This window comes from Catonella sp., assembly GCF_057250765.1.
The window spans coordinates 1-57,671 of the sequence record NZ_DBHIEC010000015.1 but is presented as its reverse complement, the minus strand read 5'-3'; the positions used below and the strand labels follow the sequence as shown (position 1 = coordinate 57,671).

The 57,671-nt window shown below is 39.2% G+C and carries 56 protein-coding genes and 3 pseudogenes (1 of these 59 running past the window's edge); 10 read left to right on the top strand and 49 right to left on the bottom strand.

Translation table 11 applies throughout. From position 1 onward, the window contains the following. The 13 genes and pseudogenes from accD to ACO6HM_RS08880 form a co-directional block, all read right to left on the bottom strand. Nucleotides 1–528, bottom strand: partial view of an acetyl-CoA carboxylase, carboxyltransferase subunit beta gene (gene accD / locus ACO6HM_RS08940; RefSeq protein ID WP_485390709.1) — the 5' portion only. Its footprint begins 330 nt before the window's first position; only the first 528 of its 858 coding nucleotides appear in the window; the start codon lies at nucleotides 526–528; its stop codon lies beyond the left edge, outside the window. Between the two features lie 39 nt (nucleotides 529–567). Then, nucleotides 568–1,896 carry an acetyl-CoA carboxylase biotin carboxylase subunit gene (locus ACO6HM_RS08935; RefSeq protein ID WP_485390708.1) on the bottom strand — a complete coding sequence of 443 codons (1,329 nt, stop codon included), beginning with the start codon at nucleotides 1,894–1,896 and terminating at the stop codon, nucleotides 568–570. Beyond that, on the bottom strand, nucleotides 1,889–2,344 hold the full coding sequence (gene accB, locus ACO6HM_RS08930) for an acetyl-CoA carboxylase biotin carboxyl carrier protein (RefSeq protein ID WP_485390707.1): 456 nt from the start codon (nucleotides 2,342–2,344) through the stop codon (nucleotides 1,889–1,891). The genes ACO6HM_RS08935 and accB overlap by 8 nt, the downstream gene beginning before the upstream one ends. Nucleotides 2,345–2,353: 9 nt before the next feature. Then, nucleotides 2,354–2,581, bottom strand: a complete 228-nt coding sequence (acpP, locus tag ACO6HM_RS08925) for an acyl carrier protein (RefSeq protein ID WP_208429028.1) — start codon at nucleotides 2,579–2,581, stop codon at nucleotides 2,354–2,356. 268 nt (nucleotides 2,582–2,849) lie between these two features. Next, nucleotides 2,850–3,128 (bottom strand): annotated as a pseudogene (locus ACO6HM_RS08920) (type II toxin-antitoxin system YafQ family toxin). Then, nucleotides 3,125–3,397: a type II toxin-antitoxin system RelB/DinJ family antitoxin gene (locus tag ACO6HM_RS08915; protein ID WP_485390706.1), complete on the bottom strand. Its 273-nt coding sequence runs from the start codon at nucleotides 3,395–3,397 to the stop codon at nucleotides 3,125–3,127. Before ACO6HM_RS08915 ends, ACO6HM_RS08920 begins: the two are co-directional and overlap by 4 nt. Before the next feature lie 171 nt (nucleotides 3,398–3,568). Further along, entirely contained in the window at nucleotides 3,569–4,114 is a 546-nt protein-coding gene (locus tag ACO6HM_RS08910; RefSeq protein ID WP_485390705.1) for a hypothetical protein, read from the bottom strand. 94 nt (nucleotides 4,115–4,208) lie between these two features. Beyond that, nucleotides 4,209–4,661 carry a hypothetical protein gene (locus ACO6HM_RS08905; protein ID WP_485390704.1) on the bottom strand — a complete coding sequence of 151 codons (453 nt, stop codon included), beginning with the start codon at nucleotides 4,659–4,661 and terminating at the stop codon, nucleotides 4,209–4,211. Then, nucleotides 4,661–4,927: a hypothetical protein gene (locus ACO6HM_RS08900; RefSeq protein WP_485390703.1), complete on the bottom strand. Its 267-nt coding sequence runs from the start codon at nucleotides 4,925–4,927 to the stop codon at nucleotides 4,661–4,663. The genes ACO6HM_RS08905 and ACO6HM_RS08900 overlap by 1 nt, the downstream gene beginning before the upstream one ends. Before the next feature lie 26 nt (nucleotides 4,928–4,953). Continuing rightward, nucleotides 4,954–5,763: a hypothetical protein gene (locus ACO6HM_RS08895; RefSeq protein ID WP_485390702.1), complete on the bottom strand. Its 810-nt coding sequence runs from the start codon at nucleotides 5,761–5,763 to the stop codon at nucleotides 4,954–4,956. A gap of 49 nt (nucleotides 5,764–5,812) precedes the next feature. After that, nucleotides 5,813–6,214: an HI0074 family nucleotidyltransferase substrate-binding subunit gene (locus ACO6HM_RS08890; protein WP_485390701.1), complete on the bottom strand. Its 402-nt coding sequence runs from the start codon at nucleotides 6,212–6,214 to the stop codon at nucleotides 5,813–5,815. Further along, entirely contained in the window at nucleotides 6,198–6,467 is a 270-nt protein-coding gene (locus ACO6HM_RS08885) for a nucleotidyltransferase family protein (protein WP_485390700.1), read from the bottom strand. The genes ACO6HM_RS08890 and ACO6HM_RS08885 overlap by 17 nt, the downstream gene beginning before the upstream one ends. A 61-nt stretch (nucleotides 6,468–6,528) precedes the next feature. After that, nucleotides 6,529–7,431: a hypothetical protein gene (locus tag ACO6HM_RS08880; RefSeq protein ID WP_485390699.1), complete on the bottom strand. Its 903-nt coding sequence runs from the start codon at nucleotides 7,429–7,431 to the stop codon at nucleotides 6,529–6,531. A 355-nt stretch (nucleotides 7,432–7,786) separates the two neighbouring features. Between ACO6HM_RS08880 and ACO6HM_RS08875 the strand changes: the two are divergent. Continuing rightward, a pseudogene (locus ACO6HM_RS08875) lies at nucleotides 7,787–8,038 on the top strand (helix-turn-helix domain-containing protein); the annotation flags it as partial. A 348-nt stretch (nucleotides 8,039–8,386) separates the two neighbouring features. Then, nucleotides 8,387–8,557, top strand: coding sequence for a hypothetical protein (locus tag ACO6HM_RS08870; protein ID WP_485390698.1), 171 nt, complete (start codon nucleotides 8,387–8,389; stop codon nucleotides 8,555–8,557). Between the two features lie 110 nt (nucleotides 8,558–8,667). On the opposite strand, the gene ACO6HM_RS08865 is transcribed toward ACO6HM_RS08870, so the two are convergent. From ACO6HM_RS08865 to ACO6HM_RS08835, 7 genes are all read right to left on the bottom strand, one after another. After that, nucleotides 8,668–9,696 carry a ribonucleotide-diphosphate reductase subunit beta gene (locus tag ACO6HM_RS08865; RefSeq protein WP_485384649.1) on the bottom strand — a complete coding sequence of 343 codons (1,029 nt, stop codon included), beginning with the start codon at nucleotides 9,694–9,696 and terminating at the stop codon, nucleotides 8,668–8,670. Between the two features lie 62 nt (nucleotides 9,697–9,758). Then, a complete protein-coding gene (locus tag ACO6HM_RS08860) occupies nucleotides 9,759–12,050 on the bottom strand; it encodes a ribonucleoside-diphosphate reductase subunit alpha (protein ID WP_485390697.1) in 2,292 nt (763 codons plus the stop codon). Nucleotides 12,051–12,260: 210 nt separating this feature from the next. Then, nucleotides 12,261–12,518, bottom strand: coding sequence for a type II toxin-antitoxin system RelB/DinJ family antitoxin (locus tag ACO6HM_RS08855; protein ID WP_208429042.1), 258 nt, complete (start codon nucleotides 12,516–12,518; stop codon nucleotides 12,261–12,263). A 21-nt stretch (nucleotides 12,519–12,539) separates the two neighbouring features. Next, nucleotides 12,540–12,956 (bottom strand): hypothetical protein, encoded by a 417-nt coding sequence (locus ACO6HM_RS08850; protein ID WP_485390696.1) that lies wholly within the window; start codon nucleotides 12,954–12,956, stop codon nucleotides 12,540–12,542. An 11-nt stretch (nucleotides 12,957–12,967) separates the two neighbouring features. Further along, nucleotides 12,968–13,804 carry a nucleotidyl transferase AbiEii/AbiGii toxin family protein gene (locus ACO6HM_RS08845; protein ID WP_485390695.1) on the bottom strand — a complete coding sequence of 279 codons (837 nt, stop codon included), beginning with the start codon at nucleotides 13,802–13,804 and terminating at the stop codon, nucleotides 12,968–12,970. Then, the gene (locus ACO6HM_RS08840; protein ID WP_485390694.1) at nucleotides 13,801–14,394 is read right to left on the bottom strand and encodes a type IV toxin-antitoxin system AbiEi family antitoxin domain-containing protein; all 594 of its coding nucleotides are present in this window, start codon (nucleotides 14,392–14,394) and stop codon (nucleotides 13,801–13,803) included. Before ACO6HM_RS08840 ends, ACO6HM_RS08845 begins: the two co-directional genes overlap by 4 nt. Nucleotides 14,395–14,557: 163 nt before the next feature. Next, a complete protein-coding gene (locus ACO6HM_RS08835) occupies nucleotides 14,558–16,837 on the bottom strand; it encodes a hydratase (RefSeq protein WP_485390693.1) in 2,280 nt (759 codons plus the stop codon). A gap of 145 nt (nucleotides 16,838–16,982) precedes the next feature. Between ACO6HM_RS08835 and pyrB the strand changes: the two genes are divergently transcribed. The 4 genes from pyrB to ACO6HM_RS08815 all read left to right on the top strand — a co-directional run bounded on the left by pyrB (nucleotide 16,983) and on the right by ACO6HM_RS08815 (nucleotide 18,910). After that, entirely contained in the window at nucleotides 16,983–17,897 is a 915-nt protein-coding gene (gene pyrB / locus ACO6HM_RS08830; protein WP_485390692.1) for an aspartate carbamoyltransferase, read from the top strand. Between the two features lie 10 nt (nucleotides 17,898–17,907). Continuing rightward, on the top strand, nucleotides 17,908–18,339 hold the full coding sequence (locus ACO6HM_RS08825; protein WP_485390691.1) for an aspartate carbamoyltransferase regulatory subunit: 432 nt from the start codon (nucleotides 17,908–17,910) through the stop codon (nucleotides 18,337–18,339). Nucleotides 18,340–18,349: 10 nt separating this feature from the next. Then, the gene (locus tag ACO6HM_RS08820; RefSeq protein WP_485390690.1) at nucleotides 18,350–18,568 is read left to right on the top strand and encodes a hypothetical protein; all 219 of its coding nucleotides are present in this window, start codon (nucleotides 18,350–18,352) and stop codon (nucleotides 18,566–18,568) included. Between the two features lie 183 nt (nucleotides 18,569–18,751). Next, nucleotides 18,752–18,910, top strand: a complete 159-nt coding sequence (locus ACO6HM_RS08815) for a rubredoxin (RefSeq protein ID WP_485390689.1) — start codon at nucleotides 18,752–18,754, stop codon at nucleotides 18,908–18,910. A 54-nt stretch (nucleotides 18,911–18,964) separates the two neighbouring features. Here ACO6HM_RS08815 and ACO6HM_RS08810 read toward each other — a convergent pair whose 3' ends face one another. The 8 genes from ACO6HM_RS08810 to ACO6HM_RS08775 all read right to left on the bottom strand — a co-directional run bounded on the left by ACO6HM_RS08810 (nucleotide 18,965) and on the right by ACO6HM_RS08775 (nucleotide 32,384). Continuing rightward, a complete protein-coding gene (locus tag ACO6HM_RS08810; protein ID WP_485390688.1) occupies nucleotides 18,965–20,590 on the bottom strand; it encodes a CAP domain-containing protein in 1,626 nt (541 codons plus the stop codon). 176 nt (nucleotides 20,591–20,766) lie between these two features. Continuing rightward, nucleotides 20,767–22,407 (bottom strand): CAP domain-containing protein, encoded by a 1,641-nt coding sequence (locus ACO6HM_RS08805; protein WP_485390687.1) that lies wholly within the window; start codon nucleotides 22,405–22,407, stop codon nucleotides 20,767–20,769. A 139-nt stretch (nucleotides 22,408–22,546) separates the two neighbouring features. Further along, nucleotides 22,547–25,663, bottom strand: coding sequence for an alpha-mannosidase (locus ACO6HM_RS08800; protein WP_485390686.1), 3,117 nt, complete (start codon nucleotides 25,661–25,663; stop codon nucleotides 22,547–22,549). Between the two features lie 21 nt (nucleotides 25,664–25,684). After that, on the bottom strand, nucleotides 25,685–26,668 hold the full coding sequence (locus tag ACO6HM_RS08795; protein ID WP_485390685.1) for a glycoside hydrolase family 130 protein: 984 nt from the start codon (nucleotides 26,666–26,668) through the stop codon (nucleotides 25,685–25,687). A gap of 135 nt (nucleotides 26,669–26,803) precedes the next feature. After that, the gene (locus tag ACO6HM_RS08790; protein ID WP_485390684.1) at nucleotides 26,804–28,315 is read right to left on the bottom strand and encodes an ABC transporter substrate-binding protein; all 1,512 of its coding nucleotides are present in this window, start codon (nucleotides 28,313–28,315) and stop codon (nucleotides 26,804–26,806) included. A gap of 58 nt (nucleotides 28,316–28,373) precedes the next feature. Next, nucleotides 28,374–29,294: a carbohydrate ABC transporter permease gene (locus tag ACO6HM_RS08785; RefSeq protein WP_485390683.1), complete on the bottom strand. Its 921-nt coding sequence runs from the start codon at nucleotides 29,292–29,294 to the stop codon at nucleotides 28,374–28,376. 15 nt (nucleotides 29,295–29,309) lie between these two features. Next, complete coding sequence (locus ACO6HM_RS08780; protein ID WP_485373501.1) at nucleotides 29,310–30,272, bottom strand: ABC transporter permease; 963 nt, start codon at nucleotides 30,270–30,272, stop codon at nucleotides 29,310–29,312. 204 nt (nucleotides 30,273–30,476) lie between these two features. Further along, nucleotides 30,477–32,384: a beta-N-acetylhexosaminidase gene (locus ACO6HM_RS08775; RefSeq protein ID WP_485390682.1), complete on the bottom strand. Its 1,908-nt coding sequence runs from the start codon at nucleotides 32,382–32,384 to the stop codon at nucleotides 30,477–30,479. Nucleotides 32,385–32,668: 284 nt separating this feature from the next. Here ACO6HM_RS08775 and ACO6HM_RS08770 point away from each other — a divergent pair, with 284 nt between their 5' ends. Further along, a complete protein-coding gene (locus ACO6HM_RS08770) occupies nucleotides 32,669–33,694 on the top strand; it encodes a LacI family DNA-binding transcriptional regulator (RefSeq protein WP_485390681.1) in 1,026 nt (341 codons plus the stop codon). A gap of 63 nt (nucleotides 33,695–33,757) precedes the next feature. Here the strand turns inward: ACO6HM_RS08770 and ACO6HM_RS08765 are convergent, their stop codons facing one another. From ACO6HM_RS08765 to ACO6HM_RS08700, 14 genes are all read right to left on the bottom strand, one after another. Next, nucleotides 33,758–34,351 (bottom strand): putative ABC transporter permease, encoded by a 594-nt coding sequence (locus tag ACO6HM_RS08765; RefSeq protein ID WP_485390680.1) that lies wholly within the window; start codon nucleotides 34,349–34,351, stop codon nucleotides 33,758–33,760. A gap of 21 nt (nucleotides 34,352–34,372) precedes the next feature. Next, nucleotides 34,373–34,819: a transcriptional regulator NrdR gene (gene nrdR, locus ACO6HM_RS08760; protein WP_208429059.1), complete on the bottom strand. Its 447-nt coding sequence runs from the start codon at nucleotides 34,817–34,819 to the stop codon at nucleotides 34,373–34,375. Between the two features lie 26 nt (nucleotides 34,820–34,845). Continuing rightward, entirely contained in the window at nucleotides 34,846–36,003 is a 1,158-nt protein-coding gene (gene ftsZ, locus ACO6HM_RS08755; RefSeq protein WP_485390679.1) for a cell division protein FtsZ, read from the bottom strand. Between the two features lie 143 nt (nucleotides 36,004–36,146). Then, on the bottom strand, nucleotides 36,147–36,857 hold the full coding sequence (locus ACO6HM_RS08750) for a cell division protein FtsQ/DivIB (protein ID WP_208429061.1): 711 nt from the start codon (nucleotides 36,855–36,857) through the stop codon (nucleotides 36,147–36,149). A 17-nt stretch (nucleotides 36,858–36,874) separates the two neighbouring features. Further along, complete coding sequence (locus ACO6HM_RS08745; RefSeq protein ID WP_485390678.1) at nucleotides 36,875–38,167, bottom strand: FtsW/RodA/SpoVE family cell cycle protein; 1,293 nt, start codon at nucleotides 38,165–38,167, stop codon at nucleotides 36,875–36,877. Nucleotides 38,168–38,194: 27 nt separating this feature from the next. Then, the gene (mraY, locus tag ACO6HM_RS08740; protein ID WP_485390677.1) at nucleotides 38,195–39,157 is read right to left on the bottom strand and encodes a phospho-N-acetylmuramoyl-pentapeptide-transferase; all 963 of its coding nucleotides are present in this window, start codon (nucleotides 39,155–39,157) and stop codon (nucleotides 38,195–38,197) included. Between the two features lie 5 nt (nucleotides 39,158–39,162). Beyond that, a complete protein-coding gene (locus ACO6HM_RS08735) occupies nucleotides 39,163–41,058 on the bottom strand; it encodes a peptidoglycan D,D-transpeptidase FtsI family protein (protein WP_485390676.1) in 1,896 nt (631 codons plus the stop codon). Between the two features lie 8 nt (nucleotides 41,059–41,066). Next, nucleotides 41,067–41,609, bottom strand: a complete 543-nt coding sequence (locus ACO6HM_RS08730; protein ID WP_485390675.1) for a hypothetical protein — start codon at nucleotides 41,607–41,609, stop codon at nucleotides 41,067–41,069. After that, a complete protein-coding gene (rsmH, locus tag ACO6HM_RS08725; RefSeq protein WP_485390674.1) occupies nucleotides 41,602–42,564 on the bottom strand; it encodes a 16S rRNA (cytosine(1402)-N(4))-methyltransferase RsmH in 963 nt (320 codons plus the stop codon). The genes ACO6HM_RS08730 and rsmH overlap by 8 nt, the downstream gene beginning before the upstream one ends. A gap of 141 nt (nucleotides 42,565–42,705) precedes the next feature. Continuing rightward, nucleotides 42,706–43,140 (bottom strand): division/cell wall cluster transcriptional repressor MraZ, encoded by a 435-nt coding sequence (gene mraZ, locus ACO6HM_RS08720; protein WP_485373512.1) that lies wholly within the window; start codon nucleotides 43,138–43,140, stop codon nucleotides 42,706–42,708. A gap of 204 nt (nucleotides 43,141–43,344) precedes the next feature. After that, the gene (gene lgt / locus ACO6HM_RS08715) at nucleotides 43,345–44,211 is read right to left on the bottom strand and encodes a prolipoprotein diacylglyceryl transferase (RefSeq protein ID WP_485390673.1); all 867 of its coding nucleotides are present in this window, start codon (nucleotides 44,209–44,211) and stop codon (nucleotides 43,345–43,347) included. 11 nt (nucleotides 44,212–44,222) lie between these two features. Continuing rightward, on the bottom strand, nucleotides 44,223–45,320 hold the full coding sequence (gene ychF / locus ACO6HM_RS08710) for a redox-regulated ATPase YchF (protein WP_485390672.1): 1,098 nt from the start codon (nucleotides 45,318–45,320) through the stop codon (nucleotides 44,223–44,225). Between the two features lie 24 nt (nucleotides 45,321–45,344). Continuing rightward, complete coding sequence (locus ACO6HM_RS08705) at nucleotides 45,345–45,530, bottom strand: PspC domain-containing protein (protein ID WP_485390671.1); 186 nt, start codon at nucleotides 45,528–45,530, stop codon at nucleotides 45,345–45,347. 79 nt (nucleotides 45,531–45,609) lie between these two features. After that, on the bottom strand, nucleotides 45,610–45,951 hold the full coding sequence (locus ACO6HM_RS08700) for an arsenate reductase family protein (RefSeq protein WP_485390670.1): 342 nt from the start codon (nucleotides 45,949–45,951) through the stop codon (nucleotides 45,610–45,612). A 246-nt stretch (nucleotides 45,952–46,197) separates the two neighbouring features. Here ACO6HM_RS08700 and ACO6HM_RS08695 point away from each other — a divergent pair, with 246 nt between their 5' ends. Continuing rightward, complete coding sequence (locus ACO6HM_RS08695) at nucleotides 46,198–47,082, top strand: PHP domain-containing protein (RefSeq protein WP_485390669.1); 885 nt, start codon at nucleotides 46,198–46,200, stop codon at nucleotides 47,080–47,082. 225 nt (nucleotides 47,083–47,307) lie between these two features. Here the strand turns inward: ACO6HM_RS08695 and ACO6HM_RS08690 are convergent, their stop codons facing one another. From ACO6HM_RS08690 to ACO6HM_RS08675, 4 genes are all read right to left on the bottom strand, one after another. Further along, on the bottom strand, nucleotides 47,308–48,162 hold the full coding sequence (locus ACO6HM_RS08690; RefSeq protein WP_485390668.1) for a bifunctional 5,10-methylenetetrahydrofolate dehydrogenase/5,10-methenyltetrahydrofolate cyclohydrolase: 855 nt from the start codon (nucleotides 48,160–48,162) through the stop codon (nucleotides 47,308–47,310). Nucleotides 48,163–48,231: 69 nt separating this feature from the next. Next, complete coding sequence (gene guaB, locus ACO6HM_RS08685; RefSeq protein WP_208429073.1) at nucleotides 48,232–49,686, bottom strand: IMP dehydrogenase; 1,455 nt, start codon at nucleotides 49,684–49,686, stop codon at nucleotides 48,232–48,234. A 151-nt stretch (nucleotides 49,687–49,837) separates the two neighbouring features. Next, nucleotides 49,838–51,040 (bottom strand): toxic anion resistance protein, encoded by a 1,203-nt coding sequence (locus tag ACO6HM_RS08680; protein WP_485390667.1) that lies wholly within the window; start codon nucleotides 51,038–51,040, stop codon nucleotides 49,838–49,840. 63 nt (nucleotides 51,041–51,103) lie between these two features. Next, on the bottom strand, nucleotides 51,104–52,444 hold the full coding sequence (locus tag ACO6HM_RS08675) for a 5-bromo-4-chloroindolyl phosphate hydrolysis family protein (RefSeq protein ID WP_485390666.1): 1,341 nt from the start codon (nucleotides 52,442–52,444) through the stop codon (nucleotides 51,104–51,106). Nucleotides 52,445–52,712: 268 nt separating this feature from the next. Between ACO6HM_RS08675 and ACO6HM_RS08670 the strand changes: the two genes are divergently transcribed. Then, a complete protein-coding gene (locus tag ACO6HM_RS08670; protein WP_485390665.1) occupies nucleotides 52,713–53,306 on the top strand; it encodes an ECF transporter S component in 594 nt (197 codons plus the stop codon). An 84-nt stretch (nucleotides 53,307–53,390) separates the two neighbouring features. Here the strand turns inward: ACO6HM_RS08670 and yajC are convergent, their stop codons facing one another. Further along, nucleotides 53,391–53,687 carry a preprotein translocase subunit YajC gene (gene yajC, locus ACO6HM_RS08665; RefSeq protein WP_485373580.1) on the bottom strand — a complete coding sequence of 99 codons (297 nt, stop codon included), beginning with the start codon at nucleotides 53,685–53,687 and terminating at the stop codon, nucleotides 53,391–53,393. Between the two features lie 134 nt (nucleotides 53,688–53,821). Beyond that, the gene (gene tgt, locus ACO6HM_RS08660) at nucleotides 53,822–54,952 is read right to left on the bottom strand and encodes a tRNA guanosine(34) transglycosylase Tgt (protein ID WP_485390664.1); all 1,131 of its coding nucleotides are present in this window, start codon (nucleotides 54,950–54,952) and stop codon (nucleotides 53,822–53,824) included. Nucleotides 54,953–55,207: 255 nt separating this feature from the next. On the opposite strand from tgt, the gene ACO6HM_RS08655 reads away from it, so the two are divergent. After that, entirely contained in the window at nucleotides 55,208–56,488 is a 1,281-nt protein-coding gene (locus tag ACO6HM_RS08655) for an O-acetylhomoserine aminocarboxypropyltransferase/cysteine synthase family protein (protein ID WP_485390663.1), read from the top strand. Between the two features lie 101 nt (nucleotides 56,489–56,589). Here the strand turns inward: ACO6HM_RS08655 and ACO6HM_RS08650 are convergent. After that, a pseudogene (locus tag ACO6HM_RS08650) lies at nucleotides 56,590–57,258 on the bottom strand (group II intron maturase-specific domain-containing protein); the annotation flags it as partial. Nucleotides 57,259–57,671: the final 413 nt, after the last annotated feature.

The window sequence follows — 57,671 nt, the reverse complement described above, 5'->3', positions numbered from 1 at the left end:
TATACCCTCCTGCATCCTGGCTCCACCGCTTGCACTAAAGATAATGAGAGGGAGCTTCTTCCTGCCTGCATATTCAGCAAGCCTTGCAATCTCTTCTCCTACTACGGTTCCCATGCTTCCAAGCAAAAATCTCCCATCCAGTACACCCACAGCTGCTGTTATGCCATCAATCTTAATAATCTCCGTCACTATGGCATCACTTAACTTCGTCTTTTCCCTATTTTCAAGGAGCTTCTCCTCATAATCAGGAAAGTCTATAGGGTTTACTGATTTAAGTGGATGAAAATGCTTCTTTACCTGCTTTTCATCTGAAAGCATAGCCAGTCTTCGCTTAGGGCTAAGAGGGAAATAATAACCGCAATGAGGACAAACTCCCAGACTCTCCTTAAGCATATCCTTTAATACTTCCGCCTTACAAGATGGGCAAGCAACTGCCTCTTTCTTAGTTGTACTATTTTTCTCTCTTCTTGCCTTACTTAGAGCATTTAGATTATCTTTTTTAATAGAAAATATCTGTGCTATTTTCATATTTGCTTTCCCTGCCTGTCATAGCCTTATTAGGCTGTTTTATTTTTCAATTATGTCTTTGTTCTTTTCGTAAAAGCCCGTGTTATACTGTCCCGTAATAAAATCAGGCTGATAGGTTATCATATACATAAGCTCGCTGTTAGTCTTCACTCCATCAATGATTAACTCCTCTAAGGCTCTCCTCAACCTCCTTATAGCCTCTAGCCTTGTACTGCCATGTACAATGATTTTGGCAAGCATTGAGTCATAATAAGGGCTTACCTCGTAGCCTTCAAAGAGGTGGCTCTCAACCCTTACTCCGAAGCCCGCCGGAAAATGAAGACAGGTTATCTTGCCTGTTGACAGAGCATTTATTCTACACTCTATTGCACTGCCATTTAAGCTTATCTCAGACTGCTTAACAGAGAGCTTCTTTCCTGCCGCTATGTTAATCTGCTCCTTGATGATATCAATGCCTGTAACCATCTCAGTGACAGGGTGTTCTACCTGTACCCTGGTGTTCATTTCTATAAAGTAAAAGTTCTTCTTATCATCTACAATGAACTCAACTGTACCCACACTGTAGTAACCTGCCGCCTTGGCAGCCTTTACCGCTACCTCTCCCATCTTGTGCCTTAGCTTATCGTTTAAGCACCAGGCAGGAGATTCTTCAAGCATCTTCTGGTTATTTTTCTGTATGGAACATTCTCTTTCGCCCAGGTGAACAACATTACCCTTCTTATCTGCCATTATCTGAATCTCAACATGGTGAGGATTTAGCACCAGCTTTTCCAGATAAATGCTGTCATTACCAAAGGCAGCCTTGGCTTCCGCCTTGGCAGCAGAATAAGCACTAATTAACTCCTCTTTCGAGTAGGCTCTTCTCATACCTTTGCCGCCACCACCTGCGCTAGCCTTTATAAGCACAGGATATCCTATTTCTTCTGCCATTCTTACAGCCTCTTCTTCGCTGTAGATAAGCTCCTTAGAGCCCGGTACTACAGGTACTTTTTCAGCCATCATAAGCTTCCTTGCTGCCTGCTTGTCTCCCATTTTCTCAATGATTTCTGCCGAAGGACCTATGAAGGTAATAGCGTTGTTCTCACATTTCCTTGCAAATTCAGCATTCTCAGAAAGAAAGCCATAGCCCGGGTGAAGTGCATCACATTCTGTTTTTAATGCCACCTCAATGAGGATGTCTCCGTTTAAGTAGCTCTCCTTAGCACTTGCAGGGCCGATACATACAGCCTTGCCGGCAAGCATGACCGGCAAAGACTCTTTATCTGCTTCAGAGTAAACCACAACACTTTCAATGTTTAGCTCTCTAAGGCATCTTATTATACGTACTGCTATCTCGCCTCTATTGGCAATCAGCACTCTTTTAAACATCAGTTTCCTCCAACACAAACAGCACCTGGTTGTATTCTGCCATTTTACCGTCTTCTGCCCTGATTTCTACAATCTTACCAGAAAATGGTGAGACCAGTTCGTTCATTATCTTCATAGCTTCAATGATTCCTAGTATGTCACCCTTTTTCACCACATCACCAGCTGCCACATAAGGCTTAGCCTCAGGGGATGCAGAACGGTAAAATGTACCCACAAAAGGAGCTTTAATCTCTTTATGGTTAGGATTAGAGTATTCACTTCTAAGAGTTTCACCTGCTCCAGAAGGCTCTGTAGTTCTTGATACTTCCCTCACTACAGGTCTTTCTATCACAGCTTCTTCACTGGCTTTCTTAAGTTCAAGGTTATCTCCGCCAAGGCTTAGCTTAAGTTCACTTAGAGATGACTTTTCAAATCTGTCCCATACCTCATAAATATCTTTAATATCCATAAATCATCCTTAGTTTGCATTGTCAATAAAGTTTACTATATCCTCTACAGTCTTGAATGAAGCAAGCTTGTCTTCATCAATTGTCAAACCAAACTCCTCTTCAAGAGCCATCCCAAGCTCAACTGCATCAAGTGAGTCAAGTCCAAGGTCGCTCTCAAGGTTTGAATCTAATTTAATCTTGTTTTCATCGATGTTTACAGCATTTACAATTACTTCTTTAACTTTTTCAAAATTCATTTTCTTTACCTCGCTTAATTTAGTTAAATTTATTTAGATAAATTTATCGAATATTTTTATAACATTCTTTGTAATGAATGTCAAGGAAAAAAAATTTGAACAAAATATGAACAAAAAAAGTAGTGGATCATTTTTTCTTTTGCTTTTCTAACTAAATACTTGAATGAAATTCAAACAAAATAAGAGAATCATAACAAATTAAGTATAATATGACGAAAATGGCACATAAAAATACCCAGAGGTTTTCTCTGGGCATTTTTATATGCTATTATTGGAACAATTCCGAGTGTGATCCAATCCTATAAATCATCAAGACCAGTACATCTCCATAAATCTCATAAACCAACAACCAATCCGGCTCAATGTGACATTCACGAGCACCTTTAAAGTTTCCTGTCAAAGCATGATCTCTGTATTTTATATCTAGCGTACCTCCGTCCGCCAGAATGTTAATTATCTCAAACAGCTTATCTAGATTCTTATGTTGTTTTTTCGCAAGTTTTAAATCTTTTTAAAACTGGTTGGTAAACTGTACCTCATATTTCATACTTCAAGCGCCGCCTTAAGTTCTTCCATGCTGGAATATCTAGGTGCCGCCGGATCAGCCATAAGTTTTCTTCCCTCTTCGATTGCAGCCGCTGTAGAATCATTGGGTACATCCAGCTTAAGTTCAAAAGGAATTCCATGTTCGCGAATAGCTGTTCTTAAGAACATATTGACAGCAGTAGTCATGTTTATCCCGAGTTCATTAAAAATACTTTCTGCCTGATCTTTGATTGCTTTTTCCGTTCTGATATTCAAATTTGTAGTTGCCATACTAAACACCTCCATTAATGTATATTATAGTATGGTTTCGGTTGTTGTCAATACATTGTCATTATATTGTCCTTTTTTACTTCTTCAGCATCAAACCCCATCTCCTATAAGTTCTTCATTTCTGAATATAACCTTAATTACTATCGTTGCCTTGTTACTTTGTCGATTGGCTCACTCGTAAACCCCAATCCCCAGCTCCTTTAGCGCCTCAGCCTGTTTTCTTTTATGCTCTTCAGAACCATATAAAATCGAACTGTATATTTCAATCTCAGGCCAGTTATCATAAGATCTGTCTAAGAAACTGGGAACATTTTCATACATAGGTAAGATGTTTGAGATAAGACCTTTCTTTAAGCAGTCAATATACTCTTCCTTACTTAGGATTTCCGTATTTCCATTTTCATCAAATGAATTACACCTATTAAGTGACCCTTCAATATCCCAAGGCGTAAATGCCACTAAATGCGGCGGTCTGCTCCACCTCCTAGTATCTTCCTTATCAGGTGATGGTATAACTTTTTCCCAAAAGCCCCTCTTTATGGCAAAAGAACCTGTTGAAATGTAAAGCCTGTACCCTGTATGCTCAAAGGTTTCCTCACATATCTCTCCGTCAATAGGCTCAAACACTCCGTAAACATCACCGGTCAACAGCCTTACATAATAAGTTCTATCTTTTCCGTCTATTTTGTAGATTGCACCGACTTCATATCTTGCCATTCTCTTCCCCTTTTATAATCAGACAGCAAAAACATAGACACCATTTTATACAGTATTGCTGCCACACATTCCTAGCAATCTTCTTTAATTATTATTATTCAACATAATCTGCCTTTTTATATCTTGGTGAAACAAAGCCCAGTATGCCAATCTGAGGTATATTCCATTCATTAGGCAGATATATACTACAGCTGACCTCATCACCTTTAGGATTTTTAGCTTTAAACTCATATCTTAAAAGCTCTTCATTTCCTCTTATTCTCTCGATATCAGCTATGTGGCTTTCCTTAAAAACCAGATTGAACTCATTCCATATAGCTTCAACATCTTCCACTGATAATTGAACTTTTAAGTGGTATTTCACTCCCACCTTGCACCTTGGTTTTCTTCCGGTTTCATCTGCTTTACAGGTCTTTACACTTCCCTTTTCAAATGACCATTCTGCACCTTCTAAAGAACTCACTTTAGTACTCAGTGCATCCTTAAACTCACTCATTTTGGCTAAAATATACTTACTCGCCTCTTCAAATATCTCAAAATTCTCCATCAGCCCTTTTTAAACGAACCTCCACCTCTATATGTATTTACAACACTGGTAAATTTCTGCCCACATTTAGGACATTCAATGACATGGAAGATAATGTCATCTACCCAGTACCCATCACGCTTATAGCCATCTACAGGACAGGTACCCTCTACTAGCAGAAATCCGTCTTTTTCTATCAGCTTTCCAATGTAAGCCATAGTTTTTTCATAGTCTTTTGGAGACTTAAAGTTTGGAACTAAAGTTATCTTCTCACAAAATTCGCACATCTTACGCCTCCAATGGATTCATTCATTTAAAATATATAAGTTGCAAAAACACTATTCTGTCCTTCTACTTTTATGAAGCCTGCTGCAGCATAGATTTCTACGTCCTTATGAGCATCCACATCAACCAGTACCATCATCCGATGTGGTCGGTTTATTTCGATTGCTTTTACAAGGAGTGCAAGTTCATATCCCTGATATCTGTATTCAGGCTTTATAAAGATGTCATATGGCTCATTGTTGTCAAAACTATATGTAACATCCAGATAGCCCTGTACCAGACCGTCTTTTATTGCAAGTAACACTCTCAAACGGTCTTTTGCCGAAAGAACCATTTCTGCCGTCCAATATGTTTCAGTTCTATGAAGTGCACAGTACTGTTCTTTCCATTTTTCAGTATATAATTCTATACTACTTGTATCTACGTTCGGCACCACACCGGTATGAACCATCTTTTGCTGTTCCACATCAAAAACAGCATTTTTTTCTCTTAGAACCCTGCATAATGCAGAATTTTTTGGATTAATAACAAAGTCTGTCTTATAACCCTGATACTTGCTCTCTAAGTGCAATAACATCCTTCTAAATGCTTCCTCATTTTTTGTAAATCCTATAAGCATTTCAATATAGTTTTTATCGGGAATAATACTCCACACAAATATTCCTTTTACTTCTCCATTGTCAATAACCACAAATGAATACTCATCTTTTCTTTTAACTGCACCATAGAGATTGTTTTTATCATATGCATAATGCGGATCATAATACAATGGATTATCTGCCAATTCTAAAATAAAGTCCAAGTATTCTTCAAAAGATTTGATTTCAAATATTTCCATTCACGCCTCGTAAATTTAATATTATCCCAAATAAGGGGTTATTTTTTGGTTATATTCCTAATTCCTTCACTATTTTTTCAAACTCATAAAACAAATCAATATACTTTCCCACAATCATCTCGCAATGCGCCTTTACGACTGCACCATCATAGTCGTGAGTTAGTTCATTCCTGACTTTTAACATTTCCATCCAGTCATCATCACCAATGAGATTTGCCTTAAATGCCTCTCTAAGCACTTCTTTCGGAGAGCCTGTCACAAATCCGATAATAGCATAGCGCTGAATCAAGATATCCTTCATCACCTTCCAGGCTAAATCAAAGGTAATGGAAAACTTTGCTCCGGTTCCACTCATTACGAAAGAATCTGAAAAGTCTCTTTCTCTCGCTTCAGCCAAGGCTTTTAGCGAATTGCAAAAAGACTCATACCTTCTATTAAATTTCTCGTCCATATTGTCTTATATCCTCCAGTAAAAGCTCGTTTGTGCAGTCATCCATATTTACTATATCCACGCTATAAAGTGTAGGTAATTCTTCTATCTCTTGTATAAGTAAATCAACCTCTTTAACCCCTGATACTGCTATATCTATATCACTTCTTTCAAGCGCAGTTCCCTTTGCCCTTGAGCCAAATAAAAGAACTTTATTTGCACCGAAGTCTCTACAGAGTTCTGCCGTTTTTTCTATTACTTCTTCTACTTTCAAATTATCACCTTCCTGCCTTATTATCTGAACCTGCATCATAAATAAGCCTTAGTAGGTTAAACTACTGGCTAAGTCTTTCGATAAATTCCTTGTCAATTTCATCCACCGTCATATCTGTATGTGCGAATATACCGTTATTATAGGAATTAGTTAATATCCAAGCAGCATGCGTCTTAAATTCTTCTGCAGTTTTTACGCTATAATCAAATGCTTTGTGAGTTCCTCCGGAGCAATCTCCCCAATCAGAGAGATAACCTATTATTTCAAAAAATGAATCATTATAAGCTTCAAATTTTTTCGTTGCTCTAGCAGTTAAATACTGTGCAATACAGTTGTCAAAGGCATAATAGAACATCGGATTACGAAGTGGAAACGAATTTCTCTCCCTGTTGTGAAAATTTGTGTCAATTATATAAGACCTACGCACATCATCCATAGTAGGCTTGTTCGTTGTTTTAACCGTAGTTTGGATATATTTATAAATTGTTTCTTTATCAAAAAAACGTCCGTTTATGGCAATCAGAGCCCCCCACATACCATCTTCATACTTAAACGCCATTACTGCACCGTTTTTGTACTTACTTTCTACAGGAATTGGCGGTGTAGCTCTTTTCTTAGGTTTTTCCTTAGGTACACTGATTTTATCCAAGAATTTATTCAAATTGTCGCTTCTTTTCTTTAGGAATTTATCATCAGCTCCAAGCTCCCTTGCAATTTCCAAGTCTTTTCCACTCTGGATCGCTTCACTGACTTCATTTAACAAATCATCCTTTAGTTCGCCCACCTCCCAGAGGCAGTGTGCAAGACTAAACAAGACATCGTATCTGTCCTCATCTTCCTCAGCAGGAAGCATATCATTTTTTATATCTTCAGGCTCTTCACCTGCATTAAAACGCTCAAAAAACTCATCCTTAATATCACAGGATGTGTCATTTCCAAATATGGCAGCACTCCAAGTTCCCATAATATTCTCCTTAACCTTTGTTAATTATAATAATTTTATACGATAGCCAATATGTCGTCAATTCTTTAATAACAATTATACCAAATAAATTATAAAATGTAGTTTTTCAACTTAAATGCAACATGGTGTTGCACTTACTCTGACAGATATCCCTGTTGCATTTACATTGAAAGATATCGTTGCACTTACTTTGAAAGTGGTGTTGCATTTAATCTGAAGTACATGGTAGCACTCCAAATTAGCCCTTGTTTTTATTCATAGGTAACTAAAAATACAACAACGAAAAGGAGTTCCTATGAACAAAAAGAAACATCTAACAGGCGCTGAACGCATTAAACCCTAAACCCTTCTTGCACAGGGTTTTTCAATCAGAAGTATTGCTGATTTCCCCCTGAAATCCCCTTCTACCATTTCAAGAGAAATACAAAAGCATTCACTTGTCAAAATACCTAATATCTGTGACTGCAATGATTATAATGGATGCAATGTTAAGCATGTATGCGGTTCCAAAGACTGTAATAAAAATGCCGCTCATGCCATCTTGCCAAAAAATACTGTGAACATTATAACAAAAAAAGCTGTGAACACTGGAACGGTTCCTCTATAAAGCTGTGCAACGGATGTACAAAAAGAGGATACTGCCGTCTGGAAAAACACTTCTACGATGCTAAAAAGGCTCATTTAGCTTACTGTGACACCCTTGTACAATCACGAAATGGTTTTGACCTTACTCTTTATGACATACCTTGAAAGTCTAGCCACTAACACTGTAAACCTTTTATTTACTTTGTATCTGACATTTTAAGTTCACTTAGTATATAGCTTATAATTCTCTTTTTAATAGTTCTTTTCTACTTTTCTAATTTTTATGTTTTTGCTATAGAACTTTGGTTTGATTAGTGGTATTATCATATCAAAAGACAGTTATTACAGTTAAAATCAAAAAGGGGAATATATGGATAACAGTGAAGCTGACAGGCTTTGGGATATTATATCTACACAATTCATTCCATCATGGGATGATATTGAGGAAGTTGAACCTGATGAATGGGATTTGCAAATGTTGAAGGATATTGAAAACGATCCTGATTGCAAAACTCGTGCAAAACATTTCTCATTTTCGTGAAAAACCAGCGTAAAACATTTCTCATTTTCGTGAAAAACTAGCGTAAAACATTTGCTAATTTCGTAAAAATGACAGTAAACCTTTTACAGATTTACTGTCATTAACTTTTCCTACTCTAACGAATCAAAATCAAAGGCTGCTGCCTTGGTATAGTTGGTTACCTTTGCCTCAAAGAAGTCTGTCTTTGTGGCATTTAAGTTAGAGAAGCTCTCTATCCAGCCCATTGGGTTCTCCTCAATCTCAGGGAACCACACAGGAAGTCCAATTGCTTTTAGTCTTAGGTTAGAAAGGTACTTGATATATCTCTCTATCAGCTCATTATTGATACCGAGTATCTCATTGTTGGTTACATACTGTCCCCATTCTATCTCATTTAATGTACCTACCTTCACCATCTCCCTAAGCTCTTCCTTAAGTTCATCAGTGAAAATCTCAGGATTTTCCTTCATTAGCTCTCTTATTATATTCTGGAAGAGAACCAGATGGGTAATCTCATCCCTGTTTATATACTTGAAAATGGTACTTGTAGCAGTCATCTTTCCCTGTCTTGCAAGGGTGTAGAAAAAGCTGAAACCACTGTAAAAATAAATACCCTCAAGAATATAGTTCGCCATCACCGAACGCACAAAGTTCTCTGTACTTGGATCATCTGAAAATCTCTGGTACATATCAGCAATGAATTTGTTTCTGCTAAATAAAATCGGATCTTCACGCCATTCATCATATATCTTATCCCTTGTTACAGGATTGGTAACAGTATCAAGGATGTAAGAATAACTCTGGGCATGGATTTCCTCCTGAAACGCCTGTATATTAAGCAATGAGGACACCTCTGCTGCAGTTACATATCTTGCAAGGTGAGGCAGGTTCTCACACTGAATCGAGTCAAGGAAGTTAAGGAAAGAAATAATCTTGTCAAAGGCCTTTCTCTCTCCTGCAGTCAGATATGAAAACTGCTTAACATCCTCACCGAGAGCGATTTCTTCAGGTATCCAGAAGTTATTTAGCATGGTGCGGTACATTACATTTGCCCAGTCATATTTTATACGGTTCCACTCTCTGAGGTTGGTTGTATTTCCATTTAGAATGCCCTCAGTACCGCGCTTACCCAGTTCATTAAATATCTTTTTCTTTTCCATATAGTCTCCATTCCACAGGCACCTTCAAGTGGCAATATTGCAGATGAATAAGTTTCACGCTATCAGCTTGAACAGCTTGTGCACTCATCCATTTCAAGCGACCTGTTTCTTACATAGTAAATAGTCTTGATACCAGACTTAAAAGATTCAACATACAAATCAAGTATATCCTTTGCCTTAACATCAGGTGTAATGTAGAGGTTGAAGGACTGAGCCTGATCAATATGCCTCTGCCTTGCTGCACAGGCTTTTATTGACCATAATTGGTTTATATAATGTGCCTCTTTATAATACCAGAACGTCTCATCATTTAGCTCAGGTGCTGTCTTAGGTGTGAAGCTTCCCTTCTTCTCTTCCACGAAAAACTTCTTAAATATAGGATCTATTCCTGCAGTAGTTCCCGCTATATTGGATGTACTACCTGTAGGAGCTACAGCCATCAGATATCCGTTTCTAAGACCGTATTTCATTACATCCTTCTTTAGCTCCTGCCATCTCTCAGATACATAGCCTCTTTCATCAAAATACTCTCCTGTCTGCCATTTGGAGCCTTCAAATTCAGCATAGGCTCCCTTCTCCCTCGCAAGCTCCATAGACGCCTTTATCGCATTGTAGGCTATTTCTTCAAAGAGCCTGTCCGCTTCTTCTATGTGCTTTTCATTTTCCCAGGCTATGGCATTTTTAGCCAGATAATGATGGTATCCGCTCACACCAAGCCCTATAGCACGGTATTTTAGCGAGGTAACCTCTGCATCTGCCACAGGGAACATATTTAAGGTAATTACATTGTCAAGCATCCTTATCTGAAGAGGCACATTTTCTTTAAGTTCATCAAAGCTTACATTTCCAAGGTTAATGGAATTGAGGTTGCAGGTTACCATATCTCCTGATTCCACTGTTGTAACTATCTTTGACTTTCCATTTTCAGATACGATTTCTTCCGACACAAACTTGGTTTCACTCATATTCTGAGCTATCTCGTGGCAGAGGTTGGAGCCGTATATCATACCTGCGTGACTGTTTGGATTGGTTCTGTTAACCGTATCCCTAAAGAAGATGAAAGGTGTACCTGTTTCCACTGCACTCTTCATTATCTTTTTCATTATGTCAAGTGCAGGGACTGTAATCTTTGCAAGCCTGCTATCATTTTCACAAAGCTTATACCTCTCAGAAAACTCCTTGTGTTTCTCGTCCTTATCGTAATAGTCCTCAAGCGAAAATCCCATCAGCTTTTCAACTTCGTGAGGATCAAAAAGGCTGAAATCCTGCCTGTTTATCAGTCTTTCCATAAAAATATCAGGTATGCTTATAGCAGGGAAGATATCGTGAGCCTTTCTTCTATCATCACCGTTATTGGTTCTTAGGTCAATGAATTCATACAAGTCCTTATGCCAGATGTCAAGAGTGATGGAAGCACCGCCCTTTCTTCTACCAAGCTGGTCTACTGCAACTGCTGTATCATTGTAAAGCCTTACCCAAGGAATGACTCCTCCTGAAGCATTGCTAAAGCCTCTTATATCACTTCCAAGGCTTCTGACCTTGCCAAGATAGATGCCTAAAGCACCTCCGTGTTTAGATACTTTGGAAAACTTTGAATTGACATCATATATTGACCAAAGATTGTCTGAAACAGTGCTTATAAAACAGCTTGAAAGCTGGTTAAATGTTGTACCTGCATTGGCAAGAGTAGGTGTAGCCACCGTCATCTTAAGCTTGCTAAGTAAGTCATAGAAAGCCTTGGCATAATACACCTTATCCTCTTCTACGCTTGCAAGGTGCATGGCAATAGCCATAAATCTCTCTTGGGGAAGCTCTAAAACTTCTCCATCCATTCCCTGCACCAGGTAGCGGTCTGCAAGGAGCTTCACTCCCTCATAATTGAAAAGGAAGTCTCTGTCAGGCTCTATGTAGTCAGCCAGTTCTTTCCTTTGTGCTTTACTATACTTAGTAATAAAATCCTCAGTATATATCCCTCTCTCAACAAGCATTTCTACAAGCTCGTTAAAGTCGCCATAGCCAAAGGTCTTGTAGTTACGGCTAATCTTAGCTTCTTTGTAAAGGTCAAACAAAAACAGCTTGGCTGCCACATACTGCCACTTGCTGTTCATCCTGTTTAGGCCTCCACCGTTTTCACTCTCGTCATTAACAATGACTTTCTCGATAGCAGAACGAATGAGCACCTGCTGAATTTCTTTGGTGCTCATTCCATTTTTAAACTGAATCTTGGAGTCCATTTCAAGTTCCATAGGATCGCAGCCATCCAGCCCTTCACAGGCAAGAGCTACCATCTTCTTGGTCTTTTCAACGCAAAGATTCTCATATTTACCGTTACGCTTCTTTATCAAAATGTCCATATATATTGTGCTTCCTTTTCTTTTTTAGTACTACATTTTGATATTATAGCCTATGTAAATGGTTTTGTAAACCTGTGAAAGTGACAAAAATCCTCGGGCTGTTATATGTATAATTTTACAAAATTATATTGTAAGCAATATTATATATAACAGGCAGAGGATATCACTAATTTCCTAATCTTATTTATTTCTGTAATGACAACTTCTTCATCAATCTACCTCTATAAGTTCATGCTCTTTTAAAGTGCTTTCACCTGAACGAACAGAATTTATACGTCTCTCAAGCTCAGCCATATTTTCTCTGCTGTAAAATGGATCCGCAGATAATTCAAACGGAATACGATTTTCTCTCGCTACCTTTTTAAGAAAAATATTAATAGCAGTTGACATACTAAGCCCTATATCATTGAATGTTTTTTCTGCATTTCGCTTAACTTCTTCATCTACACGTAAACTAATCTGTGTCATATAACCACTCCTTTCATAGTATCATAAGTTATTTCTAAGTATTGTGCTGATATAGTTACCCTTTTGTCTTGCTATACAAGCAGTGGCAAAAGTCATTGTAGCTGCATAAGGTTCATATTTATAGGATGGATCTGTAAGTACAGGCATTCCATAGTATGCATTCTTTTTATTTTTCAGGTCAATGTACCATTTCCCTCCGATATATTTTCTAAATGTCTCACCTATGTAAATCGTAAGATAATCAAGCATCTTACTATCTGCGATTAAATCTTTAATCTCCTTATAGTTAGCTAAAATCCAGCCTTCAATCTCGTCAAGCGACTCAATACTGTAATCAAGCTTCAAGTTCTGCTCTTTTGCAAACTCCCCTGTAAAATAATCCATCTTAAAGTCAATTAGAATAATCCAATCCTCAAAATCATCCTGCGTATATGCCATGTTAAACTCCTTTACACCACTATTTCTATTAGACGCCTTACACTTTTAACAACACTATGCCATGTTAATTCACCAACATAATAGTTCTCTTTTCTATAATTTTCCCACCAAGTAATCATTGTATTAGAATCATATACAACTTCAATAATCTCCTTTAAATTCTGTATTTTATCTTCAGAGCAACGATATTTACAAGTCGCTTTAAATGCACTTTTGAACATGTTGAAGTCAATATTATTTTCATGTCCAAGTAAAATGTGTATGTCATAATAATCTCTCACTCTGGTATTAGCTTCCGATCTAACCATAATAGTTTCGAGTTTTTCCGCTAAAAGAGTTTCGATATTGTAAGCCCACAAATTTAAATGCCTGTCCTCAAGAATAAGAGGTAATTTATACGATATTTCTTTCGGTGTAATCTCATCACCTGTTGAAATATCAATTTTAATAGTCTGTTTCAGCCTATCAAGACTACATTCAATTATGAAACGAACTCCTTCATATTCATGTCCTTCCATTATTTCCTGTATATTTGTTATTTTAAACTTTACACCATCTTCAATGTCTATTGAAATAATTTCATTTAAAACCTTGTAGGCATTATCTTTGTTTAAGTCTATCGCTTTTACCGTTGTATCAATATCCATTGTAGAACGCATATTTACACCTACAAGAGATGATACTAAAAGTCCCCCCTTTAGGACAAAATTATCGCGATATTTTGAAACAGAAAGTCTTTCGAGGAGCCTTTCCATCATATAAATTCTAAGTAAAACTTGGGATTTATTGCTATCTCCCTGAGACTTATTTCTTATTCTTGCCTTAACAGCAGTCGCGGTTTTTATCACAAAAGCACCTCCGTATATTGTCTCACTCGTTCTTCAAGTTTCATTATTTTTGCATATTCCATAAGCTTATGTATATCTTTCTTTTTATCAGAAAAATATGTAGTAATAGCAGATTGAAAAATCTGAATGTCCATCCGTTTTCTTCTCTTTATGATATCGCAAATACATCTTTCTTTATCATAAATTCTAACTGTATTGCCCGCAAAAGTTTTAGCATTTGTTAAACCAAGTTCTATCCACTCCGTCCTTACAGTATGAACTATAACTCCTACACCTTTTAGATGCCTACTATTATATCCCCTTACTACACTTACCACCGGATTAAACGGTTCTCTATCAGTAAGGCTGTGAAGATACAATGCTGTCTCATTTGAGAATATAATTTTTCTATTTCTAATTTGTAAAGAATATAATTTATCTTCCCAAGCATCAGGCGCAAGATATACTCCTGAAGCCACTTTTTCCATTTCATTTTTCTTAATATACTCCATCACAGTGTATTTGGAAAAATCTTTATTTTGAACATCCACAATCCGAAGATAGCCATTCTGCTCTTCAACAATCTGAGACAAAATACTATTATAATCCATAATTTTACTCCTTTCGCTACAATTTTAATATTTTATAGCGAAAAAGTCAATTTCTTTTTTCGCTATAATTTTAATATTTTGTAGCGAAAAAGAAGGCGCCGGTATATAACCTACTTACCGGCGCAAAACAGTAAAAATACCCTTTACTACATTCTCCTATTTACTACCCTCGATTATTATAATTAATCAAACAACCGCTAACTATGATGTCCTTCTCCTCCTCAGTCATGGCACCTAAAGACAGCTCTATCTCCTTAGTTCCGTTTTCATTTACTATCACAGCCTTCACACTGCTTTCTCCCTTTTCTATAGCAGACTTAATTCCCTTGATATAGATAAAGTCTCCTTTATGGAAAGGAATATTTTCGTCTTCATAAATAAACGGTATCATACCCCAGTTCATCACATTTGAGCGGTAACGCTTGGTGGCATAGGCTTTCGCAATATTGGCAAGTCCTCCAAGCACACGCTGGCAACTTGCCGCCTGTTCTCTGGCTGAACCATCACCCGGCTTTACTGCATAGATGGCACTTCCTATCTCTGTTAGTTCCGCCTTAAAGTCCTCATCATAGGCCTGAAGTATAGCAATTGCCTCATTAAGTCCTGCATCAGTAAATGCCTTGCCACCTAGCCTTTCCTCCTCCATACTCCTAACCTTTTTTGCCTCGCCCACATAGTCAGGATCCTTCCTTGATAATGTGAACTCTGCAAGCCCCAGAGGGTTTGAGCGGTAAGAGCTGGTTTCACCCGAAGGGATTAGCTCATCAGTAGTAGTAACAGGATCGTGGATTTCGGATACTATCTTGATTAAGATATCATCCGCAAGCCTCTCCATCTTTGGCCAAGGTACTATATTAGGTCCGTATTTAAGCTCTGCATTAAAATCAGGCCTTCCCACACCGTTAAATACCCTATTATCATATATCTTTCCGTCAAAGAAGTACTTTGGATGACTATATTCCACGTCTATCTCACAGGCAGAGGTAAGCCTGCCCTTATTTGCAGCTGTTGCAGCTATACTTCTGGCATCCATAAGAGCGACAGAAGCCATCTGTCCGCTTCCAGGCTTACTGCCCTCCCTGCTTGGGAAGTTTCTGGTAGAATGTCTTATTGAAAATGCACCATTGGCAGGCACATCTCCTGCACCAAAGCAAGGTCCGCAAAAAGCAGATTTAACCAAGGCTCCTGTCTCCATAAGGGTGGCTACAGTGCCATTTCTAACGAGTTCTATATATATAGGCTGGCTTGCAGGATAGAGGCTTAGCGAGAATTCATCATTTCCTATGTATTTTCCTTTGAGTATGTCTGCCGCCGCGCATAGATTCTCAAAGCCACCGCCTGCACAGCCTGCTATTATTCCCTGATCTACCTGAATTCTACCATCTTTAATCTTGTCTGTGAGCTTGAAGTTAATGTCTTTTCCAAAGCTTACCTTTGCCTTTTCTTCAACCTCGTGCAAGATATCCTTAGGATTCTTGTTTACCTCGTCTACCAGGTAGGTATTGCTTGGGTGGAAAGGCATGGCTATCATAGGCCTTATTTTACCAAGGTCAACCTCGATAAGTCCGTCATAGTAAGCAGGTGCACTAAGTCTTAGCTCCTTATAGTCATTTGGGCGGTTATGAATTTCATAAAACTCCTTCACCTTCTCGTCTGTTTCCCATATTGATGAAAGGCAGGTAGTCTCAGTAGTCATAACATCTATGCCTATTCTATAGTCCACGCTTAGATGCTTTATTCCATCTCCGATAAATTCCATTATCTTATTATTTACATATCCCCTGTCAAATACCTCTCCAATGATGGCTAGGGCTATATCCTGAGGCCCTACACCCTTTACAGGCTCTCCAACAAGCCTTACTGCTACCACCTCAGGACAGGCAACATCATAGGTCTGGCCAAGGAGCTGTTTTACAAGCTCAGGACCGCCTTCTCCTATCGCCATGGTTCCAAGGGCACCATATCTGGTGTGGCTGTCTGAGCCAAGTATCATCCTGCCGCCGCCAGCAAGCACCTCCCTTGCAAACTGATGAATGACAGCAAGATTAGGTGGTACATACATACCACCAAATTTTTTGGCAGATGACAGCCCGAATAAATGGTCATCCTCATTTATGGTACCTCCCACAGCACAAAGTGAATTGTGACAGTTGGTAAGGGCATAAGGTACAGGAAACTTCTTTATTCCAGATGCTATAGCTGTCTGCACTATACCTACAAAGGTTATATCGTGAGAGGCAAGACAGTCAAATTTAAGCTTAAGGTTCTCCATATCCTCTGATTTATTGTGAGCACGCAGTATGCCATAGGCTAGAGTATTTTTCTTCGCCTCTTCCTTTGTTATGCTTACTCCCAGCTTACCAAGTCTTTCTTCTATGTCTGCTCCGTATTCAACGACTTCACCATTTACTATAAATGCTCCGTTTTCTGATAATCTAATCATATATTCTCCATTCTGTCGGCCAAATTTACCAATTTTTCCTATAATAAAGCATTTTAAAATAATTATCAAGTATACCTCTTGTCATAATAACAAATCTGTAATAGAATTAAGCAGATGATACTAATATACTAACCAGGAGGTAACTATGAGGCATCTTATAAGTCCACTTGATTTTTCAGTAGATGAGACTAATTATATCTTAACTCTTGCCGGTGACATATACAGAAACCCTGAAAAGTACAAGGATATCTGTCATGGTAAAAAATTAGCTACTTTGTTTTATGAGCCGAGTACACGAACCCGCCTTTCATTTGAAGCTGCTATGCTTAATTTGGGCGGTAGTGTTCTCGGTTTTTCTGAGAGTTCCTCAAGTTCAGCAGCAAAGGGAGAAACTGTAGCAGATACCATTAGGGTGATTTCAGCCTATGCTGATATCTGCGCTATGCGTCATCCAAAGGAAGGAGCACCTCAGGTTGCTTCGATGTATTCTGAGATTCCTGTGATAAATGCAGGCGACGGTGGTCACAACCACCCAACCCAGACATTTACTGATATTCTCACTATCAAAGAGCTTCGTGGTAAAATAGGCAATATGACAGTCGGACTATGTGGAGACCTTAAGTTTGGAAGAACAGTGCATTCCCTCATACAGGAGCTTGTAAGATACCCTGAGATTAAGTTTGTACTTATTTCTCCTGATGAATTAAAGCTTCCTGAGTATGTAAAAACTGAGATACTGGATGCAAATAATTCTCCTTATGTAGAGACCACTTCTCTTGAAAATGCCCTTCCTGAGCTTGATGTTCTCTATATGACGAGGGTGCAGAGGGAGCGTTTCTTCAATGAGGAGGACTATATAAGGCTTAAAGATACCTACATCTTAGACAAGGCTAAACTTAAAGGTGCTAAGTCTGACCTTATGATACTCCACCCTCTTCCAAGGGTTAATGAGATATCTACCGATATAGATGATGATCCTAGGGCAGCTTATTTTCAACAGGCAAAATACGGGGTTTATGTAAGAATGGCTTTGATACTACGTTTACTGGAATTGGCATAGGAGGTAATTTATGTTAAATATTAGCGGTATTAATTCAGGTTATGTGATAGACCACATACCTGCCGGACTGTCAATGTCCATATACAGATATCTGAATCTTGGTAAATATGATAATCAGATAGCCATTATTAAAAATGCGAAGAGCTCCAAGATGGGAAAGAAGGATATAATTAAGATAGAGGGTATACCCGGTGAGCTTAATCTTGAGCTTCTATCTATCTTTGGTGATAGCATTACAGTAAATGTAATAATGGACGGTGTTATCAAGGATAAGATTCATCCTAGCCTACCTGACACAGTAAATGATATATTTACCTGCAAGAATCCACGTTGTATAACCTCCGTGGAGCGTGGACTTAAGCATGTATTCAAGCTTACCGATAAAGAGCACATCACTTACCGCTGTGTATACTGTGAGCAGGCTTACAATATGAATAAATAGCAGGGAGATTATGGAAGAAAACAAAGAAAAAGAAACTAAGCAGAAGAAGATAAAGCGGCTACTTGCAATTATTGGGATAGTGCTTCTTCTTGCTCTATATGGCATTACTCTTATTACTTCATTTATGGCAAGTCCCGCAGCCAATGCTTTATTTATTGCGAGCCTTGTATGTACAGGCTTCATACCTGTTGCCATTTACATATTTATCTGGTTACTAAAGTTTAGATAAAGGTATGAATATTGTTTAAAATCCTATACACTTTTAACAAAATTTATTTTGATATTGTTTTCCACAATTAAATAGTGTATAATCTAATTTATACGAAGGGGGTAATAGACTCTAAGTATAACGATAAAAGTGTCAATCGCTTTTGACGAAGACAAATAATAATATTAACAAAGGAGAAAGATTATGAAAAAATATGTTTGTGATGTATGTGGATGGGTGTATGATGAAGAGTTAGGATGTCCTGAGAAGGGAATAGCTCCTGGCACAAAGTTTGAGGATCTTCCAGATGACTTTGAATGTCCTGAGTGTGGAGTAGGCAAGGATATGTTTTCTGAGCAGTAATTAAGGTAAAAAATGCTGTCACCTTCAAAGTGAATGTGACAGCATTTTTATTGTTTAATAAATTCTATATTTACCAGGTTTACTGTAACTACCGTATATCTTCTTTCCTCCAACCTTTACAAATGCACGGACCTTCACATAGTATGTTTTTCCTGCCTGAGCCTTGTTTATCATAAACTTGGTCTTCTTCGGAGAATTAGAAATCATTTTCTTTGCGTGACGGAATTTTTTATTTTTAGCAAATACCACTTCATATCCGCTCACACTGTCATTCTTACTTACCTGAAGCTTTAGCTTGCCTCGTTTTGAAGCTTTGTTATAAGAGCTGCTTGAAGCATACACATATACATTCTTTGGTACAACAGTTACCTTCTTTGACTTTATTATCCTGCCATCCGGAGTAGAGACAGTTATCTTAGCTGTACCGTACTTGTTGGCTCTACAGTACTTTTCATAATCGTATTCAAATACTCCACCATTCTTATCATTACCAAGACTTAACACATTGCTGTCAACCTTGATTTTTACTACATCACTTGCACTTGATGGGAGAGTCCTTATATTAAGCCTTACATGCTCCCCTATTTTGATGGTTTTTGGAACTCTGGATAAGGATATGCCAGTCACAGGTTCCAAATCAAAGAATGAAACCTCATAGGAAATAGGTTCTCTTAGCCCCGTAATCTTAACGCCAAATCTCTCTCCATTTGCATACCTTTTTATTCCGTCAGGTCTGAATATGATGCAGCCACTCAAACCATAGTTTACATTATTTACGTTAAAATATCCGTCTGAATGAGCTTTGCTAAATTGCCAGATTTTGTTATCTCTATACCTTGTAAGCTCCACCTTAACATCAGAAGGGTTAACTTCATATCCAAGTGAAATACTCCAAGGAAAATCAGAATTAATATACTCAGTAGGCATATTCATAGCAGGCCATATCACACCGTATTCGGGAGAGCTACCAAAGGCACCGTCATGAGCATAGGTCGCTGAAAAATTGTTATAAAATCCAAATCCTATAGACTTCATGGAAGGATTGAGTATCCAGCGTCTATGGCCAATCCTATCAATGTTAGTTGAGTCGCCGTCATTCATGTATCCTAACACAATACCTGAGTCTATATTGGTATAACCCATTGCAAGATTGCTATGAGCCGCTCCTTCAGCACCTAGTCTGTATAATACATCCGACATACCATAAGGCTTTGATGGAGTATGTGAGAGCTTACCGTTTACAGCACTGACTACACTTGCCCCCTGTGCAAGCTTTATATAATTCTCATTTAATACCACGTTTGAAGACAATCCCGCTATATATCTAATCTGATTGATGGTATTCAGAGCAGACTGCATAGTCTTCTTATCTAATCTTCCTAGAGAATAAGGTGCTCTTCCTATAGGCTTTTCTTCAAGCTTTGCTATAGAATAAAAATCTGACGGATGCTTTTTTACAAATCTCCTTATCTCATCCACTGTTCTATAAGCTACATTTATACCCTTACTTTTATTATTATCTGCTAAAACACCTTCTATATTTACATTTTTTATCTTTGAGCCATTATCCTCTGCTTTAGCCGTATATATATTATCATTTATATGTGTTACAGGCAGCGCAGATATCATAATCCCGCATACCAAGATGGCAGTTAATCTATGCTTAAATCCTTTTATCAAGACTTACTTCCTCCATTTTTTAAACAATTACCCAAACTAATATTATTTTACACTAAAAGCAATAAATTGTCATGAGAAATTTAGGTTTTTTTTTATAAAATTTTAGTTAAAACTAACTATATTGGTCTAAAAAGGCTTACAGCATCTATTCCTGTAAGCCTTTGGTTATTTTATTATTAGTATATCCTATATGTATCTGTCTTGCTATATGCTCCGTATATCTTTTTACCACCAACCTTTACGAAGGCACGAGCTTTGATATAATAAGTACGTCTTGATAATGCATTATTTATTATAAGTTTTGTCTTTTTATATGAATTTGAAATCAACTTTTTAGCATATTTGAAGTTCTTATTTGTGGAGTATAAGACCTCATAGCCGCTCACAGTCTTGTCCTTACTTACTTGCAGGCTAATCTTGCCATATTTTGTACCATATATATATCTGCTTTCTGTAGAATAAATATATACATCTGAAGGGATAACAGTTATCTTCTTTGACTTCGTTATTCTTCCATCAAAAGTAGATACATTTATGGTTGTCGTGCCGTATTTGTCTGCTCTAATATAGAACCCGTTGTCAGCATCATAATCATATATGCCGCTGTTCTTACCTTTACCTAGGCTTAAAATCTTGCCATCTACCGTAACTCTAACTATTTTCTTAGCACTTTCAGGTAAAAACTTGATACCTAGGTCTAAATTCTCACCTAGTCGGATAATACTAGACGTTTTATCAAGTGAAAGTCCGGTAATAGGCACCAGGTCAAAGAAAGATACCTCATACGACAGCGGTGCACTAAGCCCTGTGATATTAACTTTGAACTTCTCCCCTGCTACATATCTTTCGATTCCATCAGGCCTGAAAATAATGCAACCCTGCTCACCATATCCGCCATTATCTACATTAAAATAACCATCCGCAGAAGACTTGCTAAACTTCCAGGTCTTATTGTCTGAAAGCCTGATAAGTTCTACCTCTACGCTGTCACTTACTGCATAGCCCATCGATATACTCCATGGGAAATCCTTGTTAAAATACTCTGTAGGCATATTCTGTGCGGGCCAGATTACACCATATTCAGGTGAATCTCCGAATGAATTGTCATGAGCATAGGTAGCTGTATAATTGTTGTAATAGCCAAAGCCTGTTGCCTTCATAGAAGGATTTAACAGCCAGCGTCTGTGTCCCAGCCTGTCTATGTTAGAAGAGTCACCATCCTCCATATAGCCATATACTAAGCTAGTGTCTATATTGTTATAGCCCATAGCTATATTGCTGTGAGATGCACCCTCTGCACCTATTTTGTATACTTCATCTGACATTCCTACAGGTTTTGCTGGATAATGTGTAAGAACATCATTTACAGAATTTACCACACTTGCCCCCTGAGCCTGTTTTACGTACTCATCATTTAATACCACATCAGAAGAAAGTCCTGCTATATATCTAATCTGATTAAGTGTATTGAGTGCAGACTGCAAGGTCTTATACTTTAGTCTTCCAAGCGAATACGGTGCCTTACCAAGGGGCTCTTCCTCATATTCTACAGGCGATGTAAAATCAGCAGGATGATCCTTTACAAACTCCCTGATTTCATCTTCTGTATGATAGTCTACATTGACACCCACATTTTGCGTGTTTACACCAGAGTCATCGCTGTAATCATCATCCGTATACAGATTGGTATTATTATCATAGTATTCGTCTGCCTTAGCAAGATAAGCATTATTCCCTGTATTTACAAAAGGAAAGCCTGAAATTACCACACCTGTTAAGATTGCAGCTATTATCTTATTCTTGAATCTTCTTCTCATATCTCCCTCCTATTTTAAACAAAAAATAACCCAAACTACTTGTATTTTACATTATTCTGATTCAGGTGTCAAAATATTTGACTATCTAATCCAGCAACCATAAAATACTCTCAGTAATTTGGGTTATGTTTACAGGTACTTATCTAAACTTAACTGTACATACTTCAAAAGGCCTAAGCTTAAGACTAACTGCCTTCACTTTCTTTCCATAAGCATTTACAGTCTCTTCTACCTTAAGCTCCTCTTCTTCATTTTCAAGGAGGTCACAGGTAAATGCCTTGGTAAACTTTGTATCTACCAAAAGCTTAACTGTTGTTTTTGCATTGTCACGCTCAAAAAGTCTGATTACAGTGCCTTCACCCTCTTCAGCCTTCTTGATTGTCTCTATTACAACATTCTTCTTATCTACATTTGCGTAGGAATATACATTCTCAGCCATAGCCTTCTTCACTGTCTTTAGTGGCTGGTTGAGATTGTATGCTTCATCAGAAACATTGCTATAGCGCCAGCTCTCTGCGTGAGGATAGAGGGCATAAGTGAAGAAATGCTCTTCCTGGTCAGTCGTAGGATTAGGCTCAATACCTGACTTAATAAGAGTTAGTCCTAGTACACCGTCTCTTACAGAATGTCCGTATTTGCAGTCATTAAGGAGAGCTACACCATAATGTCCCTCTGAGAAGTCCATCCACTTCTGAGCACAGCTTTCAAATCTCGCCTCATCCCAGCTTGTGTTGGTATGTACCTTTCTTACTGCATTACCGAACTGAATCTCAAATGTAGCCTCATCTGAGTGAATATCTACAGGGAAGTGAACCTTAAGGAGATGCTGGTTATCCTTCCAGTCCACATACGTCTCAAAGTCTATCCTTCTGTTATCCGCATAGAAGTGAATCTTCTGTCTGATAAAGGAATTGCTTATCTTTCTCTCTACAAGAAGGGTAGCTCTTACTTCACCTATTTCAATCCACTCTAACTTCTCTACAGAGAGAGCATCCCAGTACTTTTCAGTATAGAAGATATCTATATCCCAGTTATCATAGTAAATAGGCTTATCCTCATACATGCGAAGAAGGTTGCCCTTTTCTCCTGCCTTAAGTACCTCTCTGTCATTTTCCTTGTCAAAAATACTTGAAAATAGAGCATTTTCATCAAGTTCAATCTTATAAAACGGAGTCTCAAGGCTCTTGTCACCGTTTAATATAAATGGACTTTCAGGCTTTGCTTCTGCCTTATCAAAATACAGGGTCCTATAGCCCTTTGAAGGGATATTCTCCACAAATGCAATGGCTCCATCCTTTGTTGCCTGAACCTTTACTGCACTTCCATCCTCGTACTTAAGTCCTTCATAATTTCCTTCTGGAAGTATGGCAATATCTGAACGGTTATGTCCTGTAGTATTCCATACAGTTATACCTTCTTTATCCTCAGCAAGTGTTTCAAGTCTTGCTGAAGTCTCCTTCTCAAGTTCCTTTGCAATACGTGCATACTCTTCCTTTGTTACCTCGTACACTTCCTTGATTGAAGAACCCGGAAGTATATCATGGAACTGGTTAAGAAGGACAATCTTCCACATGTCATCAAGCTCTTTAACAGGATAAGCAATCTTCTTATCTGCAAGAACTGAGAAGAATTCAAGGTCCATAAGTCCAAGCTCTGACTTTCTGTTGCTGCGCTTATTCCTTGCCATAGAGGTGTAAGTTCCTCTGTGGTACTCAAAGTAGAGCTCACCTTCCCAGGTCTCAAGTCTCTTGTTATCCTTGACCTTTGCTTCAAGCTCTTCAAAGTATTTACCTGCGAATTCTCTTCTTACCTTAGGGATACCCTTAACTCCCTTTTCCATTCTTCTCGCTGTTTCAAGCATTTCTCTGGTAGGGCCGCCTCCACCATCACCGAAGCCGTATGAGATGAGGATATCGTTGTTGATACGCTTGTTCTGATAACGCTCCCAGCCTCCCATAAGTGCATCAGGATGAAGCTCTCCATTGTAGGTTGTAAAGAAGTTCACCACAGGCTGTCCTATACCAAGTGTGGTTATCATATGTGTAAATATCTCTGAACCATCTATACCACGCCATATAAAGGTATCGTTAGGTATCTTGTTAAACTGATTCCAAGCAAGCTTGGTTGTCATAAAGTACTTGATTCCGCTTTTTTTCATTATCTGAGGAAGTGAACCTGAATAGCCAAATACATCAGGAAGCCAAAGTACCTTGTTGTCTATACCGAACTCATCCTTAAAGAATTTCTTTCCATGCATGAACTGCCTTACAAGAGACTCACCGGAAGTGAGATTACAGTCTGCCTCAAGCCACATACCACCCTCAGGCTCCCAAACTCCCTCTTTTACCTTTTCTTTAATCTTTTCGTAAACTTCAGGATATCTTTCTTTGAGGAATACGTAGAGCTGTGGCTGACTTGACATAAACTTATACTCCGGATATTCTTCCATAAGCTTAAGTACTGTAGCAAAGCTTCTTGCAACCTTTTCTCTGGTCTGTGCAACTGTCCACCACCAAGCCACGTCTATGTGGGTATGTCCTATACAGGTAGCTATTACATCGCTATAGCCTGCCTTCTCCTCATATAAGGCTTTTTTAAGATACTCGCGAGCAGCCTTAATGCCGTCGTAGAACTCTTTTGTATAAGGAGTTCTAAGGTCAAGGAAATTGACCGCAGTATTGAGGATTTCTTCTATATCCTGTCTGTTCTTGTCATCCTCGGCCATTCTAGGGAAGGCAGCAAGCGGTACCCAAAGGTCAAAGTAAAGACCTTCCACTTCCTCATCAATCTCAATAATCGAGGCAATGAAGAGGAACTCATCGTGAAGAATTCCGCTGTATGCCTGTATATCAAAGTTAATCTCATCCCCACTCTTAAAGTTCTCTCCAAGGAAAAGGAGTCTGTGATTCATGTCCATTCCCTGTACTATTTTATTGTTGATAAATACAAGGAACTGTGGGTTCTTTGCATCATCCCACTCATCAATCTGTGTAGCAAGCTTTAAGAATATTCTCTTTCCTGCCATGCTCTCAGGTACTACGAATTTCTTCTTAAACCAATAATGCTTGTCCTTGCCATACCAGTGCATATTTAAGGAATCAAACTCTGCAAAGTCAGGCCCAGCACTTTCTGCTTCCTCAGGTCTAAAAAACTGTCCTTCTTTGTACTGCCATTTATCTAGTTGAAGCTTTTGCTTCACCTTAAGCTTTTCAAGATTGTCACATATAACCTTGACACGCTTATCTAAATATCTCATAAATTCCTCCTTTAGCCTGATTTATAGAGCATTCTTTTTCACATAGTCAAGAAGTCTCTCCACTGTTGTAAAAGCAAGCCCTGTGACTGTATCTGCACAGCCATAGTATATAGCAATCTTTCCACTTTCTTTATCGTGTAGGGCAGCACAAGGGAATACAACGTTTGGAACATCACCCATACACTCATACTGTTCCCAAGGAGCCATAATATAATTCTTGCTGCGGGCAATCACCTTCCAAGGCTCATTAAGGTCAAGGAGTGCCGCTCCCATACGATATACAAAGCCGTTACAGGTGTTAATTACTCCATGGTAAATCATAAGCCAGCCTTCATCTGTCTCGATAGGAATAGGACCAGGTCCTATCTTAGTTGACTGCCAGGCAGAAATGTCATCTTTAATTGCACCCATTACATGTCTATGCCTACCCCAGAACTCCATATCCTTACTCTGGCTTATAAATATATCACCAAAAGGAGTATGACCGTTGTCACTTGGTCTGTTAAGCATCATATAAAGACCGTTTATTTTCCTAGGGAATAAAACTCCGTTTCTGTTAAACGGAAGGAAGGCATTTTCAAGCTGTACAAACTTCTTAAAATCAAAGGTGTAAGCAACACCTATTGTAGGACCGTGATAACCGTTACACCAGGTCACATAATATCTGTCCTCTATAAAACAAACTCTAGGGTCATATCTATATTCTCTCTTAAGTATCTCTTCATCTGCGCCTTCAAACTTGATAGGCTCATCTTCTATCTCCCAATTAATTCCGTCCTTACTCTTTCCAACAAAAATATCCATACTTATGGAACGGCTGTCACATCTAAATACCCCTGCAAAGCCGTCTTCAAATCTAACCACTGCACTGTTAAACACACTGTTTGAAATCTTGTTTCCATCTCTTCCTATAATCGGATTGCCCGAATATCTCCAAACCGGCTCTTTTCCTCCGGTATTATCTTCCTCCCAAGGTATCTGAGGTAACTTATTCTCACTATTCATCTTCATTCTCCTGATATTCTAATCTTGAAAAGAGTTTTTTCCGTCAATCGTCACATTACGGACAAATTCGGGAAAAAACTCTTCTATTTTCATAAAACAGTGTCTAATTTTGTCTTATGTTTATCTGTAATTTAATTATTTTGCAGCGTCAATCTGCTCCTGAGCCTTCTTCTGCATATCGTCAAAGCCTGCTTTTCTCATCTCTTCCATCATCTGTGGAACTACCTTCTCAGGATCTGATGTACCTGTGAAAAGCTCACTCTTATACTTGTTGTATATCTCAACACAGTTAACCATTTCATCTTCAAAATCAGTTACATCTAAGTTGATACCAAGTACAGGTGAAGGAATAGCCTTTGCATTAAGCTCCTTAACTTCATCCCACTGATTGAAATCTACATCATCTCTCTGTGAAACGATGAAGAATGAACCCTGTGTATAACCAGCCATCTTCCACTCATCATTATTCTTATGAACCTTCTTATCAGCAGTATATGTCCAGTCATCACCTTCAAGACCGTAGAAGAGTGAATCTCTTACATAAGTATCTGTGTTAACAAGCTCTAAGAACTGAAGAGCCTTGTCAGGATGCTCACAGCTAGCTGATATACAGTTAAGAGAACCACCAACTGTTACGTTTGAAAGAAGTGTATCGCCCCAAGGCACTGCTACTACTTCCTCGCCCATGTTAGGACCCCATACTGTCTTAGCTGCACCGCTCCAGCCCTGTTCAATACTGAAAGGTCTGTATTTTGGCTTCTCTGCAAGTGTAGCTGCGTCAGCATTGATAAGTCCGTCCTTATACCACTTATGAATGAGTTTAAGCTCTTTCATAACATCTTCCTGCTCGAAGATAGGAACAAGCTTCTTGTTGCTGTCTGAGAAACTTACACCAAGTGCTGGAAGTCCCATGCTGTCATAATTCTTAGCAAGTGAGTTAGATACACCTTCCTTATTAAGGATAAATGGTGCTGTCTTCTCGCCATTCTTAATCTTTGTTAATGGCTCTGTTAAGTCCTCAAGAGTCTTTAACTTGTCAACATCAATATTATACTTCTCAAGTAACTTCTTTACAAAGATAAAGTAAAATGTCATTGAGCTGTCCTTATATGTAGGTACAGCATAAATCTGTCCGTTTACCTTTGTTGCATTCCAGTAGTCTTCAGGCATAGAAGCAAGAAGCTTAGGTGCGTTATCCTTAAGTAAGTCTGTAATGTCAAGGAAAGCTCCCATCTTTACATCCTGTACATAGGTATTAGCATTGGTAAACATAATGTCATAGTCACCACCAGTATTTACAAGTGTACTTCTTCTGCTGTCCCAATCACCCCAGCTTACTACTTCAACGTCGATATTTACACCGATTTTCTCAGCTAAATACTTGTTGATATTTTCCTGCCATGCCTTGTAGTTATCAGGCTGGCCGCTGCCTACCTGTACCCATTTGAGATTTACTATCTCATCTGTCTTTGCAGTGCTTGTTGCCGATGCAGCACTTGATGTCTTGGAAGCAGAAGTTGCCTGACTGGTTGTGCTTGTCTTAGACTGGCTTGTCTTTTCCTCAGTCTTTGCTCCACAAGCTGCAAGGTTAAAAACCATAGATGCTCCAAGAGCTAAAGCTAACAGTTTTCCCCATCTTTTTTTCATGTTAAAGTTCTCCTTTCACTTTTTAAACATTTTATCTAAAAGCTACATAGCTTAAGATTTAACCCTTAACCGCACCTATTGTAAGTCCGGTTACAAAATATCTCTGGAAGAATGGATAAGCACAAGCTATAGGAACTACTATAACTATGGCAATCGCCATTCTAACTGATTCTCTTGGCATGGTTGCCAGATACTGCTGAATACTTACACCACCGTCCGGATTGCTTGCAAGGAACTGTATGTTCTTAACCATGCTGTTAAGCAAAGCCTGAAGCGATATGAGGTCCTTATTTCTTATGTAAAGAGATGATAAGAACCAATCATTCCAGTAACCAAAGCTTAAGAAAAGTCCGATTGTAGCAATTACCGGCTTTGATATAGGAAGCACTATTTTGCTAAATATACCAAGCTGAGTAGCTCCATCTATCTTAGCCGACTCAATAACCGAGTCAGGTATTGTGGTTCTAAAGAACGTCTTACATATAATTATGTTAAAAGACGAAACTGCAAGCGGAAGTATGAGTGCTAAAAGCGTATCACTAAGGTTCAAGAGCTTGTCGTTTACAACGTAGCTTGCAGCAAGACCACCGTTGAATATCATCGGTATGAATATAACCCAGGTAAAAAAGTTCTGCAGCTTATAACTCTGTCTTGAAAGTACATATCCCATCGAGGTAGTAAGACCGAGTCCGAGGATTGTACCTCCCATTGTTACTATCACCGATATCCAGAGCGCCTTTAATATCATCATCCTTTCTTTCCAAAGATACAGATAGGCTGCACTTGAAAGCTCTGCCGGTACAAATCTGTAGCCATACTCAGCGAGAGAAGTCTCAGATGAAATCGAAATAATAAATACGAAAATTACCGGCACTATACACATTAAGGATAAAATTATAAAAACAATATTGAAAACAATGTTTGTTCCAGGCCTAATCTGGTTAAGTCCTTTACCCTTCTTTACATTTTTATTTTCCACTTTAATTCTCCTTAGTTAAATGATTGCCTGTTCTTTGTTTATCTTCTTAACCACAAAGTTTGCTGCAAGAATAGTAATACAGCAAGCTATAGACTGAGCTACAGAAGCTGCCGCAGTCTTTCCGATAGGAACATTTGACTGCAATGCATTATAAACATAGGTATCAAATGTGGATGCCACATCATGTAAGGAAGCAGGAATCTGCTGTGTTACCTGATAGAACAAACCGAAATCTGAGTAGAAAATTCTTCCCACATTCAATATGAACATCATTATAATTACTGACTTAAGGCTAGGCAGTGTAATGTACTTGGTCTGCTGCCATTTGTTTGCACCGTCAATAACCGCAGCCTCATAAAGGCTTGAGTCAATACCTGTGATGCAGGCAAGATAAACTACCATACTGTAACCAATACTCTTCCACTGTTGCATAAATATCAGTATGAAAGGCCAGTACTTAGGTTCCGAATACCAGTTTACCTTTTCCATTCCAAAAGAGGATAAAATGTTGTTGATAAATCCCTTATCCTGGCTGAGGAAAGCATATACAAAATAACTTACAACTACCCAGGACATAAAGTGAGGAAGGAACATCATTGTCTGGTATACTTTGGACTTAAGTCTACTATGAATAAGACTTATCATTATAGCCAAAGTAACAGGAATAATAATTCCAAGAATAATAAATACAATGTTATATGCTATAGTGTTCCTAAGCAAAAGCATAAAGTCATTTGAGTTAATAAAGTACTTGAAGTTCTTGAATCCAACCGATTTACTTTGAAAAAGGCTCTGCAGGAATCCTGTTCTTGGTCTGAGCCTGAATTCCTTAAAAGCAATTACAATACCAAACATAGGCAGGTAACAAAAGCAGATGTACCAAATAAATGTAGGTATACCGAGCAAGGTCAATTCGGTGTCATCTCTTGTCCACTTTTTCTTTTTCTTAGGCAGAGTAGCTTCTTTTTTACTGCTCATCATTTTCCCTCCTGCTGTTTTTGTAGAAGTATTAGTAATTCCCTTCAATTTCTAATCTAGGTTACATTTTATCATATCAATTAACATTTTGCAACATTTTATTTACTAAAATGTTGCAAATAAATATTTTTGTTAACATACAATTAATAAATGATGTATATGTTTACTAAGACATCCTAGTATAAAGTTACTTAACTGTAAAAATTATTCAGTTATTCCCCTTAATCTGTCTGCATACCAAAGCACAACCTTAGTTACCCTTCCAAGCATACTCTCCTTTGAGTCCGCTCTATAAATCTCCTTATACTTCATATACCATATTTCAAGTTCCTCTGCAAGCTCATACTTCACTTTCTCATCTACTGTCTCAGGCATAACTACGGCTCTTCCTACTCTATTCCAGATATCAATACCTACAATCGCATTGTCAGCCTTGTTAAACTCATTTCTTTTAGAACTGTCCATAGAAAGCACTGTTTTTCTAAGCTTCTTTCTGATTTCTAACAGCTCTTTAGACGCCCTGTCTACATCAGCTATTTCAGCCTTGAACCTATCGAGTCTCTCAGTTAAGGCCTTGTGGCTGTTAAAGCCTGCAGGGTTTGTCTTCTCATCAAAGTTTGCCGCATCCGCAAAGCCTTCAAACAAAAGCACAGCACTCCACCAGTCATATATCTGATTGAGAGCAGCCTTCTCAAGCAGCTTGGTATAGGTTTCTGACTTGTCATCATACTCAAGGAAAGACAGAGCTTTATTTAGCTCTTCCTTTCCTACTCCTTTTTCTCCTGAATATGCATCCAGATTCCAGGTAAATACTCCACCATATACTATTCCCGGTGTCGTAAATGAAGGATTGTTTATGTGCCCAAAATCGCCCCACTCAGTATTTAATAGTCCTATGGCCTCATATTTTCTTGCATACCCACTCATAATCTTAACATTGGAGTATGAAGTGTCAATTCTATTTATTAGAGTATTCCAACCGCAAGCACCCGGGCAAAGGTAAAGGTTAGCCCCAGCCTTGGCAATAGGCTCGCAGATATCATCTTTTTGCTCAGCCATATATCCCCAGGCCAAGCATATGGTCTCTGTAGGAAGCTCCTTAATAAACTCAGGGAATTTACGTATAATGTCTCCCCAAAACATAGGAATCTTTCCTTTGCTAACAACGTACTCACAGAGCTTCTTTAAGAAGTCCATATACATTCTGTCGGTACCCACCTTGTCAGCCAGCGCCTTAGACCTTCCCTTGCCGAGGTCAAACGTCTCATCCGCACATATATTAACTAGCTTTGAGCTAAATAGCGGCAGGTACTCATCAAGCATTTTCTTCACAACTTCAAAAGAACGCTCATCATCTACATTTACTGTATGGTGCTGCATCTTTTCCCAGAATGAAAACGGCTTGCCCGCAGCATCTTCAAGCTCACAAATATCCTCATAACATTTTGTTCTAAGCAATTCATAAAGATGACCAAAGCTTGCAAGAGATGGCACGAAGTCAATGTCTCTGTCCTTACAGTACTTATCAAGCTCCATAATCTCTTCCGGAGTAAGCACACTGTCTTCCCTCCACATCTCAGAAAATCCTCTAAAAGCAAAGGACTGCTCTATGTAGAGCTGATATTGATTTAACTTATACCTTGAAAGTAAATCTATCTGCTTCTTAATAGTGTCTAACTTAAAACTTCTACCTCTTGCCTGATCCATGTAAAATCCTCTGGCAGGTATATCAGGCTTATCCTCTATCCTAAGAGCAGGAAGTAAGGCACCCTTGTTTCTTATAATCTGGCAGAGAGTCTGGATGCCATAGCCAACACCTGCTCTGTCCCTGCCAAGAATCTCAATCTGTTCTTCTGTTATGGAAAGTACATAGCTTTGAGGCGGAAGTGCACCTACAAGTCTTAGACTTATATCACCCTTACTTGCAGTTCCTGCAGTAAGCGTGGCTTCTACGCCGGCATAACGAAGAAGCTCATCCCTTAAGACCTTTGGCAGTGCCCAGCCTGTGCTTATCTTTAGTCCTTCACTCTCTGAAACTATTCTTATCCCGGATTCTACGAAGAACTCACCGCTTGTTTCTGTAAGTTTTTTTGGTTTTGGTAAAAAATACATGATATATACTCCTTAAAAAATATATTTTTGTTTTAAAAGTATTTAAACATACTTCAACTAATTGAATAGTAATATGTATTTAAAAATATTTCAAGATGTTTTATAAATTAATTGAGTTTTGTATTGACATATGTGCATTATCTTTATTATACTTAACATAAGTTAACAAAGCAATTAACATTGTATATATATAATTGTTGTATACTTTAAAATGTTTTATTATCCAAATTATTTTTTGTATTACTTAGCTAAACAGCTATACAGAGGGGGAGGCGGATTGACAAATGAGTAAAGTTACTATGCAGGATATTGCCGATGCACTTGGAGTATCAAGGGTGAGCGTTTGGAAGGTGTTTAACGATCAGCCGGGTGTCTCAAGCGCTTTAAAACACAGCATATTGGACATGGCTTCAAAGCTTGGCTACAATAGTCTTTCTGCAATCACTGTCTCTAACAAGGATATGAATAACTTTAAGAATGTGTCGCTTGTAGTGTCAAGGCCTGATTCTGCTGTCTTTTGGATAGATATTATACACAGTATGGCAAAGGAACTTGCCCTGCACAATGTTAACTTACTGTACACATACATACAAAGTTCATACGATAACAATTTTCAGATACCTGATATACTTACAGGTGACAATGTAGGCGGAATTGTAGTTATGAACCTTTATGACAGACATATTATCAAGAGGTTAATAAAGCTTCCAACCCCTAAGGTTTTTCTTGATACCGTGCCATCAATAACCGAGAAGATGCTTGCCTGCGACCTCATGCTAATAGAGGGAAGAAGTGCTATTACAGCTATAATAGATGATATAGTTAAAAAAGGCTGTACAAGGCTGGGCTTTATAGGAGATTTAAATTATGCAAGAACCAATTTAGAGCGTTATCAAGGCTTTGTGGACGGTCTTTCACTACACAATGTACCTCTTGACCCTACTATATGTTATACCGATTCGATAGGAATATCCAGTTACCAGAGTAAAATATTCGAGTTTTTGGATTCGATAAAGGAGATGCCGGATGCCTTTATCTGTGTGAGTGACTATGTGGCACAGTTTATTGCCATGTATATCTCAGAAAACCCTAAGCGCTTTAATAAGCCTATACTCCTTACCGGTTTTGACGGAAGCAAGGAGTATGTCAATGTTGCAGATAAGATCACAACAGCCAGTGTAAATACGAGACAACTAGGCAGAAGGCTTGCTTTACAGATACTTTACAGAATGGAGCATCCTGCTGCACCTTATGAAACAGTGTACATACATCCTGAAATATCCTACTTTAGTTCTATTTTTCCTAATTAGATGAGCTATCTGGAAAAGGGCTATACAGCATATCCACTGTATAGCCCTTTAGTTAGCTTATATTTAACTCCATCTGGATGCAAAAGCTTTTACTCTCTCTTCTATCTTTTCTTTCTGTTCTTCAATATCTATGTTGAATACTTTCATAAACTGCATCACATAGTCTACAAAGACAATGAGTAGTATGGCTCCTATAATAAAAACTCCCATCTCTCTATGAACACGGTCAACAAGTCCATATACGGCACTTTGTAGAAAATACACTATAGCAAGAGCATAAAATCCCCAGGCAATCGTACTTTCAAGGCAGATAATCCCCTTATAATTAAACGGTTTATCATTATAATCCCACCAAAGTGCGCCAAGATATCTTATCATAAGCACTCCGACTATATACTCAAATAAAGTAGCGGATGCAGCACCTGCTATATAGATACCGAGGTAATTCCCCTTAAGAGGGCTTAAAATGATGTAGCCTACCATTGCTCCGACCCCGTAAATAGGGCAGAATGGACCTCTTCCAAAGCCTCTGTTGGTTATCTTCCTGTTACAAAAAGACATATATATCGACTCAACCAGCCATCCTAACATGCTATAGATAATAAATGCACCAACCAGATGGTAAAGGTCAGTATCAAATATTTCTCTCTCCCACATTTGCGAACATTCACCCTTTCGTTATAATAACTTCTCAAGCTCATCCTTAAAGGTATTTACATCCTTAAATTCCCTGTATACAGATGCGAACCTCACGTAAGCAACCTGATCAAGAGCTTTAAGTCTCTCCATAACTATTTCACCTATTTCAGAGCTTGAAATCTCCTTAACACCTTTATTAAAGATGGCATTTTCTATATCTTCCACGCAAGCAGTGATATCTTCAACAGGCACAGGCCTCTTGTGACAGGATCTAAACACTCCTGACTCTATCTTTGACCTGTCATAGGTCTCCCTTGTCATATCCTTCTTGATTACAACAAGAGGTATAGTCTCCACCTTTTCATAAGTGGTAAATCTCTTGTTGCACTTATCACACTGCCTTCTTCTTCTAATAGTAGAATTATCATCTGAAGGTCTTGAATCTATCACCCTTGTATCTTCATTACCACAAAATGGACACTTCATCACTTACCTCCGAGCCAAACAGCGTCTTATTTTCTTCCCTTGATAAGAAATTCAGGTATCTTAATATCTGAATTGCCGGAATCATTAGTCACCTTTTCTGCTGCTGTTATCTTCTCAGCAGCAGGCTGTGGTCTTGAACTCTGTCTGGTTGAAGAAGGAATACTGGTTCTTCCCGCTACCCCTCTTGGCTGCAGAGGTCTCTTAGCCACATCTACAGCTCCTGTTCTCTCGTCACTTAAGCCTGTTGCAATAACAGTAACCGTAACCTGATCTTTGTTAGTATCATCATATTTTGAGCCGTAGATAATATTAACATCGCTCTCATCACCTATCATTTCCTGAAGATGATCAACTGCATCAGCGATTTCCTGCATAATGATATCACCATAGAAATTAACTATCATGTCAGTAGCTCCGGCTATACTTATATCAAGCAGAGGGCTCTCAGCAGCTATCTTAACAGCCTCAAGACATCTGTTCTCTCCGGTTCCCACTCCTATTCCTATGTGTGCGAGTCCCTTATCCTTCATGACAGTACTTACATCGGCAAAGTCAAGACTTACGTCTGCATCCTCAGCAATGAGGTCTGTGATGCCCTGCACACCCTGTCTAAGCACCTCATCAGCCTTAGCAAAAGCCTCAGGCTGAGTTGTGCGTCTATCCATAATCTCAAGAAGCTTCTCATTCTGAATCACTATCAGAGTATCTACTACTTCACTCATCTTATCTATACCGCTGTCTGCATTTCTTGATCTTCTTGGTCCTTCAAATCTAAACGGCCTTGTTACTACACCGACTGTGAGTATTCCCATATCCTTAGCAATCTCAGCAACCACAGGTGCAGCTCCGGTACCGGTGCCACCACCCATACCGCAGGTAACAAATACCATATCAGCTCCCTCAAGAGCAGCTGCAAGATCCTCTCTGCTCTCCTCAGCAGCCTTCTCGCCTACCTCAGGCTTAGCTCCTGCTCCAAGTCCCTTTGTGAGCTTCTCACCAATCTGTATGCAGGTAGGTGCTGTACAGGAAATAAGCTGCTGTTTATCAGTATTAACACTGATAAACTCAACTCCCGCAACTCCCTCACTAATCATTCTGTCAACGGCGTTATTTCCTGCACCGCCAACTCCAACAACAATTATCCTGCAAGCTCCTGATTCTCTCTCATCCTTTATCTCTAACAAGGCCTCTTCCTCCTACACTTATTACATAGTTATCTAATAATCAATATCCTATACCTATAACTCGAGAAATAAATTAAATATAATTTCCCACTTAATAATATACATTATATTCAAAATAATCAAGTTATTTTTTACAATTTTTATTATTTATCTGCTTCAAAAATCACCCTTTTATTGGTCTCAGAGAAGTCTTCCATGTGTAGAGTTCCCTTCATACCCTTAGTTTTAGGTAATATTTCAACCAGATTTGATATCTGTTCGTCAAAATGTTTTCTTCTGCCAAGCAAAATTTTCACATCTTTTTCATATAACTTTATTGACAGATTGTCTCCGAACTCAATCCTGTTTATCTCAAGTCCGTATTTCTTGATTAATTGCGTGATATTCAATGTCAATTCAAATACTTCAGCATTTTTAGCTGCGATTGGCTTGTTAAATACGGCAGTATCGTAGATTATCCCTGTAACTACCGGTATATTGTCCTTTTCTTTAGGAATGCTCCCTACCATAATACCATCCTTGTCAAAGCAGATAAATTCTCCCATAAAAGGCAGACAGCCTACCACCTCTTTTTCTGTTGTATCAATCACTATACTGTGAAGCCCCGTAAGGTCCACATCAATCTCATCCACAAATGGAATCGTTATGCTTTTATCATATTTAAGCCTCAAGTACGTGAGTATGGTGTTTCCTTTTACATAGTACTTCTTTAATTCATCCTTAAGCTTGTCATCTGTATAGTATATATTTCCCTTTACCTTTACTTCCTTAAGTCCGGAAGCCATCACAAGACCACCCGCTGCCAGTATAAGAAAGAAAATGATGATAAGAGCCACCTTTATCTTATTGCGCATATCTTCTCCTGCTGATTTTATCTTGTTCCATGGTTTATGCTTCTTTGCCTTGGTCTCACATTATTTACGTTATTATAGGCTGAAGTCTTGCCGGTAAGCAGGCTGTTCTTATATTCTATCTGGCGTGATATATTTAAGAACACTCCTATCTCAAAGAGCATAATGATAACCGCTGTTCCACCAAAGCTGATAAACGGAAGGATAACACCTGTGGAAGGAATAACATTGGTTACAACCAATATATTAAGTACCACCTGAATGGCAATCTGAGACATTATCCCCACTCCAACCAGGGCGCCGAACCTGTCTTTTGCATTCATAATCACTATGAACATCCTATAAAGTATGAGCCCAAACAGCACTATTACCGCTATCCCGCCAAATATGCCAAATTCCTCACATACTATGGTAAATATCATATCATTATATGCTTCAGGAACCCTGCCATACTTCTGCTCACTTCCGCCAAGCCCTTTGCCAAAAAGCCCTCCTGAGGCTATCGCATATAGTCCCTGAAGTATCTGCTGTCCTTTTTCGCTCGTCTCAACATTGGCTTGTATTTCCAACCTGGCACTTCTATATCCTCCAAGGAGCTTTACCACAGCCTTTATAGAAGCCGCCATTATGCCTGCAAGCACCAGATAAGGCAATGTCTTTTTAGCATTTACAAATATAACACAGCCATATATTCCTGCAACTATTATAGCCGCACTGAGGTTTTCTTTTGCAATAAAGCCTAACAAAGGCAGTACATAAACAATTGCCCAAAAGAATCCTCCCGGCGTATTTATCTTTCCCGGCTTTCTCTGGCAGATATATGCTCCAAATACAATGACTACAAACTTTGCAAATTCAGACGGCTGAAATGACAAACCGCCCACATCTATCCACCTCCTTGCGCCATTATTTATAGGTGCAAAGAAGCTTGTGTAGCCCTGAAGAGCTGTCATGGCAAAGAGCATTATCCAAGGAAGTGAAATAACAAAGGAATTTCTTCCAAGCAGTCCTCTTAAGAACCTTGGCATAGGAAGCCTTACTCTAAACTTTAGCCATCTATAGTCTGCAAATGAGAACAGAATCATAAAAATGAAGCCAATCCCGATAGTAATTAACTGTCTTTTTAAGAAATAAGTTGATTCAAGATTCTTGCTTTTTGCTATGTATGCACTTGCGCTATAGATGATAATAAGGCCTATGGAGCAGGCAAAAAGAATCAGGAAGGTAAGGTTAAAATCATAATATCTTATACCAATTCTTTTTTTCTTAGTATCTGCTGCCGCAGTCTTCTTACCTTTCGCCACTTTTCCCATAGCATCACCAACCATTTCTATTATCTACTATAATGCAATAAAACCTATAAAACAACAGAGTATAGTTACTACGGTAAACATCGCAACCACCCTTGTCTCTTCAAAGCCTGAAAGCTCAAAATGATGATGTATAGGTGACATCTTAAATATTCTCTTACCGTGAGTAATCTTAAAATAGCTAACCTGAATCATAACCGAAAGTATCTCAGCAAGATATATAAAGGCCACTATTATAATGAATAAAGGGACTTTTAGCATAAATGCCTCTGCAGCCACAAAGCCTCCAAGAGCCAAAGAGCCGGTATCTCCCATAAATACCTTAGCAGGGTATGTATTAAAGATTAAGAAGCCAAGCAGGGTTCCTATCATTATCATAGCTGTAAGGTAAACAGGTGATTCAATCCTTAATGAGAATATTGCAAAAAACATTGCTATAACAACAGTTACCGAGGTTGCAAGTCCATCCAGTCCGTCAGTAAAGTTGGCACCGTTTACAGTACCTAATACTGCGATAAATACAAAAGGAACAAATAGTATACCAAGGTTCCAAACCACCTGTCCTCCTGTAAAAGGTATAATAATCTGTGTAAGTTCAGGATAATCATTCATAATCACATAGGCAAAATATCCTGTGAGCACTATCTGAAGTCCAAGCTTCTGCCAAGCCCTTAGTCCTAAGGAGCGTTTTTTGGCAAGCTTAATAAAGTCATCCAAAAATCCTATAAACCCAAATCCGACTGTAAGTAAAATAACAGGAAAAATCTGAGATTCATTTAACATATATGCAAGCGATGAAACTGTAAATGCAGCAAGCATAACTATTCCACCCATTGTAGGAGTCCCTGCCTTCTTCAAATGGCTTTCAGGGCCTTCCCCCCTTATGAACTGACCGAACTTCATCCTATGAAGTATAGGAATGAATATAGGGCATAGAAGCACTGTAAGCGCAAATGAAATAAATGCAGGTAAAAATATCTCAATTGAAAACATAATGTCTACTCCTTAGTTTTTTCAGGATATATTCCAAGTACCTTAAATACATTTTCAGCAACCTTCTTAGCAAGTGCGGATGCAATGCCGTTAGCAGTCTGATCCTTAACCTTAGGCTGGTCTACAACGACATAGACCACAACCTGAGGATTATCATAAGGGGCACAGCCAATAAAAGAAATCACGTAGTTGGTATCTGATCTTACAAGCTTTCCATTGATATTGTCAAGCTTTTGGGCAGTACCCGTTTTACCAACCATCTTGTACCCTTCAGACTTTGCCCTCCAGCCTGAACCCTGTTCTACCGTCTCATAAAGTGCCTTCTGTATGAACTCTGATGTATCCTTTGTTACAGTCTTTTTCATAACTACAGGCTCTTTTTTCTCTACCACCACTCCGTTGTCATCCACTAGTTCCTTAACAAGATGTGGTTTGTAATAAGTCCCGCCATTTATAAGGGACGAGAAGCCTGCAGCCATCTGAATCATGGTAACAGACACACTCTGTCCAAAGCTGCTGGTAGCAAGCTCTACAGGATTAAGCTGTGCTTCATTGTATACCAGGCCCGTTGTCTCTCCCGGGAAATCTATACCTGTTCTGCTTCCTATACCAAATATGTCCTGATACCTGGCAAAATCCTTCCTACCAAGCTTCCTTACTATCTGCATCATTGTAACATTGCAGGACTGTTCAATGCTCTGAGACAATGTAATCATACCATGTCCGTCTCTTTTTGCACAGCGGATTTTTCTATCCATTACTATCTCATAGCCCTTACAGTAGAACTGCTGCTTCTTCTTTACTACATTTTCTTCAAGACAGGCCGCCACCGTAAAAGGCTTAAAGGTAGAACCGGGCTCATATATGTCACTGGTACAGTAATTTTTCCATATATTGCTTAGCTCTTCAAGCTTTTTATCATCGCTCATAGCATCAATTTCTTTTTGACTGAAATACCCTGTAAGGTCTCTGGGATTATTGAGGTCATAGCCTTTGTTTGATGCCATTACGTAGATTTCACCGTTATTTGGATTCATCAAGATTATACCTACGTTTTCAGCTCCCTCAGTCTTTTGATAATCAGCAATTATATCTTCGGTCATCTTTTGTGCATCGGAGTCTATCGTAGTGACTACATTTAAGCCATTCTTGGCTTCAACTTCAGTTTCTTCCAGTTCCATATTGGAGTTGAAGTAACCGTATCTTACGCCGTTTTTGCCATTTAGCTTAGAATTATAATATCCCTCAAGTCCCCATTCTGCCATATCTCCTGAGTATGTAAATCCTATCACATCACTGGCTACCGTCTTTAGAGGATAAGTCCTTTTATAGTAGCTCTCAAAGTTGTAGCCTACAACAATGTCGTTTGCCGTATCCGCTTTTTCGTTTTTTGTATTTCTCTTGTTATACTCATTTACCGCCGCTATAAATTTTTCCTTTTCATCATAGCTTACTTCTTTTTTTATAACCTGATACATAGACTCAGGATTGTTATCAATTATCTTGTTTAGTTCATCCTGAGATACGCCGAAATATTCACTTGCAAACTTAACTGTAGGTGCCCTGTAGTCATCTTCTTTTGAAAGTATGATTTTAGGCTCTAAAACAAAATTATACACCAAGACAGACTTGGCAAAAGCGACCCCACGTCTGTCAGATATATCTCCTCTTTTGGCTATAATCGGGTTGCTGCTGTATGTCTGCTGGGCAAGGTATTTTTTCTTATAGCCCTCTCCCTTTCCCTGTGCAACATAAATAACTGCAAGAGAAGCACCTATTAGTCCCAACGCAAAAAAAGCGGACGTTAACACTATCTTACCCTTAACTGTCATCCCGCTTTTTTTACGGACATTCTTTCTGCCTGTAGTTCTTCTTCTTCCATTATTAGCTCTTGTTGCCATTATAACTCCTATCCGGCATTTACTACTCTTAAAATTCTCTCAATCAGGCTAAGTGCCTCATTGCCCTTCAAATCGCCATACTGCCTTACATATCCGTTAGTTACGCTCTTGTACGTAATAATCTGGTTTTCATAAGGATATACCATACCATATTTCTCTATCGCTGTCTTTCTTATCTTCTCCAAATCAATGTTGCTGTAGAGAGTATTCTCGGTATTGTCATTGGCTATCTTTAGGCTGTCCGCCTCTCTTGATATCGCTCTGGTTGAGAGCTCAGTCTGCTTTATGTCATTATATACTCTAATGTATCCTACACAGACAACAACAAGCAAGGCAGCCACTATCATCATGCCTGCAAAGCCTAAAAAGTCTATAGAAGGTGCATACCTCATTTTAGCATATCTTTGTGGCTTTTGTTTAGGCTGTTTTTCTACCTGTGGCTGCTCCTTAGGCAGATATCTTCTTTTAGGAAGCGCACTGCTCCTTACATTTAATGCCATAGAACCACTTGTTAGATTCCTGTTTCTTCTTACTTTTCTTTTTTCACTCATTAGATTCCCTCTTTCTTGCAAAGATTCTAAGTTTCGAACTCTTCGCTCTCGAATTCCATTTCATCTCTTCTTCAGAAGGCACTATCGGCTTTCTTGAAGCAACAAATCCTTTTGACTTTTTACCACAAACGCAAACCGGAAAATCAGGCGGGCAGGTACAAGGTGATTCTGCCCGTCTAAAAGCTGATTTTACTATCCTGTCCTCAAGTGAGTGGAAGGTAATTATAGCAATCCTTCCATTGTCTGATAGTATATCAATCATGCCTTCAATTGAATCTTCCAGTACTCCAAGCTCCCTGTTTAGCTCGATTCTGATAGCCTGAAAAGTCCGCTTTGCAGGATGTCCTCCGGTAGCCCTATATTTCATTGGTATAGCTGATTTAATAATATCAGCCAGCTCTCCTGTTGTTTCTATCGGTTTTCCTTCCCTAAAAGCTGCTATTTTAGAGGCTATCTTAGATGCAAACTTATCTTCGCCATATTCTTTTATAATACGGGTAAGTTCTTCCTTGCTATAGTAGTTTACTATATCCCTGGCTGTCTTTTCCTGTCTAGTGTCCATCCTCATATCAAGGGGAGCATCTTCCATATATGAAAAGCCTCTCTCCGCGTTGTCTAACTGGTATGAGGATACTCCAAGGTCAAGCAAAATACCGTCAACCTCACTTATCCCAAGTCCATTCAGAATGTTTATCGTCTGTGCATAATTGCTTCTTACAATGGTTACCCTGTCCTTAAACTCTGCAAGCCTTTCTCCCGCTGCCTTTATGGCCGCTTCATCCTGGTCTATGCCTATAAGCCTTCCACCAGCTGTCAGACGCTTTGCTATCTCATAGGAATGACCGCCGCCGCCAAGAGTTCCATCCACGTATACACCATTAGGCTTTATGTCAAGGCCATGAATAACCTCATCTAACATTATAGGAATATGCTTAAATTCAAATTCATCTTCCATAAACATATGCCTCCTTTTAATTTCTATGCCCAGGTTATACGGTGTATATGTGGAAAATACCTCATAGCCTGTGATACAGGATTGCTACAGCTGCGCTTTTGGAGCTTGCAACTGGTTTTTATGCTTTTGGCACTTGTATCACTACATAAAGTTTAGGTTAAATTCCGCCAGCTGCTCTGCTATATCATTGATATCGCCAAGTTCTGAAGTGTTCTTGTCCCAAAGTGCTTTATCCCATAATTCAATTTTACCCATCATACCGACTATCATAACATTTTTACTGATGCCTGTTCTCTCCCTAAGATTGGCAGGCAAAAGAGTCCTACCCTGTTTGTCTATCTCACTTTCAACGGCAGCAGAGAGGAAGTATCTCTGTAATTCCCTGCTCTTATGCCCCCCGGGAAGTGCAGCAAGCTGCTCAACAAAGCTTTCCCATTTATTCATGGGATACATATATAGGCATCCGTCAAGACCAAAAGTGATGATGAATTTTTCGCCCAGTTCTTCTCTGAACTTGGAAGGAACTATGATTCTGCCCTTATTATCTACTGTATGCTCGTACGAACCCGTAAACATAAGAACACCTCCTCCCTTTCACACCACTTCATGATATTTATCGCCACTTTGCTCCACTTTTGTTACATTTTATAATAAATTTTATTTTTTTGCAACGATACACATGTTCTGTTATTCTCTTTTTAAAATACAAAAAAAGCCCCCAATTCCCCATTTTATGGGATTTTGAAGGGCTTTTAGCCTTAAAAACATTCTAAAATTTTTTTATTTTTTCTTTAATGTTACTCTCTTATAGATAATTAAACCCAAACTTGTAACAAACAATGCAAAGGCAAGTACCTGAGATACAGCTATGCCTGTGTCTCCAAGAGTCAGCTGGTCTGTCCTTAAGCCTTCTATAAAAGCTCTGCCCAGGCCATATCCTCCCATATACATAAGAAAAAGCTCACCGTCAAACTTCTTATGTTTGGTATAAAGCAGTATACATATAAGAAGAATCAGATTCCATACTGACTCATATAAAAATGTCGGATGAACCTGAATGAAGCCAACATAGTTGCCTTCTTCTGCCATCTCTAACATCTTTTTGGTAATAGCATTCTGGTTCACATCATAAGTCGAGAGCCTCATTGCAAAGAGGTTGTTCGTATAGTCTCCAAAGGCCTCCCTATTAAAGAAGTTACCCCACCGCCCTATAATCTGACCTGTAAGCAGACCCACGCAGGCAGTATCAGCAAGCAGGGTAAACTTCATCTTTTTTATCTTCGTATAGACTATGGCAGTAATTATACCTCCTATGACACCACCATAGATGGCAAGTCCGCCCGCTCTTAGGTTAAACACCTGTATGATGTCATCCTTATAATCGTCCCAGGAAAAGACTACATAGTATATCCTTGCACCTATTATGGAAACTACGACAGCATACATTGCAAAGTCAAGATATACTTCCTTGTCCTGTCCTGTTCTTGCAGCCTGAAAACTTGCCACAATATAACCCATGGCTATGCCAAGACCGATTATTATTCCGTAAAAAGCTATGTCAAATCTTCCGAATACGGATATGCTCTTGGGAAGATTCTCTATTACTATACCTAGATTTGGAAATGAAATTGTATCTAAAGCAAACATAGTTAATCTCCTTATACATTAAAGCGGAAAAGAACTATGTCACCATCATTCATAACATATTCCTTGCCTTCACTTCTAACAAGTCCCTTTTCTTTGGCTGCGGCCATGCTTCCACAGGCTATAAGATTGTCGTAGCTTACTACCTCTGCTCTGATAAAGCCTCTCTCAAAGTCGGTATGAATCTTGCCTGCTGCCTGCGGAGCCTTGGTACCTGCTTTTATAGTCCAAGCCTTTGTCTCCATCTCGCCGGCAGTTATATAGCTTATAAGTCCTAAGAGCTTGTAGCTGGCTTTTATTAGTTTCTCAAGTCCCGATTCTGAGAGTCCCAAGTCCTCTAAGAAGCTTTTCTTGTCATCATCATCCAGCTCAGAGATTTCCTGCTCTATCTGTGCACATACCACGAACACTTCCGAGCCTTCCTTCTCTGCTATATCCCTTACTTCTTTAACGTACTTATTATTGGCTCCGTCATCTGCAAGGTCATCATCTTTTACATTTGCAGCGTAGATAACAGGCTTAGCAGTAAGAAGGTTGTACTCCTCAAAGAACTTCTCTTCATCATCATCTTCTCTGACAAATGCCTTTGCCAGGTTGCCCGCTTCAAGGAAGGCCATAAGCCTTACTATCATATCAAGCTCTTTTTTGTACATCTTATCGGCACTAACCGACTTTGCTACCCTGCTTTTCCTTCGTTCAAGCACTTCGATATCTGCAAATATAAGCTCAAGATTGATAGTCTCTATGTCTCTTGTAGGCGAAATAGAGCCTTCTACGTGAACAATATTGGCATCTTCAAAGCATCTAACCACGTGAACTATGGCATCTACCTCTCTTATATTGGCAAGGAACTGATTGCCAAGTCCTTCACCCTTTGATGCTCCTTTTACAAGTCCTGCTATGTCTACAAACTCTATAGCGGCTGGTACAATCCTGCCTGAGTTATGCATCTTGCCAAGTACATTCAGTCTTTCATCAGGCACGGCAACCACACCAACATTGGGATCTATAGTACAGAAAGGATAGTTGGCTGACTCAGCCCCTGCCTTGGTTAATGAGTTAAATAAGGTACTCTTTCCTACGTTCGGAAGTCCCACAATTCCCAGTTTCATATATGTTGTATCTCCTTACATTCTTTACTCTTCGTATGCACCAGGCATTATTACAGCGGCAATGATGTAGCCTAGGATTCCACTGCCACCAGCCAGGCAAAACAATACCCAAAGCAGCCTTACTACATTGGGATCTATATCAAAATACTCAGCAATTCCTGCACATACGCCAAGCAACATTCTATTGTTGCTTTTAGTTAATCTCTTCATGATATATCGCCTCTTTTCTAAATTAGTACTACAATTGTAACATAACGGCTCAAATTTTTCAATTACTACTAAAGCGCCATTATTCCCAAGCTTTCCATACATCCGGCTGGTATCCAAGAGTAGAGAGCTTTCCGTTTCTTACCACAGGAGTTTTTATTACCTGTTGGTTTTCAAGTATTGTGTTAAGCTTGTCATCATCCGTAGCATATTCTATCCTTGCAAGTGCATCCTTATCTTTTGCCTCAGGGTTTAGCATAGAGTCAAAGCCGCCGTTCTTCTCAGCTACAGAGGTGAATTCTCCTTTGCTCATGCCCTTTTCTTTCATATCCACAAACTGATATTTTATTCCTCTTTCCTTAAAGTATCTCTCTGCCTTTTTAGTATCGTTGCATTTTTTAGTTCCAAAAATCTGTATATTCATAGTCCTTCTCCTTATCACAGTTTCAAGTTTATCCTAACAAAGTATGAGGAAATTTACAAGTTTAGATATAAATATTTTATAAATACTACAGGTGTTGAAATCTTGTATTAATCGATAATAGCGCTTATAATTACATTAGTTGGTATCAAAAGAATTGTATACCTGTATCATTATATGATATAGGTGTTAAGAGTATTTGACACCTGTATCATTATTTAATATGCATAAAACCACAGAAAGGAACATATGAGAAATATAGATTTGCACGTACATTCTAATTATTCCGATGGTTCAGAAACCACTGAGGAGCTGGTAAAACTGGCTACGAAAGCAAACCTTGCCGCCTTTGCGCTTACTGACCACGATACAACTGACGGCTACAAGTCCTTATCAGAGGCTGCAAGCAGGTATAATGCAGGGCTTCCAAAGGATGAACAGCTGGAGGTGCTTCCCGGAGTTGAAATCTCCGCCGCCTACAAGAATGGAGATATCCATATCTTAGGTCTTTTGGTTGAGCCTGACAATGATGAGTTCAATGCCTTACTTAAAGTAGCTGAAAAGGAGAGAATAGCAAGAAATATAAAAATGGTTGAAAACCTGAAGAATGCAGGGCTGCCTATATCCTATGAAGAAATAGTTGCGGCCTCGCCTGATTCAATAATAACCAGAGCTCATTTTGGAAAATACCTGGTAGAAAAAGGAATAGTAAAGGATTATCCATCTGCCTTCGAGCTATATCTGGGAGATAATACGCCTTACTACGTAGCAAGAAAGTTTACCACACCAAAAGACGCTATAGAGGGCATAATAAAGGCCGGCGGCGTACCTGTCCTTGCCCATCCTATCATCTATAGGCTCCCTATTCCTGAGCTTGAGGCTCTTGTAGATACGCTTAAGGGCTATGGCCTAAGAGGAATTGAGACTATATATTCAAGCCACAGCAAGCAGGATGAGGACTATGTGAGAGGCCTTGCCAAGAGAAAAGGTCTCTTAATCACAGGTGGTTCTGACTTTCACGGAAAACCAAAGCCTGCTATTAGCATTGGCGTTGGAAGGGGAAACCTTAGAATCCCTTATTCAATACTTGACAACTTAAGAGAGGAACAAAAGAAGCTTTCTGTACTAAGATAATACTTATTCAGACAAAGAAAACAAATGCATCAGACGGACTATTGCTTACTTTTACGGATTTATTATTTTTAGTACCTGAATAATCTTTAAGTGGCTGCCACACTATAACATCCGGTATAACAAGCTGTTTACATATTTAAGCAAGCTAATCTACGCGGTTTTGTCCCTATGTGGCAGCCACTTTTATTGTCTGAACATACATCAATTTACTATCTTAATCCTAGTTCACGCCTTTAAGGCATTTTCATAGGCACAAAGCACATGACTTGCAAGAACGGAAGTCGTAACTGCCCCTACTCCCCCAGGTACAGGGGTGCAGGCGTAGGCTATACCTTCTATACTGCCTGTATCAACATCTCCACAGAGTTTTCCCTCTTCATCAAGGTTAATGCCTACATCTATGACTACAGCACCGTTTGCTACATATTCCTTATTTATAAATCTTGCCTTACCACAAGAAGCAACAAGAATTTCAGCATTTTTACACGCTTCTTTTACATCCTTTGTACGGCTGTGGCAGACGGTTACAGTCGCATCAAGTCCTATAAAAAGAAGGGCAAGAGGTCTTCCTACCACATTGCTTCTACCTACTATAGTTACCTTTTTGCCACTTATCTCTACCCCCGCATATTTAAGGATTTCAATAACTCCTGCCGCTGTACAAGGTGCAAAGCCGTTCTTGTCTCCTATCATTATCTTGCCAAGGCTTGAGGGGCTAATTGCATCTACATCCTTTGCCTGATTGATAGTACGGATAAGCCTGTCCTCATCAAGATGCTTAGGAAGAGGCCTTAATACCAGGATTCCATCTACCCCATCATCTTTGTTGATTTCATCAAACTTCTCAAAAAAGGTTTCTATAGAAACATTTTCTTCAAACCACAGTTCTTCGTGGGCTATACCCACCATATCCATCCGCTTTATAGCACCTCTTTGGTATGATAGATCATCAGGCCTATCGCCTACTCTTACAATAACAAGCTTAGGCACCCTCTTTCCCTGTTTGATAAGTTCATCCACTCTATCCTTCACTCTCTTACTTATATGTCCCGCAACTTCCTTACCGCTTATAATATTCAAGTCATTTCCCTTTCTCTAAAAAGTCCCACAGTGAAACCACAAATCTCACTGTGGGACAAATATAGTTAATTAAAAATCTGATGAATAATTAGGTGCTTCCTTTGTGATATGGATATCGTGTGGGTGGCTTTCTTTAAGGGATGCAGCAGATATCTTCACAAATTTTCCTGTATCCTGAAGCTTCTTTATATTGTCTGCTCCACAGTAGCCCATACCTGAGCGGATACCGCCTACAAGCTGGAAGATGGTATCTTCTACAAGTCCCTTATAAGCTACTCTTCCTTCTACGCCTTCAGGAACCAGCTTCTTGGCATCTGTCTGGAAATATCTGTCCTTGCTTCCATTTTCCATAGCCGCAATAGAGCCCATTCCACGATATACCTTGTATTTTCTACCCTGATAAAGCTCAAACTCGCCAGGACTCTCATCACAGCCTGCAAAGATTGACCCCATCATACATACGTCTCCACCTGCTGCAAGAGCCTTTACCATATCTCCTGAATACTGGATACCGCCGTCTGCTATTACAGGTATGCCATGCTTTTTGGCTACTTCATATACATTCATTATAGCGGTAATCTGAGGTACACCTATACCTGCAACCACTCTTGTTGTACATATTGAGCCAGGTCCTATACCAACCTTTAGAGAATCTGCTCCTGCTTCAATTAAGTCCCTCGCAGCTTCACCTGTAGCAATGTTTCCTGCTATAATGTCAAGCTCAGGAAAAGCATCCTTAACCATCTTCACGCATCTGATAACATTGGCAGAATGTCCGTGTGCTGAGTCAATAACTATGGCGTCTACCTTAGCATTAACTAAGGCTTCAACTCTCTCTAAGATATTAGCTGTAACACCTACTCCGGCAGCGCATACAAGTCTGTCCTTGGTATCCTTTGCAGAATCAGGATACTTAATCTGTTTTTCTATATCCTTAATTGTAATAAGTCCTGTGAGATTGCCCTCAGCATCCACGATAGGAAGTTTCTCTTTTCTTGCAGACGCAAGAATCTTCTTGGCCTCTTCTAGTGTAATGCCCTCTCTTGCAGTAACAAGTCCTTCACTGGTCATTGATTCTTTTATTTTCTTAGAAAAATCTGTCTCAAACTTCAGATCTCTGTTGGTAATTATACCAACAAGCTTTCTTCCCTCAGTAATTGGCACTCCGGAAATTCTGTATTTAGCCATAACCTCATTGGCATCAGCCAAAGTATGCTCCGGTGACAGAAAAAACGGATCCGTTATGACTCCATTCTCAGATCTCTTAACCTTATCTACTTCCTCTGCCTGACGCTCTATGGTCATATTCTTATGAATAACTCCGATACCTCCCTGTCTTGCCATAGCTATAGCCATTCTGCTTTCGGTAACTGTATCCATTCCTGCACTCATCATAGGGATCTTGAGTTTTATCCTCTTTGTAAGCATGGTTTCAAGGTTAACCTGATTAGGTATAACCTCTGAATAGGAAGGCACTAAGAGCACATCATCAAAAGTAATTCCGTCGCCAATTATCTGTCCCATTTTTTCCTCACTTTCTTTAATCAGTTAGACTGCTGTAATAGTAACTTTTAATACGTTTTTATACTTCTACAAAAAGTATTTCCACACAGTATAATATCAGAAAAAAATACTGTCAAGAAGGAATAAAAATTATTTTTAAAAACTAAAGTGATTAATTATTCTGGGTTAATGATAAGACCTTATTCTTAAGCTCTGCTTCTATTCTTGCCATCTCTACCTCAGCCGCAGCCCTCTTTTCCCTACCTTCCTTCTGAATCTGCATAACTTCATCAAAGGTATTGATAAGGGTTTCATTGGTCTTTGTAAGTGTTTCGATATCTACAATTCCTCTCTCTGATTCCTTAGCAACATCTACAGAAGCCTGATGAAGCATCTCAGCATTCTTTGTGAGGAGCTGATTGGTCATATCATTTACTTCCCTTTCAGCCTTTGCAGCCTGTCCCGCATGCTCTATGCCAAGTGCAAGCGCCATCTGTGTCTTCCATAGAGGTATGGTATTTACAAGAGTTGACTGTATCTTTTCACTCATTACTATGTCATTTTCCTGAACCAGTCTTATCTGTGGAGCCGTCTGCATGGCTACAGTTCTTGTAAGTTCAAGGTCATAGAGCTTTTTCTCAAATCTGGTACACTGAGCGTCAAGGTCTCTAACCGCCTGAGCATCCTCTGGTTTACCGCTTGCAGCCGCCTTTTCCTGTAACGCCTTAAGCTCAGTATTTCTAACCTCATAAAGTCTCTTCTTACCTGCAATTATGTACATGGTAAGCTCTTTAAAATGTGTGAGATTTAACTCATACATCTGGTCAAGCATAGCGGTATCCTTCATAAGAGTAACCTGATGGCTCTCAAGAGCATCGGTAATCTTACCAATATTTACTTCTGCCTTGTCATACTTTGTCTTTAAGACCTGAAGCTTGTTGGTCTGTTTCTTGAAGAAACCGAATATTCCCTTTTCATCATCTTCATTAAAGTTCTTAAGCTCAATAACAACATCCGAAAGAAGCTTTCCTACCTCTCCCATATCCTTGGTTTTAACGTTACCAATAGCTTTTTCTGAAAAATCAGCCATCTTCTTCTGGGCACCCGAACCATACTGTAGTACTACATTTGAGTCCTTGATATTAATCTGTTTTGCAAAATCCTCAACCTGCTTCTTCTCAGCATCTGACAATATATTTTCATCTACACCTGTCGGATTGTTGGCATTGTCTACAACCAACTGATTCTCAGCCTTTGCAGGTTCAAGAGTAAGGCTTGGTGCAGGAGCGGCTTCCTGCTCCAGTGTAAGTGTCGGTGCTGCCACATTTTTAGCATCGGCAGCAAGCTCAGGCATTACATTTTCATTTTCGTTCATAATCTTCTCCTTAATCTGTAATATTATCTATATTTCACTATGGTACTACAAATTATACTCAATCTAGAGCTTTAATTCTATTCCTTTTTCAACCTCATTTTCGTAAGCCTTAGGCACCGTCTGGCTTTCCAGCTTGACCTCATTTGCCTCAGCCTTTGTCCGTGAAAAGCCATCTGAAGCAGTAGTATTTGCTGTATTAGTAAAATCGTTGCCCTTAAGCCCTTCTCTCTTTAGCATGGCATTAAGCACAGACACATCACTTGATATATCCCAGGCAGTATCCTTATAGAGGTCATCAAGAAGCTTGCTGAATGCATCGTTTAAGCTGTCGAGTACATTTTCAATCTCTTTTTTGGATTTATCGATATTTTCCACCTTTACAGGCTGTTCATCCATTTCAGCATAGGCTGTGAGCAGCTTTATTGTCATAGGAAGATAATACTTCATAAGCTGTTTTATATCATCTACACTGCTTGGATGCTCCTCAACCCTGCTTAGTATCCTGCCTGTAATATCTTCTATCTTAAATATCTTATTTGATACTTCCACTCCCGGGATTCTGTCATTTAAGTGGCTTATCTGGGCGAGATACTTCTTGCCCTGTTCAAGAGTTTCCTTTACCTCTGCACTAATATTTTGCTCATTTGCAGGCTTATTGGCACTTAATTCCCTGTCTATTTTAAGTCTCTCTTCATAGTCAAGCTGAGTTTTCTGGTATAGGGCATAGGTTTCATTGGTAGATATGAAGGTAGTTTCACTCTTATCTATATGACCTTCCTTAAACCATCTGTTTCTAATCATCTTCCTAAGGCGCTTCAATGTCTTATCCTTTGATTCGCCCGTTTCCTGCATAAGGTCCTCTATCTTGGCATAGGATTTGTTGTCAGATAGATTAAGTATCTTTTGATAATTCTTAAATACCAGGCGGTCTTTAAGGGTATTTACACCTGTCATAAGCCATAACCAGGACAGGCCTAACAATCCCGCACACACCGCTGTTCCCATAGGTGTGCCATCAAATGCTGCTCCTAGGGTTGCTATTGCTGTTCCAAAGGTTGCAATACCTCCAAATATAGCGTTTGCCATACCTTTACCAAAGAGCTGATTGTCCGATACGTATAGCTTTGCATTGGAAGGAACTATAGCGTTTTTATTTGTAGGACGGCTGATTCTGTCCTGATAATTCTTATCCACCTCAACGGTATTGCCACCCAGGTTTACCTTTACCGTCTTATTCCTTGCTTCTCTTAGTCCTCTGCTTAAGGCATCTTCAAATGTATGTGAAGCATCCCTTATAATATTGTTAATATCTCTTCCGAGTGAATTATAGTTACCTGAATCAATGGCTTTTTGAATAACATCATTGATTCCGCCTCCAAATTCATCCCATTTATTGCTGCTCATAATCTTCTCCTAATAATATAATCTACAAACTTACCTCAAATTATCCGTGAAACGCCTTGTAAAAGAGTCATATAGTATGAATAATCCGGGTTATTCGTATTATTATTCTAAATGCTCTTCTCATCTGGAAATTTGTATATGATTAATCTCTCATATCATTATAAATATTTTTTACCTTTACTTCAAGGGCTTTTTATGCTATTCTTCATGTTGCGATGTATCCCTATGGGCTAAGCCTAAATTAGAGGGAATATCAGCAGGAGGAAAAATGAATAGATTAAGCACTAAAACCGCACAATTGGTCGGTATGGGTATACTTACTGCCCTTGTTATAGTTTTGCAAACCTTTGCAAGCGGATTTAAAATTGGAACCTTTTCACCACCACTATCTCTAATCCCAATTATTATGGGTGCGGTGCTCTTTGGTGAACTAGCGGGTGCAATACTTGGACTTGTATTCGGAGTTGTAGTATTATTTGCAGTTATCTCCGGTGCTGAGCCTTTCAGTACTCTTATGCTGCAGTACAACCCGGCTTTTACTGTAGTTATCTGTATATTCAAAGGCTTATTGGCAGGATATGTTTCCGGAATTGTATACAAACTGCTAAAGGGTGTAAACAACGTATTTGCTACGATAGCTGCCTCTGCGACTGCACCTGTTGTAAATACAGGTATATTCTCTGTGGGAATGCTTACCGTGTTTTACCCTCTTCTTGCACAGACTGCAAGTACGGCAGGGGCTGAAAATGTTATATTGTTTTACTTCACTATATTTATAGGAGTTGGCTTCATTTTTAATCTGGCATTTATTGCCATACTGGTACCCGGACTTCTTAGAATAATAAAGATAGTTAGAAAATAAAAAATAAGGCTGTTGCAATCAAGTAAACTGCAATAGCCTTTGTTTTATGCCTACTAACAAATGTCCTACAGGACACTGCAAATTTTATTTTTTCTCGCCACTTTCTGTGTTAGACTGACCTGGTTTCTCTACCTCAACAATAGCTGTCTTCTTCATAGGGATACGGCAGTTCTTGTTGCTTCCAAACTCTACTACAACTATTTCCTCCATGATATCAATGATAACACCGTAGAACCCTCCTGTAGTCAGCACTGAATCTCCAAGCTCGAGGCTGGACATAAGCTCCTGCATCCTCTGCCTTTCCTTCTTCTGTGGCTTGATGCTCATAAAGTACATCATACCACCTACTACCACTACCCAGATAACAATCATAGGAAGCATCGATGCCAATGACTCTCCTCCTGTTGCCGCTCCTGCTGATAAAACTCCAACCATTTTTTCTTCCTCCTAAAATTTATTAAATATTTTACTACATTATAGTGTGTGTGTCAAAAAAATATCAACACTCAGCCTTGTTACTCTCCGGCATTAAATCCTTCAAGCTTGGCCTTTTTATATGCCTGAAATTCGCCTTTTTCTATCGTGGCCCTTATTTCTTCCATCATATTGTTATAGAAGTAAAGATTGTGCATAACCAAAAATCTCATTCCTAGCATTTCGCCAGCTTTAAGCAGATGCCTTATATAAGCTCTTGTATATCTTCTACATACCGGGCAGTCACAGGTACTGTCAAGAGGCCTCTCGTCAAGCTCATACTTTGCATTATTAAGATTCATCTTGCCGTGGTTGGTGTAAGCATGTCCATGTCTGCCATTTCTTGATGGATATACACAGTCAAAGAAGTCCACTCCACGCTCAACACTCTCAAGGATGTTCTCTGGTGTGCCAACACCCATAAGGTAAGTAGGCTTATTTTCAGGGAGATAAGGAACTACAGTCTCAAGAGTCTTATACATCTCCTCGTGAGTCTCTCCTACAGCAAGTCCACCGATGGCATAACCCGCCAAATCCATAGCTGTAATTCTCTTGGCATTTTCTATCCTTATGTCACTGTAGACACCACCCTGATTGATACCAAAGAGCAATTGCTCCTTGTTGATTGTATCAGGCAGACTGTTGAGTCTGTTTAGCTCATTTTTACATCTAAGGAGCCATCTCTCAGTCCTAGCCACTGACTCTAACATGTATTTTCTCTCGCAGGGAAGTCCCGGACATTCGTCAAAGGCCATTGCTATGGTAGATGCGATATTGGACTGAATCTGCATACTTTCCTCAGGTCCCATAAATATCTTTCTGCCATCTATATGGGAGCTAAACTTCACTCCCTCTTCCTTTATCTTACGCAGTTTAGCCAGTGAAAACACCTGAAATCCACCCGAATCAGTTACAACAGGCTTATCCCACACCATAAACTTATGGATGCCTCCAAGCTTCTTTATTACCTCATCACCGGGTCTTAGATGCAGGTGATAGGTGTTAGATAGTTCAACCTGAGTTTTAAGGTTCTCTAAGTCTTCAGTAGATACGGCTCCCTTGATAGCCGCTGCAGTGCCCACATTCATAAAAACAGGAGTCTGTATCACTCCGTGTACAGTGGTAAACTCCCCTCTCTTGGCTGAACCATCTTTACATAAAAGACGATACATAATATTTCCTTTCAAACTGTTCTCTAAAACATACAGACTTTATTATAATATGCGCTCAGAGTTATTTCAATAGAAAATTATAACATCTTATAAGTTTTATATATAACTGCTCATCAAAAACAACTGGATTTTATAAGTAAATTTGCTTATACTAATAAATATGTTCAATGCTATGGGCATATCCGAAATGACCCCATGGTAAAGTGACGTATTGTCCATTTTTGTTATAAATATTTACACCTAAAAGGAGAAACTATGAGTGAATTAAAACAGGGAACAAAATGCGTGCAGGCTGGCTATACACCTAAGAATGGTGAGCCAAGGCAGGTGCCTATAATACAGTCAACCACTTTTAAGTATGATTCCTGCGAGGCTATGGGAAAGCTATTTAACCTTGAAGCAAGCGGATATTTTTACAGCAGGCTTCAGAATCCTACCAACGACCACGCCGCTTCTAAGATAGCTGAACTTGAGGGAGGTGTAGCGGCCATGCTTACTTCATCCGGTCAGGCTGCCAACTTCTTTGCTATCTTTAATATCTGTGAGGCAGGCGGGCACCTCGTCTGCTCATCATCTATATATGGCGGCACCTATAACCTTATAGGAGTTACCCTTCCAAAGATGGGAATAGAAGTTAGCTTCGTATCTCCTGATGCAACTGAGGAAGAGCTTAATGCTGCATTTAAGCCAAATACCAAATTAGTATTTGGAGAAACTCTTGCAAACCCAGCACTATCAGTGCTTGACATAGAGAAATTTGCTAAAGTTGCCCATAGCCACGGTGTACCACTCATCGTAGACAATACCTTCCCTACACCTATCAACTGTCAGCCAATCAAGTGGGGAGCAGACATAGTTACTCATTCTACCACAAAGTACATGGACGGACATGGAAGCGGCGTAGGTGGAGCCATAGTAGATGCCGGAAACTTTGATTGGATGGCTCATGCTGACAAATTCCCAGGACTTTGCACCCCTGATGAGTCTTACCATGGCATAGTTTATGCCACACAGTTTGGTAAAGGCGGTGCATATATAACTAAGGCAACTGTACAGCTTATGAGGGACCTGGGCTCTATCCAGTCACCTCAGAACTCCTTCTTAGTTAACCTTGGACTCGAGTCTCTACATGTCCGTATGAGGGAGCACTCTAAAAACGGTCTGGCTGTTGCAGAATTTCTAGCAAAGCATGAGAAGGTACAAAAAGTAAACTATCCGGGACTAAAGACTGATACATACCACTCTTTGGCTGAAAAATATATGCCTAACGGCTGCTCAGGTGTAGTTTCATTTGAGATTAAAGGCGGTAGAGAAGCTGCTGAAAAGTTTATGACAAGTCTTAAGCTTATTGCGATAGAGACACATGTTGCTGATGCAAAGAGCTGCTGCCTCTGCCCATCAATAACCACACATCGTCAGCTATCTGACGAACAGCTTGTAGAGGCAGGCGTATCTGCAGGACTTGTTAGAGTATCCTTAGGTATAGAGGATGCGGAAGACCTTATAGAAGATATCAGACAGGCACTTGAGGCATAATAAACTTAAAACTAATAGGGCTATTTAATCGAGTAGGAGGGGTGGCTAACCGCCGTCCTCTCACAGCACTGTACGTACGGTTCTCGTATACAGCGTTTTTGGTAGTTGACGTGCACAGACTGATAGGCTGTGGCTAAATCATAAAGGCCACTGTTTATCAGTCTTTCTTTTGTCTTTGCCATATTTATAGCAACTGTATGTGTTGTAAACCAATAGCCACGTCTGTTATTTGCCGCTTTCCATGCCAGGTCTTTAGGAACGCCCATTACCCTGAGATTTCTGTATCTAGTTCGCACACGTTTCCATTGTTTCCATATACACATACGTATTCTGTGATAGAGCCATCCGTTGACATCATTCATGTTGCACTTCATACTTGCTATTCCATAGTAGTTAAGCCATCCTCTTGCATAAACCTTGATTCTTTCTAGGCTCGGCTTGATTGACTGACAGCACTTACGGGAAGAAAGCTCTTTCAGTTTCGACTTAAACTTATCCTATGACTTTGCATGAACTCGGACATATGTTCCACTTTTGTTCCTTCCCAATGCAAAGCCAAGGAATTTAAAATTTCGGATTGCAAATACGCTGACAGTACGGCTTTTCTCTCTGTTCACTGTAAGTTTCAGCTTATCCTCGAGATACCTTGTACTGCTCTCTAAGAGTCTCTCTGATGCCTTCCTACTTTTCGCAAGAAGCACTATGTCATCTGCATATCTTATGCATGGGACACCTCTTTTTAAGAACTCCCAGTCGAATTCATTGAGGTAGAATAACCTCATATGAGATTTCTGTTCGTCAGACCAGAGATTTGCCCATGAGTTAGTATCTTCCTCATATCCAGCTTCCTTCAGATTCGAGGTCACACTCGACACCCTTGCTTTCGGCGCATCCTTCACACTACCGGGCGGATTCGGGACTTTAACCCGTTAGAAACGTGCGCCGCTTTTTTTATATCAATTCTTGAACATGATTTACATTAACCGCGAGGAGAAAGACGATAATCCCGAACACCAGATAAATATACCATAGCAATGTTAATTAAAGCTTCCTTCTTTTCATCTCTGAAATCCATATGATATATAAACACAAAGCTATCTCATTATTTGCTTGTTATAGTTCTATAAATCTAGTATTTATACCTAATCTAAATATCCAAAAACTCATAAGGCTTTTCCGAAAG

Coding starts and splice junctions, on each gene's coding strand:
- ACO6HM_RS08935 (WP_485390708.1), bottom strand. CDS start 1,896: ATGTTTAAAAGAGTGCTGATTGCCAATAGAGGCGAGATAGCAGTACGT.
- accB (WP_485390707.1), bottom strand. CDS start 2,344: ATGGATATTAAAGATATTTATGAGGTATGGGACAGATTTGAAAAGTCA.
- acpP (WP_208429028.1), bottom strand. CDS start 2,581: ATGAATTTTGAAAAAGTTAAAGAAGTAATTGTAAATGCTGTAAACATC.
- ACO6HM_RS08915 (WP_485390706.1), bottom strand. CDS start 3,397: ATGGCAACTACAAATTTGAATATCAGAACGGAAAAAGCAATCAAAGAT.
- ACO6HM_RS08910 (WP_485390705.1), bottom strand. CDS start 4,114: ATGGCAAGATATGAAGTCGGTGCAATCTACAAAATAGACGGAAAAGAT.
- ACO6HM_RS08905 (WP_485390704.1), bottom strand. CDS start 4,661: ATGGAGAATTTTGAGATATTTGAAGAGGCGAGTAAGTATATTTTAGCC.
- ACO6HM_RS08900 (WP_485390703.1), bottom strand. CDS start 4,927: ATGTGCGAATTTTGTGAGAAGATAACTTTAGTTCCAAACTTTAAGTCT.
- ACO6HM_RS08895 (WP_485390702.1), bottom strand. CDS start 5,763: ATGGAAATATTTGAAATCAAATCTTTTGAAGAATACTTGGACTTTATT.
- ACO6HM_RS08890 (WP_485390701.1), bottom strand. CDS start 6,214: ATGGACGAGAAATTTAATAGAAGGTATGAGTCTTTTTGCAATTCGCTA.
- ACO6HM_RS08880 (WP_485390699.1), bottom strand. CDS start 7,431: ATGGGAACTTGGAGTGCTGCCATATTTGGAAATGACACATCCTGTGAT.
- ACO6HM_RS08870 (WP_485390698.1), top strand. CDS start 8,387: ATGGATAACAGTGAAGCTGACAGGCTTTGGGATATTATATCTACACAA.
- ACO6HM_RS08865 (WP_485384649.1), bottom strand. CDS start 9,696: ATGGAAAAGAAAAAGATATTTAATGAACTGGGTAAGCGCGGTACTGAG.
- ACO6HM_RS08860 (WP_485390697.1), bottom strand. CDS start 12,050: ATGGACATTTTGATAAAGAAGCGTAACGGTAAATATGAGAATCTTTGC.
- ACO6HM_RS08855 (WP_208429042.1), bottom strand. CDS start 12,518: ATGACACAGATTAGTTTACGTGTAGATGAAGAAGTTAAGCGAAATGCA.
- ACO6HM_RS08850 (WP_485390696.1), bottom strand. CDS start 12,956: ATGGCATATACGCAGGATGATTTTGAGGATTGGATTATTCTAATTGAC.
- ACO6HM_RS08840 (WP_485390694.1), bottom strand. CDS start 14,394: ATGGATTATAATAGTATTTTGTCTCAGATTGTTGAAGAGCAGAATGGC.
- ACO6HM_RS08835 (WP_485390693.1), bottom strand. CDS start 16,837: ATGATTAGATTATCAGAAAACGGAGCATTTATAGTAAATGGTGAAGTC.
- pyrB (WP_485390692.1), top strand. CDS start 16,983: ATGAGGCATCTTATAAGTCCACTTGATTTTTCAGTAGATGAGACTAAT.
- ACO6HM_RS08825 (WP_485390691.1), top strand. CDS start 17,908: ATGTTAAATATTAGCGGTATTAATTCAGGTTATGTGATAGACCACATA.
- ACO6HM_RS08820 (WP_485390690.1), top strand. CDS start 18,350: ATGGAAGAAAACAAAGAAAAAGAAACTAAGCAGAAGAAGATAAAGCGG.
- ACO6HM_RS08815 (WP_485390689.1), top strand. CDS start 18,752: ATGAAAAAATATGTTTGTGATGTATGTGGATGGGTGTATGATGAAGAG.
- ACO6HM_RS08805 (WP_485390687.1), bottom strand. CDS start 22,407: ATGAGAAGAAGATTCAAGAATAAGATAATAGCTGCAATCTTAACAGGT.
- ACO6HM_RS08800 (WP_485390686.1), bottom strand. CDS start 25,663: ATGAGATATTTAGATAAGCGTGTCAAGGTTATATGTGACAATCTTGAA.
- ACO6HM_RS08795 (WP_485390685.1), bottom strand. CDS start 26,668: ATGAATAGTGAGAATAAGTTACCTCAGATACCTTGGGAGGAAGATAAT.
- ACO6HM_RS08790 (WP_485390684.1), bottom strand. CDS start 28,315: ATGAAAAAAAGATGGGGAAAACTGTTAGCTTTAGCTCTTGGAGCATCT.
- ACO6HM_RS08780 (WP_485373501.1), bottom strand. CDS start 30,272: ATGAGCAGTAAAAAAGAAGCTACTCTGCCTAAGAAAAAGAAAAAGTGG.
- ACO6HM_RS08775 (WP_485390682.1), bottom strand. CDS start 32,384: ATGTATTTTTTACCAAAACCAAAAAAACTTACAGAAACAAGCGGTGAG.
- ACO6HM_RS08770 (WP_485390681.1), top strand. CDS start 32,669: ATGAGTAAAGTTACTATGCAGGATATTGCCGATGCACTTGGAGTATCA.
- ACO6HM_RS08765 (WP_485390680.1), bottom strand. CDS start 34,351: ATGTGGGAGAGAGAAATATTTGATACTGACCTTTACCATCTGGTTGGT.
- nrdR (WP_208429059.1), bottom strand. CDS start 34,819: ATGAAGTGTCCATTTTGTGGTAATGAAGATACAAGGGTGATAGATTCA.
- ACO6HM_RS08750 (WP_208429061.1), bottom strand. CDS start 36,857: ATGCGCAATAAGATAAAGGTGGCTCTTATCATCATTTTCTTTCTTATA.
- ACO6HM_RS08745 (WP_485390678.1), bottom strand. CDS start 38,167: ATGGGAAAAGTGGCGAAAGGTAAGAAGACTGCGGCAGCAGATACTAAG.
- mraY (WP_485390677.1), bottom strand. CDS start 39,157: ATGTTTTCAATTGAGATATTTTTACCTGCATTTATTTCATTTGCGCTT.
- ACO6HM_RS08735 (WP_485390676.1), bottom strand. CDS start 41,058: ATGGCAACAAGAGCTAATAATGGAAGAAGAAGAACTACAGGCAGAAAG.
- ACO6HM_RS08730 (WP_485390675.1), bottom strand. CDS start 41,609: ATGAGTGAAAAAAGAAAAGTAAGAAGAAACAGGAATCTAACAAGTGGT.
- rsmH (WP_485390674.1), bottom strand. CDS start 42,564: ATGGAAGATGAATTTGAATTTAAGCATATTCCTATAATGTTAGATGAG.
- mraZ (WP_485373512.1), bottom strand. CDS start 43,140: ATGTTTACGGGTTCGTACGAGCATACAGTAGATAATAAGGGCAGAATC.
- lgt (WP_485390673.1), bottom strand. CDS start 44,211: ATGTTTGCTTTAGATACAATTTCATTTCCAAATCTAGGTATAGTAATA.
- ychF (WP_485390672.1), bottom strand. CDS start 45,320: ATGAAACTGGGAATTGTGGGACTTCCGAACGTAGGAAAGAGTACCTTA.
- ACO6HM_RS08705 (WP_485390671.1), bottom strand. CDS start 45,530: ATGAAGAGATTAACTAAAAGCAACAATAGAATGTTGCTTGGCGTATGT.
- ACO6HM_RS08700 (WP_485390670.1), bottom strand. CDS start 45,951: ATGAATATACAGATTTTTGGAACTAAAAAATGCAACGATACTAAAAAG.
- ACO6HM_RS08695 (WP_485390669.1), top strand. CDS start 46,198: ATGAGAAATATAGATTTGCACGTACATTCTAATTATTCCGATGGTTCA.
- guaB (WP_208429073.1), bottom strand. CDS start 49,686: ATGGGACAGATAATTGGCGACGGAATTACTTTTGATGATGTGCTCTTA.
- ACO6HM_RS08680 (WP_485390667.1), bottom strand. CDS start 51,040: ATGAACGAAAATGAAAATGTAATGCCTGAGCTTGCTGCCGATGCTAAA.
- ACO6HM_RS08675 (WP_485390666.1), bottom strand. CDS start 52,444: ATGAGCAGCAATAAATGGGATGAATTTGGAGGCGGAATCAATGATGTT.
- ACO6HM_RS08670 (WP_485390665.1), top strand. CDS start 52,713: ATGAATAGATTAAGCACTAAAACCGCACAATTGGTCGGTATGGGTATA.
- yajC (WP_485373580.1), bottom strand. CDS start 53,687: ATGCTTCCTATGATTGTTATCTGGGTAGTGGTAGTAGGTGGTATGATG.
- tgt (WP_485390664.1), bottom strand. CDS start 54,952: ATGTATCGTCTTTTATGTAAAGATGGTTCAGCCAAGAGAGGGGAGTTT.
- ACO6HM_RS08655 (WP_485390663.1), top strand. CDS start 55,208: ATGAGTGAATTAAAACAGGGAACAAAATGCGTGCAGGCTGGCTATACA.